54 protein-coding genes and 1 pseudogene (1 of these 55 cut by a window edge) are annotated in these 56,341 nt (G+C 68.8%); 31 read left to right on the plus strand and 24 right to left on the minus strand.

Features of this window, described 5'->3' with window-relative positions:
• From RIF65_RS09525 to RIF65_RS09560, 8 genes and pseudogenes are all read left to right on the plus strand, one after another.
• Window positions 1-645 (plus strand): annotated as a pseudogene (locus RIF65_RS09525) (HNH endonuclease signature motif containing protein); the annotation flags it as partial.
• 352 nt (window positions 646-997) lie between these two features.
• Window positions 998-1,873: an ABC transporter substrate-binding protein gene (locus RIF65_RS09530; RefSeq protein ID WP_309066244.1), complete on the plus strand. Its 876-nt coding sequence runs from the start codon at window positions 998-1,000 to the stop codon at window positions 1,871-1,873.
• A 19-nt stretch (window positions 1,874-1,892) separates the two neighbouring features.
• Window positions 1,893-2,786 (plus strand): amino acid ABC transporter permease, encoded by an 894-nt coding sequence (locus tag RIF65_RS09535; RefSeq protein WP_309066243.1) that lies wholly within the window; start codon window positions 1,893-1,895, stop codon window positions 2,784-2,786.
• 3 nt (window positions 2,787-2,789) lie between these two features.
• On the plus strand, window positions 2,790-3,554 hold the full coding sequence (locus RIF65_RS09540; protein WP_309066242.1) for an amino acid ABC transporter ATP-binding protein: 765 nt from the start codon (window positions 2,790-2,792) through the stop codon (window positions 3,552-3,554).
• 299 nt (window positions 3,555-3,853) lie between these two features.
• Entirely contained in the window at window positions 3,854-5,731 is a 1,878-nt protein-coding gene (locus RIF65_RS09545) for an acetate--CoA ligase family protein (protein WP_309082562.1), read from the plus strand.
• Window positions 5,728-7,164 (plus strand): aldehyde dehydrogenase family protein, encoded by a 1,437-nt coding sequence (locus RIF65_RS09550; RefSeq protein WP_309066240.1) that lies wholly within the window; start codon window positions 5,728-5,730, stop codon window positions 7,162-7,164. Before RIF65_RS09545 ends, RIF65_RS09550 begins: the two co-directional genes overlap by 4 nt.
• A gap of 63 nt (window positions 7,165-7,227) precedes the next feature.
• On the plus strand, window positions 7,228-8,331 hold the full coding sequence (locus tag RIF65_RS09555) for a Zn-dependent alcohol dehydrogenase (RefSeq protein ID WP_309066239.1): 1,104 nt from the start codon (window positions 7,228-7,230) through the stop codon (window positions 8,329-8,331).
• Window positions 8,332-8,491: 160 nt separating this feature from the next.
• Entirely contained in the window at window positions 8,492-9,706 is a 1,215-nt protein-coding gene (locus tag RIF65_RS09560; protein ID WP_309066238.1) for an NAD(P)/FAD-dependent oxidoreductase, read from the plus strand.
• 78 nt (window positions 9,707-9,784) lie between these two features.
• On the opposite strand, the gene RIF65_RS09565 is transcribed toward RIF65_RS09560, so the two are convergent.
• Genes RIF65_RS09565 through RIF65_RS09585 form a run of 5 tightly spaced genes read right to left on the minus strand, consistent with a single transcriptional unit; the run spans window position 9,785 to window position 14,551 of the window.
• Window positions 9,785-10,627 carry a polysaccharide deacetylase family protein gene (locus RIF65_RS09565; protein ID WP_309066237.1) on the minus strand — a complete coding sequence of 281 codons (843 nt, stop codon included), beginning with the start codon at window positions 10,625-10,627 and terminating at the stop codon, window positions 9,785-9,787.
• Window positions 10,628-10,652: 25 nt separating this feature from the next.
• Window positions 10,653-11,792: an acyl-CoA dehydrogenase family protein gene (locus tag RIF65_RS09570; RefSeq protein ID WP_309066236.1), complete on the minus strand. Its 1,140-nt coding sequence runs from the start codon at window positions 11,790-11,792 to the stop codon at window positions 10,653-10,655.
• Window positions 11,789-12,937: an NAD(P)/FAD-dependent oxidoreductase gene (locus tag RIF65_RS09575; RefSeq protein WP_309066235.1), complete on the minus strand. Its 1,149-nt coding sequence runs from the start codon at window positions 12,935-12,937 to the stop codon at window positions 11,789-11,791. Before RIF65_RS09575 ends, RIF65_RS09570 begins: the two co-directional genes overlap by 4 nt.
• 49 nt (window positions 12,938-12,986) lie before the next feature.
• Window positions 12,987-13,751, minus strand: coding sequence for an SDR family NAD(P)-dependent oxidoreductase (locus RIF65_RS09580; RefSeq protein ID WP_309066234.1), 765 nt, complete (start codon window positions 13,749-13,751; stop codon window positions 12,987-12,989).
• Window positions 13,748-14,551 (minus strand): citryl-CoA lyase, encoded by an 804-nt coding sequence (locus RIF65_RS09585; protein WP_309066233.1) that lies wholly within the window; start codon window positions 14,549-14,551, stop codon window positions 13,748-13,750. The genes RIF65_RS09580 and RIF65_RS09585 overlap by 4 nt, the downstream gene beginning before the upstream one ends.
• 156 nt (window positions 14,552-14,707) lie before the next feature.
• Here RIF65_RS09585 and RIF65_RS09590 point away from each other — a divergent pair, with 156 nt between their 5' ends.
• Window positions 14,708-16,372: a PucR family transcriptional regulator gene (locus tag RIF65_RS09590; protein WP_309066248.1), complete on the plus strand. Its 1,665-nt coding sequence runs from the start codon at window positions 14,708-14,710 to the stop codon at window positions 16,370-16,372.
• 26 nt (window positions 16,373-16,398) lie between these two features.
• Here RIF65_RS09590 and RIF65_RS09595 read toward each other — a convergent pair whose 3' ends face one another.
• From RIF65_RS09595 to RIF65_RS09615, 5 genes are read right to left on the minus strand one after another with little or no spacing between them, the layout of a single operon-like run.
• A complete protein-coding gene (locus RIF65_RS09595; RefSeq protein WP_309066232.1) occupies window positions 16,399-17,439 on the minus strand; it encodes an NAD(P)H-dependent flavin oxidoreductase in 1,041 nt (346 codons plus the stop codon).
• The gene (locus tag RIF65_RS09600; protein WP_309066231.1) at window positions 17,436-17,855 is read right to left on the minus strand and encodes an acyl-CoA thioesterase; all 420 of its coding nucleotides are present in this window, start codon (window positions 17,853-17,855) and stop codon (window positions 17,436-17,438) included. Before RIF65_RS09600 ends, RIF65_RS09595 begins: the two co-directional genes overlap by 4 nt.
• Window positions 17,852-18,751, minus strand: a complete 900-nt coding sequence (locus RIF65_RS09605) for a nitrilase-related carbon-nitrogen hydrolase (protein ID WP_309066230.1) — start codon at window positions 18,749-18,751, stop codon at window positions 17,852-17,854. Before RIF65_RS09605 ends, RIF65_RS09600 begins: the two co-directional genes overlap by 4 nt.
• Entirely contained in the window at window positions 18,748-20,304 is a 1,557-nt protein-coding gene (locus RIF65_RS09610; protein WP_309082565.1) for a class I adenylate-forming enzyme family protein, read from the minus strand. Before RIF65_RS09610 ends, RIF65_RS09605 begins: the two co-directional genes overlap by 4 nt.
• Window positions 20,228-20,683 carry a MaoC/PaaZ C-terminal domain-containing protein gene (locus RIF65_RS09615; RefSeq protein ID WP_309066228.1) on the minus strand — a complete coding sequence of 152 codons (456 nt, stop codon included), beginning with the start codon at window positions 20,681-20,683 and terminating at the stop codon, window positions 20,228-20,230. The genes RIF65_RS09610 and RIF65_RS09615 overlap by 77 nt, the downstream gene beginning before the upstream one ends.
• Window positions 20,684-20,934: 251 nt before the next feature.
• Between RIF65_RS09615 and RIF65_RS09620 the strand changes: the two genes are divergently transcribed.
• A complete protein-coding gene (locus RIF65_RS09620) occupies window positions 20,935-22,428 on the plus strand; it encodes an APC family permease (RefSeq protein ID WP_309066227.1) in 1,494 nt (497 codons plus the stop codon).
• A gap of 29 nt (window positions 22,429-22,457) precedes the next feature.
• Entirely contained in the window at window positions 22,458-23,960 is a 1,503-nt protein-coding gene (locus tag RIF65_RS09625) for a GMC family oxidoreductase (RefSeq protein WP_309066226.1), read from the plus strand.
• 181 nt (window positions 23,961-24,141) lie between these two features.
• Here RIF65_RS09625 and RIF65_RS09630 read toward each other — a convergent pair whose 3' ends face one another.
• Window positions 24,142-25,164 (minus strand): EamA family transporter, encoded by a 1,023-nt coding sequence (locus tag RIF65_RS09630; RefSeq protein ID WP_309066225.1) that lies wholly within the window; start codon window positions 25,162-25,164, stop codon window positions 24,142-24,144.
• 39 nt (window positions 25,165-25,203) lie between these two features.
• Here RIF65_RS09630 and RIF65_RS09635 point away from each other — a divergent pair, with 39 nt between their 5' ends.
• A complete protein-coding gene (locus tag RIF65_RS09635; RefSeq protein ID WP_309066224.1) occupies window positions 25,204-25,743 on the plus strand; it encodes a CGNR zinc finger domain-containing protein in 540 nt (179 codons plus the stop codon).
• 199 nt (window positions 25,744-25,942) lie between these two features.
• Here the strand turns inward: RIF65_RS09635 and RIF65_RS09640 are convergent, their stop codons facing one another.
• On the minus strand, window positions 25,943-26,305 hold the full coding sequence (locus tag RIF65_RS09640; protein WP_309066223.1) for a VOC family protein: 363 nt from the start codon (window positions 26,303-26,305) through the stop codon (window positions 25,943-25,945).
• 197 nt (window positions 26,306-26,502) lie between these two features.
• Entirely contained in the window at window positions 26,503-27,120 is a 618-nt protein-coding gene (locus tag RIF65_RS09645) for a glucose-6-phosphate isomerase family protein (RefSeq protein ID WP_309066222.1), read from the minus strand.
• 75 nt (window positions 27,121-27,195) lie between these two features.
• Between RIF65_RS09645 and xylB the strand changes: the two genes are divergently transcribed.
• From xylB to RIF65_RS09670, 5 genes are all read left to right on the plus strand, one after another.
• The gene (gene xylB, locus RIF65_RS09650; protein WP_309066221.1) at window positions 27,196-28,686 is read left to right on the plus strand and encodes a xylulokinase; all 1,491 of its coding nucleotides are present in this window, start codon (window positions 27,196-27,198) and stop codon (window positions 28,684-28,686) included.
• The gene (locus RIF65_RS09655; protein ID WP_309066220.1) at window positions 28,686-29,636 is read left to right on the plus strand and encodes an NAD(P)-dependent oxidoreductase; all 951 of its coding nucleotides are present in this window, start codon (window positions 28,686-28,688) and stop codon (window positions 29,634-29,636) included. The genes xylB and RIF65_RS09655 overlap by 1 nt, the downstream gene beginning before the upstream one ends.
• A 16-nt stretch (window positions 29,637-29,652) precedes the next feature.
• On the plus strand, window positions 29,653-30,615 hold the full coding sequence (locus tag RIF65_RS09660) for a shikimate dehydrogenase family protein (protein ID WP_309066219.1): 963 nt from the start codon (window positions 29,653-29,655) through the stop codon (window positions 30,613-30,615).
• On the plus strand, window positions 30,615-31,571 hold the full coding sequence (locus RIF65_RS09665; protein WP_309066218.1) for a phosphotriesterase family protein: 957 nt from the start codon (window positions 30,615-30,617) through the stop codon (window positions 31,569-31,571). The genes RIF65_RS09660 and RIF65_RS09665 overlap by 1 nt, the downstream gene beginning before the upstream one ends.
• A gap of 102 nt (window positions 31,572-31,673) precedes the next feature.
• Entirely contained in the window at window positions 31,674-31,877 is a 204-nt protein-coding gene (locus RIF65_RS09670) for a putative quinol monooxygenase (RefSeq protein ID WP_309066217.1), read from the plus strand.
• A 178-nt stretch (window positions 31,878-32,055) separates the two neighbouring features.
• Here RIF65_RS09670 and RIF65_RS09675 read toward each other — a convergent pair whose 3' ends face one another.
• The 4 genes from RIF65_RS09675 to RIF65_RS09690 form a co-directional block, all read right to left on the minus strand.
• On the minus strand, window positions 32,056-33,063 hold the full coding sequence (locus tag RIF65_RS09675; RefSeq protein ID WP_309066216.1) for an ABC transporter substrate-binding protein: 1,008 nt from the start codon (window positions 33,061-33,063) through the stop codon (window positions 32,056-32,058).
• Between the two features lie 140 nt (window positions 33,064-33,203).
• Entirely contained in the window at window positions 33,204-34,235 is a 1,032-nt protein-coding gene (locus RIF65_RS09680) for an ABC transporter permease (protein WP_309066215.1), read from the minus strand.
• A complete protein-coding gene (locus RIF65_RS09685) occupies window positions 34,232-35,737 on the minus strand; it encodes a sugar ABC transporter ATP-binding protein (RefSeq protein ID WP_309066214.1) in 1,506 nt (501 codons plus the stop codon). The genes RIF65_RS09680 and RIF65_RS09685 overlap by 4 nt, the downstream gene beginning before the upstream one ends.
• Window positions 35,738-35,927: 190 nt before the next feature.
• A complete protein-coding gene (locus RIF65_RS09690) occupies window positions 35,928-36,797 on the minus strand; it encodes a sugar phosphate isomerase/epimerase family protein (protein WP_309066213.1) in 870 nt (289 codons plus the stop codon).
• Window positions 36,798-36,920: 123 nt separating this feature from the next.
• Here RIF65_RS09690 and RIF65_RS09695 point away from each other — a divergent pair, with 123 nt between their 5' ends.
• Complete coding sequence (locus RIF65_RS09695; protein WP_309066212.1) at window positions 36,921-37,922, plus strand: LacI family DNA-binding transcriptional regulator; 1,002 nt, start codon at window positions 36,921-36,923, stop codon at window positions 37,920-37,922.
• 19 nt (window positions 37,923-37,941) lie between these two features.
• Here RIF65_RS09695 and RIF65_RS09700 read toward each other — a convergent pair whose 3' ends face one another.
• From RIF65_RS09700 to RIF65_RS09710, 3 genes are read right to left on the minus strand one after another with little or no spacing between them, the layout of a single operon-like run.
• On the minus strand, window positions 37,942-38,361 hold the full coding sequence (locus RIF65_RS09700; RefSeq protein ID WP_309066211.1) for an RbsD/FucU family protein: 420 nt from the start codon (window positions 38,359-38,361) through the stop codon (window positions 37,942-37,944).
• Window positions 38,362-38,388: 27 nt separating this feature from the next.
• On the minus strand, window positions 38,389-39,354 hold the full coding sequence (locus RIF65_RS09705; RefSeq protein ID WP_309066210.1) for an aldo/keto reductase: 966 nt from the start codon (window positions 39,352-39,354) through the stop codon (window positions 38,389-38,391).
• On the minus strand, window positions 39,341-40,630 hold the full coding sequence (locus tag RIF65_RS09710) for an L-fuconate dehydratase (RefSeq protein ID WP_309066209.1): 1,290 nt from the start codon (window positions 40,628-40,630) through the stop codon (window positions 39,341-39,343). Before RIF65_RS09710 ends, RIF65_RS09705 begins: the two co-directional genes overlap by 14 nt.
• Window positions 40,631-40,754: 124 nt before the next feature.
• Here RIF65_RS09710 and RIF65_RS09715 point away from each other — a divergent pair, with 124 nt between their 5' ends.
• The 3 genes from RIF65_RS09715 to RIF65_RS09725 all read left to right on the plus strand — a co-directional run bounded on the left by RIF65_RS09715 (window position 40,755) and on the right by RIF65_RS09725 (window position 43,646).
• On the plus strand, window positions 40,755-41,615 hold the full coding sequence (locus tag RIF65_RS09715; RefSeq protein WP_309066208.1) for a fumarylacetoacetate hydrolase family protein: 861 nt from the start codon (window positions 40,755-40,757) through the stop codon (window positions 41,613-41,615).
• The gene (locus tag RIF65_RS09720) at window positions 41,612-42,397 is read left to right on the plus strand and encodes an SDR family NAD(P)-dependent oxidoreductase (RefSeq protein ID WP_309066207.1); all 786 of its coding nucleotides are present in this window, start codon (window positions 41,612-41,614) and stop codon (window positions 42,395-42,397) included. Before RIF65_RS09715 ends, RIF65_RS09720 begins: the two co-directional genes overlap by 4 nt.
• A 265-nt stretch (window positions 42,398-42,662) precedes the next feature.
• Entirely contained in the window at window positions 42,663-43,646 is a 984-nt protein-coding gene (locus RIF65_RS09725; protein ID WP_309066206.1) for a hypothetical protein, read from the plus strand.
• Between the two features lie 203 nt (window positions 43,647-43,849).
• On the opposite strand, the gene RIF65_RS09730 is transcribed toward RIF65_RS09725, so the two are convergent.
• Window positions 43,850-44,713, minus strand: coding sequence for an amidohydrolase family protein (locus RIF65_RS09730; protein WP_309066205.1), 864 nt, complete (start codon window positions 44,711-44,713; stop codon window positions 43,850-43,852).
• A gap of 47 nt (window positions 44,714-44,760) precedes the next feature.
• Here RIF65_RS09730 and RIF65_RS09735 point away from each other — a divergent pair, with 47 nt between their 5' ends.
• Entirely contained in the window at window positions 44,761-45,441 is a 681-nt protein-coding gene (locus tag RIF65_RS09735) for a FadR/GntR family transcriptional regulator (protein WP_309066204.1), read from the plus strand.
• A gap of 29 nt (window positions 45,442-45,470) precedes the next feature.
• Here RIF65_RS09735 and RIF65_RS09740 read toward each other — a convergent pair whose 3' ends face one another.
• Complete coding sequence (locus tag RIF65_RS09740) at window positions 45,471-46,127, minus strand: transaldolase family protein (protein WP_309066203.1); 657 nt, start codon at window positions 46,125-46,127, stop codon at window positions 45,471-45,473.
• Between the two features lie 92 nt (window positions 46,128-46,219).
• Here RIF65_RS09740 and RIF65_RS09745 point away from each other — a divergent pair, with 92 nt between their 5' ends.
• The 5 genes from RIF65_RS09745 (at window position 46,220) to RIF65_RS09765 (ending at window position 50,152) form a co-directional block, all read left to right on the plus strand.
• Window positions 46,220-47,206, plus strand: a complete 987-nt coding sequence (locus RIF65_RS09745; protein ID WP_309066202.1) for a ribokinase — start codon at window positions 46,220-46,222, stop codon at window positions 47,204-47,206.
• Between the two features lie 69 nt (window positions 47,207-47,275).
• On the plus strand, window positions 47,276-47,680 hold the full coding sequence (rbsD, locus tag RIF65_RS09750) for a D-ribose pyranase (RefSeq protein WP_309066201.1): 405 nt from the start codon (window positions 47,276-47,278) through the stop codon (window positions 47,678-47,680).
• The gene (locus tag RIF65_RS09755) at window positions 47,680-48,447 is read left to right on the plus strand and encodes a GntR family transcriptional regulator (protein WP_309066200.1); all 768 of its coding nucleotides are present in this window, start codon (window positions 47,680-47,682) and stop codon (window positions 48,445-48,447) included. The genes rbsD and RIF65_RS09755 overlap by 1 nt, the downstream gene beginning before the upstream one ends.
• A 31-nt stretch (window positions 48,448-48,478) precedes the next feature.
• Window positions 48,479-49,534: a PLP-dependent cysteine synthase family protein gene (locus RIF65_RS09760; protein WP_309066199.1), complete on the plus strand. Its 1,056-nt coding sequence runs from the start codon at window positions 48,479-48,481 to the stop codon at window positions 49,532-49,534.
• A 111-nt stretch (window positions 49,535-49,645) separates the two neighbouring features.
• On the plus strand, window positions 49,646-50,152 hold the full coding sequence (locus tag RIF65_RS09765) for a glycine cleavage system protein R (protein WP_309066198.1): 507 nt from the start codon (window positions 49,646-49,648) through the stop codon (window positions 50,150-50,152).
• Here the strand turns inward: RIF65_RS09765 and RIF65_RS09770 are convergent, their stop codons facing one another.
• Complete coding sequence (locus RIF65_RS09770; RefSeq protein ID WP_309066197.1) at window positions 50,153-50,851, minus strand: FadR/GntR family transcriptional regulator; 699 nt, start codon at window positions 50,849-50,851, stop codon at window positions 50,153-50,155.
• A gap of 164 nt (window positions 50,852-51,015) precedes the next feature.
• Here RIF65_RS09770 and RIF65_RS09775 point away from each other — a divergent pair, with 164 nt between their 5' ends.
• The 4 genes from RIF65_RS09775 to RIF65_RS09790 are packed head-to-tail and all read left to right on the plus strand — an operon-like array spanning window position 51,016 to window position 55,460.
• The gene (locus tag RIF65_RS09775; protein ID WP_309066196.1) at window positions 51,016-52,251 is read left to right on the plus strand and encodes an aminotransferase class V-fold PLP-dependent enzyme; all 1,236 of its coding nucleotides are present in this window, start codon (window positions 51,016-51,018) and stop codon (window positions 52,249-52,251) included.
• A gap of 30 nt (window positions 52,252-52,281) precedes the next feature.
• Window positions 52,282-53,589, plus strand: a complete 1,308-nt coding sequence (locus RIF65_RS09780) for an ABC transporter substrate-binding protein (RefSeq protein ID WP_309066195.1) — start codon at window positions 52,282-52,284, stop codon at window positions 53,587-53,589.
• A gap of 3 nt (window positions 53,590-53,592) precedes the next feature.
• Window positions 53,593-54,540, plus strand: a complete 948-nt coding sequence (locus RIF65_RS09785; RefSeq protein WP_309066194.1) for a carbohydrate ABC transporter permease — start codon at window positions 53,593-53,595, stop codon at window positions 54,538-54,540.
• The gene (locus RIF65_RS09790) at window positions 54,537-55,460 is read left to right on the plus strand and encodes a carbohydrate ABC transporter permease (protein ID WP_309066193.1); all 924 of its coding nucleotides are present in this window, start codon (window positions 54,537-54,539) and stop codon (window positions 55,458-55,460) included. Before RIF65_RS09785 ends, RIF65_RS09790 begins: the two co-directional genes overlap by 4 nt.
• Window positions 55,461-55,602: 142 nt before the next feature.
• Here RIF65_RS09790 and RIF65_RS09795 read toward each other — a convergent pair whose 3' ends face one another.
• Window positions 55,603-56,341, minus strand: the 3' portion of a protein-coding gene (locus RIF65_RS09795) for an aldo/keto reductase family protein (protein ID WP_309066192.1). It continues 275 nt past the right edge of the window; the window shows 739 of its 1,014 coding nt (coding positions 276-1,014); the start codon falls outside the window, past its right edge — the gene reads right to left on this strand; its stop codon occupies window positions 55,603-55,605.

Here is a 56,341-nt window from a genome sequence, read left to right on the forward strand (position 1 = left end):
CTGGCGCTGGATGTGTTGTTGACGGGGGCGCCAGTCGGGCATGACACCCCGGACGGCCGGTTGGCGGGGATCGTTGCGCAGGTGAGTGTCACGATCCCGGTGACCACCCTGATGGGCGCCGGCGGGGTGGATACGCCTGCGGCGGAGCTGAACGGGCGCACCCCGATCGACCCGCACACCGCCCGACTCCTCGCCGGTGCCGCGTCCGGGTGGGATCGGGTGCTCACCCACCCCATCACCGGCGCCCTGCTCGCGGTGGACCGGTACCGGCCGGGGGAGCAGCTGCGCCGGCACCTGCGGGCCCGGGATCAACGCTGCCGGTTCACCTGCTGCGGCATGCCCGCCCGGCACAGCGACCTCGACCACACCCACGACGCCGCCCTCGGCGGCCCCACCGACGAAACCAACCTCGGCACCCTCTGCCGACGCCACCACGTGTTGAAGCATCACTCCCCGTGGCATGTCACCCAGCTCGGTGGCGGGCTGCTGGAATGGACCAGCCCCACCGGTCGGGTCTACATCGACCGCCCACCCGCGCAGAACACCGTCACCTTCACCGACACCGACCCACCCCCGCCGCACGAACAAGCATGGCGCGACCATGCCTGGGCCACCCCACCACCGCAGATCGACGCACCCTTCTGAACCCGGCGCGTTTCGTCTCGCGCCGCCTGCGGCGGTGCTCGCTCAACGACCGGAAAGGAGCGACCCGTACCAGCGCGGAGCGTTTCGTCTCGGGCGCGCTCCGCGCGCCTCGCTCAACGACCGGAAAGCGGCGGTGCCCGTTCAACGACCGGGATGAGGCGACCCGGTGCGATGCCCGGCGTGCGTCAGCGCCTGGAGGTCACGTTGACTGCACGGCAGAACCTCCCGCCCGGCACTCCCACGATGCGATGCCCGCCGTCTGGGTGTTCTTCCAATTGAGCGGTGACCGCCGACGAAGCAGAGTGGCTCACTGTCCCCCACCAGTCGACGACGACGGGAAGAGAAGATCAGGATGAACACGAAGAAGTTGGTCATCACCGCAGTCACCGCCACACTCGCGTTGGGCATTACGGCGTGCGGCTCCAGCACCCCTGAAGAGCCCGCGTCGGCGAAGCCGGCGGGCAACGGCGGCGAATACGGCCTCCCCGCGGACGTCACGAAGTTCACCATCGGCACGTCCGTGGGGACGGCGCCTTACGAGTACTACGAAGCCGGCAGCAACGAGGTCGCCGGCTACGAACCGGACCTGCTCGCCGAAGTCGCCGACCGCCTGGGTGTCGAGATCGAATGGAACCCCACCGACTTCGGCGCAATGTTCTCCGCTCTTGAGGCCGGCCGCACCGACTTCATCGCGAACGGTCTCATCGATCGCAAGAGCCGACAGGCTGACTTCGACATGCTCGACTACATCAAGGATGCCTCCGGGTTCCTCGGGCTGGAGGGCACCACGGCTCAGCTGAAGACGATGGAGGACGTCTGCGGTCATTCGCTCGCGGTCCCCTCCGGGACGACCTGGGAGGGATACTTCGACGAGCAGTCCAAGAAGTGCATCGAGAACGGCGACGAGAAGATCGAGATCGTGCTCGTCAAGGACCCGACCGCCGCCACCCTCGCCGTCACATCCAAGCGCGTCGAGTTCGCCGTGAACCAGCAGCCCCTGCTCGCCTTCGCCGCACAGCAGACCCAGGGTCTGGAGGTCGGCGATCTGACCTACCTCGAGGGCGTCGTCGCGATGGCCTTCCCGAAGGACAGCGACCTGCTGGAGCCGGTGCAGAAGGTGCTGGACGAGATGATCGCAGACGGCACCTATCTCGAAATCCTGGAGAAGTGGGGCATGGACGACCTCGCCGTCGAGAAGACGTCGGTGAACGCCGGGACCGCCGAGTAGCCGGGAGGTGCCCGAGCACATGAGTGATACACAACAGGTGGGAACGAGCGGGCCGGACACCGACCGATTCGGGATCGTCCTCGACGCGAAGCCAGTTCCGCGCCGACACTGGGGCCGCTGGGTCACGGCGATCCTGGCACTCGCGTTCTTCGCATGGATCACCCTGATCCTTGCCGGTAGCCAGATCCGGTGGGAGCAGATCCCCGCCTACGTCTTCTCCTCATCGATCCTGGACGGGCTCGTCGGCACGATCCAACTCACCGTCACGGTCATGCTCCTCGCGATCGTGCTCGGAGTGCTCGTGGCCGTGGCAAGGCAGTCCGGAAACCCCGTCCTCGCAGCACTCGCCGGTTTCTACGTATGGATCTTCCGCGGCGTCCCGACGCTCGTGCAGCTTCTGCTGTGGTTCAACCTCGCGCTCATCATCCCCGAGATCCACCTCGGCCCGCTGTTCTCCGGCTCGACCAACACCCTGATGACGCCGTTCTTCGCAGCGCTGCTCGGGTTGGGCCTGTCGGAGTCGGCATACATGGCCGAGATCGTGCGCGGCGGGATGCTGTCGGTGCCACCAGGACAGGTCGAGGCAGCCCGTTCGATCGGGATGACGCCCGGGATGACGATGCGCCGCATCATCCTTCCGCAAGCGCTCCCCGTGATCGTCCCTCCCACCGGGAACGAGTTCATCGGAATGCTCAAGTACACGTCGCTCGCATTTGCGGTGTCGTACATGGACCTGCTGAGCCAGGCGCAGAAGATCTACACCTCCAACTTCGCCGTGATCGAGGTTCTGCTCAGCGCGACGGTCTGGTATCTGGTCCTCGTCAGCGTCTCGATGTTCCTGCAGCGGCAGCTGGAGCGTTCCCTGGCCCGCGGCCGCCGTCGACGGACGCGGCCGATCCGAAAGGCGGTCTGATCGATGGGAAGCATGGTCTACGCGCAAGGGGTGCACAAGAGCTTCGGTTCGCACCACGTGCTGAAGGGGCTCTCGCTCAAGGTGAGGCAGGGAGAGGTCGTGTGCATCCTCGGCGCATCCGGCTCCGGCAAGTCCACCTTCCTCCGCACGATCAATCATCTGGAGCGCATCGACTCGGGCCGGATCTTCGTCGAGGACGTGCTGATCGGGTACGAGGCACGCGGCGGACGACTCCATGAGATGCGCGAGCGCGACATCTGCCGTCAGCGCCAACGGATCGGGATGGTGTTCCAGCACTTCAACCTGTTCGCGCACAAGACAGCTCTCGAGAACGTCATGGAGGGGCAGATCCAAGTGCTCGGTCGTAGCCCCCGCGAGGCGGAGCAGCGCGGCCGGAAGCTCCTCGACCGGGTGGGACTCGGCGACCACTGCGACCACTACCCGAAGCAGCTCTCCGGCGGGCAGCAGCAGCGCGTTGCGATCGCAAGGTCTTTGGCCATGGATCCGCAACTCATGCTGTTCGATGAGCCCACCTCCGCTCTCGATCCCGAGCTCGTGGCTGATGTGCTGGCGGTCATGCGCGATCTCGCCGAGCAGGGCATGACGATGATCGTCGTCACGCACGAGATCGGGTTCGCGCGAGAGGTGGCCGACACCGTGGTGTTCATGGCCGACGGCGTGATCGTCGAGCAGGGCTCCCCCGCGGAAGTCATCGACAACCCACAGGAGGAGCGCACCAGGCAGTTCCTCGCGAACGTGCTGAAATGAACGCAGGACAATCGGACACGGCCGTCATGGCGCCGAACGTGCTGGTGCCGTCGTCGATCCTGGTCGTGGGCTCCGGCTCCGCGTCGACCCGTGCCGGGACGACCCTCCGATCCCTGCGGCGGAACGCGTCTGCCGGCGGGGTCGCGCACATCGACACGGATTCCGGGCTGGACGCGGTCCGCGCAGCGCTCGCACGCCCGGCATCCCCTCACGTCGATTGCGTACTGGTGTACGACCTCAGTCCGCGAGAGATCGCAGGGCTGATTCCCGCGCTGTGCCGTCTCGGCGCCCGGACGCTCGTGCTCGGCGCGGGCGACACGGAAGGGCTGCCGGAGCTGATCGGAGCGGCACGTCGTACCGGCATCCGTGTGCTCGGGCCGGGCGCCTACGGCCCATTCACGGGCGACAGCGGACTTCTGATCAACCCCGTGCATGGCACCGAGCCGACCGGTCTGGGGGTGTTCGCCCAGAGCGGCAACGTGGTCCTCGATGTGGTGGCCGCTCTCCGCCGGACGGGCGATCTTCTCCCCCGGTTCGCGTGGGGGCTCGGGCGCAGCAGCGACCTCGGTCTGGCGGAGGCCGTGGAAGCGGCGGCTGCGGATGACGCCTGCACGGCCATCGCCATTCACGCTGAAGGCTTCAACGAGGGCGGCAGGCTGTTGCGCGCGGTATCGGAGGCAGCCCGATCAAAGCCGGTTCTCCTTCTCCAGGGCGGCACGTCAGCCGCGGGCAGTGCTTCTGCGCTGTCCCACACAGGCAGCCTCAGCACCTCGCGGGCCATCGTGAGCGGTCTGTTCCGGCAGGCCGGGGCGCAGGTGGTCGAGCGGGTCGACGATCTCACCGTCCTCGGTGCCGCGCTGTCAACGCTGCGCGAGCCCCGTGCGGACGCCGTCGCCGTCGTCGCGGACGGCGGCGGTCAGGCGACGCTGATGATGGATGCACTCGCCGACCGCGACGTTCCAACGGCGTCGCTGTCCGCCTCCACGGTCGAGCGGGTGGCAAACCTCCTCGGCGCAGGGAGCCACGTCGCGAACCCGGTTGATGTCGGAGTGAGCCCCGTCGCGCGCCCGACCGTCGCCTTCGAGGTCGCAAGCGTCCTGCTGCGCGCAGCAGAGGTGGACTGCATCGTCGTGGTCGGAGTCGTGGGCGGCTATGCAGTGCACTTCGCGGCTCCGGAGCTCGAAGGCGAGGAGACGGCTGCCGCGGGGGCGATTGCCGACGAGGCGGCGCGTCTCGGAAAGACCCTGGTCTTCGTGTCCAGCTATTCGGGCGATCTGCCCCCGGCCTATCGCGCGCTGCGCCGCGCCGGCTTCCCCGTGGTGGATTCCATCGACGACGCCGCGACGATCGTGAGCGCCGTGCGCGAACGGGCCGCGTTCCTGCGCACGGCGGACGCCCGGTCCCGTTTCATCAACGCGGCCGAGCCGAGCGATTCCGATTCCTCAGGGTCGGCGGTCGTTCTGGACGAGGCTGCGAGCCGCGGTAAGCTCGCCGGTTTGGGACTCCCCCTCGGTTCCTTCGATGTGGTCCGCACCGCGGACGAGGCGGTCGCGGCGATGGAGCCCGGGCGGGAGTACGTCATCAAGATCGTCTCGCCCGACATCTCCCACAAATCGGATGCCGGTGGGGTACGGCTTCGCGTCGCTCGGGAGAACGCTGTTGCCGAGTACCACCGGCTGCTGTCGGACGTGAGGAGGAACGAGCCCGACGCGCGCATAGACGGCGTCTCCGTGGCACCGATGGCAGAGCCCGGCGTCGAGATCCTCGTGGGCGCCTATCGCGATCCGCAGTTCGGCGCCTGCATCGCTGTCGGGTCCGGCGGCATCCTCGCCGAACTGATCCGGGACACCGTGGTTCGGGCCGCGCCCGTGACATCACATGAAGCGGCCGAGATGCTGACGATGACGCGGAGCGCGCGACTGTTCTCGGGCTATCGTGGTGCGCCTGCCTCTGATCTGGACGGACTCGTCGAACTCATCGTGACGGTGAGCGAGATCGCGGCCGCTCACCCCGAGATCCTGGAGATCGACCTCAACCCCGTGATCGTTTCGCCCACGTCGCCGCAAGTCGCCGATGCACGGGTCGTCCTCAGGCAGGATGCCCCGGCACCCCACCCTGGCACCCACATGGCGGAGACGCCACCACAACACACCACCACATCAAGGAGACCGACATGACTGGCGCGATGATGACCGCTGAGACCCTGTTCGACGCCTGGCGTGTCGAGATCGGGACCGCCGATTCCTCGACCGTCCACAACCCCGCGACCGGCGAAGCCATCGCCGCCTACCGGAATGCGTCGCCCAGCGACGTCGATGACGTGGTCGCGGTCGCGAAGGACGCATTCGACAGTTGGGGACGGACGACTCCCTCGGAGCGTTCATCTCTCCTGCTGCGGCTCGCGGACCGCCTGGAAGAGACGGTGGCCGACTTCGCCGCCATCGAGAGCCGCAACACCGGCAAGCCGGCGTCGCACGCGGTGGCCGAGGTGGCGGGCAACATCGACTTCGTGCGCTTCATCGCGGGCGCCGCGCGGGTCTCCCACGGTCTGGGCGGCGGCGAGTACGTGCTCGGCAGGACGTCGGCCGTGCATCGCGAGCCGATCGGCGTGGTCGGCCTCATCACGCCGTGGAACTACCCCCTGATGGAAGCGATCTGGAAGGTGATCCCCGCTCTGGCCGCCGGAAACACCGTCGTCGTCAAGCCCTCCGAACTCACGCCGGAGACGACCATCAGACTCGTCGAGCTTGCCCAGGAGACCCTACCGGCAGGCGTGCTCAACCTCATCCTCGGCGACGGCAGGGCCGGCGCAGCGCTCGTCGAGCATCCGGACGTGCGGATGGTCTCGCTCACCGGCGACACGTCCACCGGAAGGAAGGTCGCCGCGGCAGGAGCAGCCTCGCTCACGCGAATCCACCTCGAGCTCGGTGGCAAGGCAGCCGTGATGGTGTTCGCGGATGCTCCTATCACCGAAGTGGCGGAGAGGCTCGCCCCCGGCGCGTACGTCAACGCCGGCCAGAACTGCACTGCGCCTTGCCGCATCATCGTCGAAGCCTCGGCCTATGACGAGTTCGTGGCGGCGTACTGCGCCGCCGTCGCGTCGCTCAGTGCGGGTGCCCCCGAGGAGGACGCGGACCTGGGTCCGCTGATCTCACAGCGCCAGTTGGACCGGGTGAGCGGGTTCGTCGAGCGGGCCCGCGCTGCGGGCGCGACGGTTCCAGTCGGGGGAGCCCGGATCGACCGCCCCGGGTACTTCTACGCACCCACAGTGGTGCTGGACCCCGCGCAGGACTCCGAGATCATTCAGAACGAGGTCTTCGGGCCGGTGGTCACGATTCAGGCGGCCGAATCCGAAGCAGAGATGCTCGAGATGGCCAACGGAGTTCAGTACGGTCTCGCGGCGAGCGTGTGGACGTCGAGCCTCGATCGGAGCCTGCGTCTCTCCCGAGCACTGACTTTCGGCACGGTCTGGGTGAACGAGCACGACGTGCTCGCCAACGAGATGCCGTTCGGCGGATTCGGTCAGTCGGGATACGGCAAGGAGCTGTCGGCTCACGCCATCGACGAGTACTCGCAGTTCAAGCACGTGATGATGGCCGCCTCGCTCTGACCCGACCGCCCCGCCACCCGCACACATCCATCGGCTCGCAATGGGCCGCCGAGAAGGAGAACCATGAAAGCCGCACTGGCCACCGAGATCGGGCCCGAGGCTCGCTTCGACATCGTCGACCTCGAGATCGACGCTCCGAAGGGACGCGAAGTCCTCCTCGACGTCCGGGCCTCCGGACTGTGTCACAGCGACCTGCACGCCATCCGCAACGACTGGGGTTTCCCCGTCCCTGCGGTCTTCGGCCACGAGATCGCCGGCGTCGTGCTGGAGGTCGGTCCAGCTGTGACCGATGTCAAGGTGGGTGACCACGTGGTCGCGTGCGTCGTCCCGTACTGCGGAAGCTGCCGGAACTGCCTTGCCGGACGCAGCGTCGACTGCCTCCACCCGGATTACATCGACCGGCGCGCCGGTGAGCCGCCGCGCATCACGATGAACGGTGAACCGATCGTGCAGCAGTTCGCGGTCGGCGGCTTCGCCGACAAGGCACTCGTCAACGAGAACATCCTCGCGGTCATCGACAAGGAGGTGCCGTTTCCGCAGGCATGCGTGATCGGTTGCGCCGTCGCGACCGGAGCCGGCGCAGTCATCAATGCAGCACACGTGCGGGTCGGCGACAGCGTCGCGGTGTTCGGCACCGGAGGTGTCGGACTGAACGGCATCAGCGGTGCCGTCCTGGCCGGGGCCGGCCGCATCATCGCAGTGGACATCGACGATGCCAAGCTCGACGTCGCCCGCAGATTCGGCGCCACGCACACGGTGAACTCCTCACAGGAGGATGCCGTCGCCGCCATCCGCGAGCTCACGGGAGGCGGAGTCGACCACTCATTCGAGTTCATCGGTCTTCAGGTGACGCAGCGCCAGGCCTACGAATGCCTCGGCAAGGGTGGCTCCGCGTACGTCGTCGGCATGGCGAAGTCCGGCTCGACGGTCGTGCTCGACACGTCGGTCCCGTTCCTCAGCGCCGGCAAGGCCGTGCGCGGGGTGTCCATGGGCTCGACCAACCTCAAGCGCGACATCCCGATGTACGCCGACTTCTACCTGCAGGGGCGGATGAACCTGGACGACCTGGTCTCCCAGGAGATCGCCTTGAGCGAGATCAACGACGCGTACGACCAGCTGAGCCGGGGCGGAATCATCCGTTCCGTGATCACTGACTGGACCCGATGACGCCTGCCTTGGTAGTCCAACAACGAACCGCTCCTCTCGACGTGGGCGATCCAATGGTCGGCGCCTGACGCGGCCCATACGCTCGTGTGGAAGCTCTCGAGCACCCAACCCCGTGGCCGCCGGCGGCGGCCGGACACTTCTCCAAGGAGGCGAAGAAGCTGTGACCAAATCGATCATCGTCGTCGGCGGTGGACTGGTCGGCACATCGACCGCGTACCACGCGGCGAAGGCCGGCCTCGACGTGACGCTCATCGAGCAGAAGCACGTCGCGCACGGCGCGTCCGGTCGCAATCCCGGTTTCGTCTGGCTGCACTGCCGCAACCCCGGATGGGCGCTGGACATCTCCCTCAAGGGTGTGGAACTGCTGCGGCAGCTCCGCCAGGACCTCCCTGTGCCGTTCGAGTTCCGGCAGGAGGGTGGGCTCATCTACTTCACCCAGGAATCTCAGCGGAAGGTCATGGAGGAGTTCGTCGAGCTGCGCAGTCGCCACGGGCTCGATATGGATCTGATCGACACCCACGCCGTGAAGGAGAAGGTGCCGGCGCTGCGCGACGACGTTCTGGGAGCCAGCTTCTGCGCCAACGACGCCCAGATCAAGACTCCGACGGTCGTCGCCGCTCTCGCGGCCGGTGCGGTCGCCCATGGCGCGCGCATCCACGAGCGTCTGCCCGTCACCAAGCTGCTCCGCTCCGGCGACGCCGTCGTCGGCGTGCGCACCCCGGATGGGGACTTCTACGCGGATGTCGTCGTGGTGGCCACCGGAGCGTGGACGGAGCACTTCATGCGCGACGCGCTGGGGCTCGAAGTGCGTGTCGGGCGCGAACGGCTCCAGGTGATGGCGACCGAGAAGTTGCCGCGCAGCGTGGGCCCGATCACCTACGGCCCCGAGACGGCCAAGGTGTACACGCTCTTCCGTGACCTGCCGTCCTGGAATGAGGAGGCGTTCACGTCCGACATCGAGCGTGAACTCGGCCACACCATGTTGACGCTTGCCGCACAGCGCGCGGACGGCGAGATCCTGCTGGGCTGCCCGATCGACTATCCGGGCCACGTCGACCTGCGCCCTACGCTCGACGGACTCGGAGCCATCTCGAAGACAATCGCGCGCGACTTCCCCAGCCTCGCAGACGCCGCCATCGACCGCGTGTGGGCGGGTGTGCTGCCCTTCACGTCGGACATGGTGCCCATTGTGGACTTCGCCTCGCCGGGGCTGTTCCTCGCGGCCGGGCACGTCTTCGGCAACTCCTCTGGTCCCATGACCGGCAAGGTCGTGGCGCAGATGCTCCTCGGCGAGGAGACCGACGTCGACATGCATGAGACTCGCTGGGATCGGCCGCTGGACCCCATCGTCCCGGGCAAGACTGTGGTGTGGTGACGACGAGTCGTTCATGACACGAAGAAGAGGGGCGGATCATCCGCCCCTCTTCTTCGTGTGAGCGGTCAGTCGCCGCGCTCAGTCGTCCGTCCAGCGATCCACGATGTCGCTGATCGTGGCGAACCAGACTCCGTCGTGGGATGCCACATGCTCGAGGAATCGCTCGAACATGAGCAGGTGGTGGCCTCGCGCAATGGTCTGCGGGTGCACGGTCAGCGTGAAGACGCCGTTCGGCACGCGCTCGTAGGCGAAGTCGAAGAGGTCGATCCAGCGGCGCAGCACGCCCTCGGTGTCGACCATGCCCACGCTGCGCGGCAGGTTCTCCAGCACCGGGAAGTCGTCAAGATACCAGGAGACTGGGACCTCGACGAAGGCGCTGGGGGTCCCGAAGACGTTTCCCTCCTCAAGCGAGAGGGACGCCATCCGACGAGGACGGTACAACTCGAAGTCTCGTGCCATGAGCGAGGAGTCCCACGCGAAGCCGTACTCCTCCAGAATGTCGGCCGTCGCCGCGCTGAAGTTCCACGAAGGCGAGCGGTAGCCACGCGGCCTGTGGCCGACGATGCGCTCGTGAGCGGCCAGCTGGACGTCCATGAGCCGGCGCTCCTCGTCGCGCTCCATCTTGTGGATCGGCTCGTGGTAGACCCCGTGCGCGGCGATCTCGTGCCCCGCCTGCAGGATGGCGTCGGCGGCGGCCGGGAACGTCAGCAGCGAGTGGCTGGGCACGCACCAGGTCGCCGGTATCGCGTGCCGGGCGAGCGCGTCGAGGACCCGTGGAACGCCGACTTCGGCACCGAATTCGCCTCGCGAGAGATACGAGGGGGAGTCGGCGCCGAAGGTGCCCATCCAGACGGCCTGGGCGTCGAGATCGGAGGTGATGGCGACAGCGAATCTCGTGCCATCGGGGAGCGCCAGCGGCATGTCATTCTCCTGAGGGTGGGGGTGGTCAGATCCAGGCGAGGTCGGGTTCGCCCGCCGTGGTGCGGGCGCCGACGAGAGGCTCGAGGACGCTGTTGGCGCCTTCACCGGCGAGGAAGAGCGCGGCGTCGCGCAGGTGGCGCGCGAAATCCAGTTCCTCGGTGTAGCCCATGCCGCCGCCGAGCTCCATCGCGGTGGTCGCTGCATGCATCGCCGCTTCCGCGGCGACGATTTTCGCGGCCGCGGTCTCCGCGTCGTGGCGGCCGCCACCGTTCTTGCGCTCGGCGGCGAGCAGCACCAGACCCTTCGCCGCCGCGATCCTCGTCGTCATGCCCGCGATCCGGTGGCGTACGAGTGCGTTCTCGCTGAGGGGAGCCCCGAAGGCCGCCCTCTCCCGGACGCGCTCGACGGCACGCCACAGAGCCGAACGCGCGACGCCCACAGCCGCGGCCGCCACGGCCAGACGGCCGACCTCGAGCGCGTCCATGATCTGCTCGAACCCCCTGCCGGGGACAGCGCCGATGAGACGATCCGCGCCGACTGTGATCGTGTGCGCACTGATACGACAGGTCTCCACACCCAGAGTTCCGAGCTTGGGCAGCCGGCGCTCGACCACCCACTGCTCCCGGTCGATCAGGAAGAGGCTGAGCGCCCTCGCGCCGCCGGCGTCCTCTCCTTCGCTGCGCACCAGCACGAGCATGTGGTCGGCGTGCTCCGCGTGAGTGATGAGGGTCTTCTCGATCGAGAGGATCCAGTCGTCCCCCTCACGGTGTCCGCTCGAGGTGATCGCCTGCAGGTCAGAGCCCGCCCCCGGTTCGGTGAGCCCGAGGCACGACAGACGAGCACCGGTTGCCAGCAGCGGGAGCCATCGGTCGCGCTGCTCTGGCGTGCCGTGATGCTCGAACGTCCACACCGCGGACGAATGCGCGTTGACGATCGGGACGAGGCTCAGCCACGCCCTGCCCATCTCCTCCAGAGCGAGCGCGTACGCGCGCAGGTCCCCGCCGCACAGCCCGAACAGACCCAGCTCCCGCATCTGCGGGAGGAGATGCGCCGGGTACCCGCCGGCGGCATCCCATTCGTGCGCGTGGGATCGGACAAGATCGGCGAAGGCCGTCACGGGAGCCAGCCCCTCGACGAGGGAGTCGATGACGACTCCTCCGGTCATGAGGCCGGCGCCATCGTCTTCAACGACGGTCGATCGGCCGCGAAGCGTGCGAGGTCGCCCACCGTCGTCTCGCCGGCGATCAGCTGGGCGATGCGCTGTCCCGCCAGCGGAGCGGTCAGTGCACCGTTGACGTGGCCGGTGCTCACGTAGAGACCGCCGACTCGGTCCACGATCGGTGCGGCATCCATGGTGATCCCCACGAGTCCGGCCCACAGCCCGGTGACGCCCAGCGTTCCGAGCTCGGGATGCCGGCGCTGCAGCGAGCCGATGAGGTGTGATGCAGCATCCGCGGTCAGATGCGGGTTGAGCGACTCAGCACGATCGAAGGTCGATCCGATGACGATGCGACCCTCCGCGTTCTGGACATACGTCTCTTCGAACCGCAGACGCTGCGACCGACCCTCCAGCAGCGCACTGGCGCTGCGAGCGAGTCGGGTCGAGATGGCGCCGGTGGGCTGCGTCTGCAGCATCCCCACCCTGACCACCTCGAGCGGCAGCTCGACACCGTCGGGGACGAGCTGCTGGGTCCAGGGCCCGGCGGCCCAGACGACGGCGGAGGCGTGCACCTCGCCGCGAGTGGTCAGCACTCCGGTCGCCTCGTCGCCATGCCGAAGAACCCGGAGCACCGGAGTGTGCTCGTACACGCGCACACCGAGCTGCATGCAGAGCGCTCCGAGACTGCGCACGAAGGACGCGATGTCCAGGCGCCCGTCTTCCGCCGACAGCGCCCCGCCGACCGCTGTGTCGGGCACGAAAGCCGACTCGGCGCGGGCCTCTTCCGTGGAAAGCAGCCGCACATCGAGGCCGATGGCCTGCTGCGCATCGACCAGCGCGCGCAGCTCCGTCATCTCGGCGTCATCCTCGGCAAAGACCACACCCCCCACCCGGGAGAAATCCGTCTTCAGGCCATGATCTGCGACGAGCCGACGGTACAGATCGTTGGTCGCACGCAGATCCTGCACGTCGTCGTCTGTGCGCAGCCCCTGCGTCCAGATCGCGCCCAGGCTCCGTCCCGATGCCCCGAACGCGAGGAACCGCTGTTCCAGGAGCACGACGTCGAACCCGCGCTCGCGCAGCGCGAAAGCCGTCGAAACCCCCGCCACGCCGCCCCCGACGACGACGACATCCGTCTGCTCCAGTTGCATCTCTTCCTCCAGATCGTGCCGTTGGCCAGAGCCTACGCTGACGCCCGCGTCAGGTGGCGGTCCAGCCGCCGTCCACGCTGATCACCTGGCCGGTCAGGTAGCTCGCGCTGTCGTCGGCCAGGAAGCGGACGACGTCCGCGATCTCCCGCGGCTCGCCGCTCCGGCCAGCGGGGACGAAGGCATCCATCATGTCGCTGGTCGCCCCTACCCCGCGATTCACGTCGACGATCCCCTGCAGCTGCTCCGCCGAGTTGGCGCGGATGTCGGTCTTGATCACTCCGGGGGCGACCACATTGCTGGTGATTCCGTGCGGTGCGAGGTCGATCGCGAGTCGGCGGTTCATGCCCTCGAGACCGGCCTTGCTGGCGGCGTACGCGAGTCCGTCCGCCGCACCGCGCTGCCCGGCGACGGAACCGATGATGATGATCCGTCCGCGTCGCTGCGGGATCATGAGGTCCGACGCGGCCTTGACGCCGTAAAACGCGCCCGTGAGGTTCACGCCGATGATACGGTCCCAGAGCGTCGGGGTGGTCTCATCGATGCCGGCGTAGCCGTCGAAGATGCCGGCGTTGCTCACGAACACGTCGAGCCCGCCGTCAGCGCCGGCGCTCTCTACGAACGAGCGCACGGCATCGGGGTCTGTGACATCCGCCACCGTAGTGCGAATGTCACTGCCGATCGCCTGCTGCGCGGCCTCGAGCCTGGCAGCGGAGATGTCGGCGATGTGCACGCGGTCGCCGTACTCGGCGAACGCCTGCGCGATGGCGAGGCCGATGCCCGACCCGGCTCCGGTGATGGCGACGTTCCTGCTCATCGTGCGTACTCCCATTCCGTGGGCAGCGACCTCTCGTCACTGCTGTACTCGACCTGATCCGGATGGATGATGCGGATCGGAGTGCGCGACGCGAGTTCCTCGGACACATGCGCGACGACGCCGGGAAGTGTAGAGATGATCGAGATGCCGGTGCTCTCCTCCGCGGTGTACCCGAGCTGTGCGAGCAGCAGACCCATCATCCCGACGTCGTTGACCGGAATGGATTCTTTCCCCGGCAAGGCGGTGAAGGCCCGGTGCAGCGCCTCATAGACGTCGCCGACGCTGTTCCACACACCCTCCTCGATCGCGACGTCGCGGAGCTTCTGCGCCCGAGGGTCTTCGAAGCGGAAGACCGGATGCCCGATCCCGGGGATGCGCTTCTTCTCGGCGCGCAGTTGCGCGACAGCCCGCTCCGCGAATGCCTCCAGGCTCTCATCGGACGCCTCGAACGCTCGCGACTGTTCAAGCGCGAACCGGACGGTGTCCGAAGGGTCGAGCGTGTACTCGCCGACCGCCAGCGCCGCTCCGGCCAGCGCAGCGCTCATGGACGGATTCGCGGAGGCGATAAAGCGCGCGGCGACGGTGCCCGGCTTCTGCAGGGCGTAGTCGAGCACTGCCGTGAGCACGCTGTCCAGAACGCGCCGTTCGCCTTTCGTCGGCAGCTCACCGCGGATCAGCAGGTGGACCGAGTCCGCGTAGGTCAGTCTGCCGATCAGAGTCTCCAGGTCGTACCCACGCACTCGGACGGTGCTGTCCCCGACCACGCTCACGTCAGAACGCCAATAAGCCGACTCAGTCATGTGCTGCCCTTCGATCGTCGCTCGTCACGAGGAAGAAGCTATCTCGCAGGCCACGCCAGGTCTCTCGTAAATCTCCCCACGCTGTCGCCCGGCTTTGAGTACCGATTCAAAGCACGGCTGCGTCAGACTGTTCACGGATGGAGGTTCCCCGTGAGCATGCGAAGTGCTGCCGCCTGCACGATCGCGACGCTCGTCGAGAGCGATGCGGTCCGCCTCGAGCACGTCGCCGGCCCGGATGCTGCTGAGCGCGCCGTCTTCTCCGCCACGTGCATCGTCCGCAGAGAGGACCTCGACACCCTTCGCGAAGGCGATCTCGTCGTCATCGGGGTGCTCCCGGTGCTCGAGCAGCTGCCGCCCCGGGAGTTCGCCGATCTGTGCGCCCGCGCACGCGTGTCCGCGATCGCCTGGCCGGAATGGATGTCCGCCGGAATCCCGGCGGCGATCGTCGAGGGCATCAGCGCCGGCGGCGTCGCCTGTTACGTCCTTCCCGGGCAGGCTCGCCTGGCAGATGTCGTCGAGGCCATCGCGCACGCGCATGCCGCTCCAGACGTCACACGTTTTCAGCGTCTGCTGCACATGCAGCAGCAACTCGTCGAGTCGCTGCTCGACGAGCCCCCGGTGGAGTCGATGGTCCGCAAGCTCGCCGATCTCACCGGAGGAATCGCCGGCGTCACCGACGAGAGGGGCAACGTCGAGGCGGCATCGGGAGTGCTGCCGTTCGTGCTTCTCCGGCAGGAGGCCGCCGCGACCAGTGCGTCGGACGGCGTCATCGAAGTCGCGGGATGGGTCGCCGTCGGTCGGCGGCTTCGCAGCCTGCCCGGCGAGGCGGTGCGGTGGCTTTTCGTCGCGCGCCGTCATCAGGGGTTCGCGACCAGCTACGTGCAGGCCGCAGCCAACGTGACGGCCGCTCTCCTCGACGGAACGCGGCGCATCAACGAGATCATCGCGCACCAGGATCTCGCGACCAGGGCGTTCGTGCTCAAGGAGGCTTTGGAGACCGAGCCGTACGAGACCTCAGAGCTCCTCGCGACGAGGGCGGGCGCGCTGGGCATTGACTTCGCAGCCGAGGCGCGCGTCATCGAGGTGCGCCGCGCGCGGCAGCTGACCGTCAGTGCGGCCGGGCCGCGGAGCCTTCGGGATGCCGTGTTGGCCGCCTTCACCACCGCCTCGCTGCTCGTCCTCGAGCACGACGGAGGCGCCACCGTCCTGGTGCAGAGCAGCACGGAGGACCTGGACCAGGGGCTCGACCGTCTCCTGCGCAGCGCCCCGGGTCTGCTCGTCGGCGTCGGACGTCCTCTCCGCCGGATCGGTGAGGCTCGGGTGTCCTGGCATGACGCGACGCTCGCGGCACAGACCGCGCAACGGACGAGGGGCAGGTCCGTCGTGCGCTACGACGATTTCGATCTGGGTACGCGTCTGCTCGCCGATGTGGACCGGACGGACATGTCGTATTGGGTCGACGAGCTGCTGGCACCGTTGCGAGAACGGCCGATGCTGATGGAGTCGCTGGTGGCGTACTTCGACCAGAGCCTCGACATTATGAAAGCCGCGAAGCAGCTGGACATCCATCACAACACGATGCGTTACCGGCTGACGAAGGTCGAAGAGGCGCTGGGGGGATCCATCCAGTCGCCGGCGCGGATAGCATCCTTGCATCTGGCTCTCTCGGTCGAGGCGACCCAGCGCGCCGGCACGAAGCCGCTGAAGCCCGCCGTGCGACCCATTCATCATGCCGCTGACATCGGCGACACGGATGTGCTCCGCGGCGGAGCGGTCGATCCGGGCTTCACGGGCGCCGGCGAGCAACCGATCATCGGCTGATGCCGGCACCCGCGCCCGACCGGTCGTCAGGCGAGCGAGGAGAGAATCTCGTCTGCCTGCGCCGCCATCCCGCGGACGATGTCGCCGGCGGGCGTGAGCTCGTACACCGAACTGATCCCCTGGCCGGCCGGCATCATGCCCCACTCGAGGTCACCGTCCTGATACCCGGTCTCCACCCGCATACCCGCCACCGCGTACTGTCCGGGGAAGGCCGCCGGCTGCGTGGCTGACTCCTCCCACTGCGAGGTCCAGCGATTGCGGAAGGCACGCAGCGGCTTGCCCGTGTACGCCCGGGTCAGCGTGAGTTCCCTGCTTTCGCCCTGTACCACGCGCTGCTTGAAGGCCTCGTGCCCGAACGCCTCGGGCGACGCGATGAAGCGGGTCCCCACCCAGACGCCGTCGGCGCCGAGCGCTCGCGCAGCGGCCAGACCTCGACCGTCAACGATTCCACCGGCCGCGAGCACGGGCAGGCTCACACGGTCGACGACCGCGGGGATCAGGGGGAGGGTGCCGGTGTATCCGGTGTGGCCGCCGCCTTCGGTGCCCTGTGCGATGAGCAGGTCCACGCCCGCCTGCTCTGCTGCGATCGCCCGCCCGGTCGAGCCGACGAGTGCGGCCACCTTGATTCCACGCCGGTGGCATTCCTCGATGAAGTCGCCCGGCGCCGCGAAGGTCAGGACGACGAGGGCGGGGGCGGCGTCCAGCACGACCTCGACCTGGCCGCGAACGGCCCCGGGCGTGAGCAGGGGCTCGACTCCTGCCATCTTTCCGCGGTCAGTGGGGTCGAGCTGAGCCCACAGCTCCCGCACCGGACGCCACTGGTCGTCGTCATCGCTCGTGAGCGAATCCGGGAGCAGGAGGTTGACGGCGAATGGCTTGCTGGTCGTCGCCCTGATGCGCTCGATCTCGGCTCGCAGCGCCTCCGGGAGGAAGCTCACTCCGCCCAGGCAGCCCATCCCGCCCGCCTCGGACACGGCCGCGACGAGGGGCGCTTGCGCCACTCTGGCCATGCCCGCGGAGAAGATCGGGTGCTCGATTCCGAACATCTCGGTGGCCCTGGTCTTCATGATGACTCTCCTTGGTGCTGGGCGATCGCCACGAGGCGCTCGCGAATCGGTTGCGGGATGGGCGCCGAGCGCCCTACCCCTGATGTCACGTTGACGTAGGTCGTGGTGATGCTGGCCAGGTCGTGTTCGCCGCGCCGGACGACGAAGTGGAGCACCGTGCTGGTGGTGCCCACGTGGGTGCAGGTCACCGTCACGACCAGATCGTCCCCCAGGCGCGCAGGCGCCCGGAAACGCAGGTCGATGGCCACGACGGCGGGGTCGAAGCCGAGGGCGATCAATTGCGGGTACGTCCACCCGAACCCGTCGAAGAACTCGGTCATCGCGGCATCCGCCAGTTCCAGGTACCGACCGTTGAAGACGATGCCCTGGTGGTCCACCTCATAGGAGCGCACTCGATGCGCGTAAGTGAACGTCATGCCTGCTCACCCAGGCGTCGGTAGAGGTCCTCGCGAACGTTCGCGAGCCCGGGTGGTTCCGGATTCCGCCGAGAGGCGCGCAGCAGGTCGAAGTCGAGTCGCGCGTGGAGCAGATCCCCCTCGCGCGTGTCAGTCACTTGCGCCCACACCCCGTCGTTCCGCCCGAAGGTGCGGTCGAGAGGCACGGCGATGCGCGCGTTCCCGGTGCCGTGAATCGCCCCGTCGACGGGGTAGCCCATCGACGCCACGAGGGGCGACACGACGACGTACATCTGATTCTCCATCGCACGCGCATGCGCGCCGATTCGCACCCGCTCCGCACCGCGAGTGTTCCAGGTGAGAGATGGACAGAAGATGACCTCGACATCGCGCCCGGCGAGGAGTCTGGGCACCTCGGGGAACTCGATGTCCGCGCAGATCTGCACCGCGGCCCTCACGCCGTCGACCTCGAAGACGGCGACGGCCTCCCCGGGCTCGACCCCCATCTTCTGCTCGGCCGGGGTGAGATGGAGCTTGTCCTGCTGCACCAGGCGGCCATCCGGGAACGCGACGTAACAGGTGTTCCGGACGGCACCGCCGTCCGTCGCGCGCAGATGACTGCCGCCGACAACGATCAGATCCAGCGCACGGGCGATCTCGCGGTAGAGGCCGATGACCTCATCCGTGAAGCGCGGGAAATGCTCGCGGTACACGCGATCCAGATCAGCGACGCGGAGCTCCTCCCTGTCCGGGCGGGCCGCGAGCAGCGAGGTGGTCACGAGTTCCGGCAACACCAGCACACGGCTGCCCGCTGTGGATGCCGCATGGGCCGTCTCCGTCACTCGACGGGCGAACGTGGCGAAGTCGTCGTCCGCGGCAAGCGCGAACTGAGCCGAAGTGATCTCCAGCGCAGTCATGACCGCACCGCCAGCTGTTCTTCGACGCGACGCCGGTCGATCTTGCCGGTTCGCTCATTCACCGGGAACGAGTCGACGACCACGACCTCTTCCGGCACCTTGTAACCGGCCAGTTCGTCGCGACACCGAGCAAGGACGGCCTCCGCATCGGGGTGCACGCCGTCCGCCCCTGTCACGACGACGACGATGCGCTGACCGAACCGCTCATCAGGCAGGCCGAGCGCCACGGCATCCGCGACATCGGGCTCCTGACGCACAACGCGCTCGATCTCGGCGGGTGCCACGTTCGCGCCACCGCGGATGATCATGCCGGAAAGCCGTCCGAGCACGCGGATCAATCCGTCCGCTCGGACCTCCACCAGATCGCCCGTCCGGTACCAGCCGTCCGTGAGCACCCGCGCGGTCGTCTCCGGATCACCCTGATACTCGGTGAAGAGCGCGGGCCCGCGGGCATAGGCCTCGCCGATCCCCGGAGATTCGATCCGCTGACCGGTGTCGGGGTCTCTGAGCTGGAGATCGGCCCCGGGTACGACCCGCCCGGCGCATCCTTCGACGGGGACAGGATCGATCACGGGGTCGTAGGTGACGACGGGAAAGCACTCGGAGGCCGCGTACACGTCGTGAACCGGCACTCCGGTGAGGGCTCGCCACCGATCGAACACGCCCTCGTTGCGCGGTTCTCCCCCGGAGATGCACAACCGGATCCGGTGCTCGTCGAGGCCGCCCCTGGTTTCGATCAGATCGACGAGTTTCGCGAAGATGGTCGTGACGCCCGCCACGAAGGTGACGCGGTCCGCGCTGATCGCCTCGAGGACCGCCTCGGGCTTGGACCGCCGGACCGAGCGGACGCGACCGCCGGAGAGCAGGGCGGCCATCGAGGTCGTGACGAGTCCGAACGCCCAGGCCATGGGCAGGACGACCAGTGTCGTGTCCCCCGGCCCCAGGCGCCAGACGTCGCCGTAGGCCGCAGCGCCGGCGAGCACGCTCGCGTGACTGTGCACGACCGCTTTCGGGCGCTGCGTCGACCCCGAGGTGTAGCACACCAGGGCTGCCGCGCCGCCGTCGGGTTCCGGCCCCGCGAAGGGCCCGGTCGGGACGACGTGACGCGTGAGGGAACGCGTCTGGGTTCCCTCCGGGATGCGCTCCGCGAGTTCTTCGTCCGCAAAGGTGAGCTGCACGCCGGAATGCTCGAGTGCGTAGGCGATCTCCGCCGCGGGCGAAGACGGGTACACCGTGACGAGGGTCGCCCCGGCCCGCCACACGCCGAACGCATGGGCGAGGAATCGTGCCGAGTTGCTCGCGATCACGGCGACGTTCTGCGCGCCGGCGGCGCGCACCTCGTGGGCGACGGCGTCCGCCAGTGCGTCCAGGTCGGCGTTCGTCATGTCGCCGTGCTCATCTATCACGGCGACGCCGGCCGGATCCGCCCCCGCGCGCTGCCGCAGATGTTCGGAGAAGGTGCCAGGCATGAGGTCCTCAGCTCGAGCGCTTGAACATGACGATCCACTGACCGTCCTGGCACACCGTGCCGTTCTGATTCTCGACGCGCACATCGAACGTCACAATCCCACGATCGGGCTTGGAGGACGACGGCTTGACCTCGGCGACGCTCTGCTCGACGTGAATGGTGTCGCCCACCTTCACGGGCGCCTTCAGGTTCCAGGTCATCCCGAGGAATGCGATCGCGGTGCCTTCCTTGAGGCCGAGGCGCGACTCCAGTCCGGTCGCGATTGCGAACACGCCGGGACCGTGGAAGATGCGGCCGCCGAACGGTGTCGTCTTGGCGAACTCCTCATCCGTGTGCAGGGGGTTGAAGTCTCCGGAGAGACCGGCGAAGAGCGTGAGGTCCGCCTCGGTGATGGTGCGCGCCGGGCTGCGCCAATGCTGACCCACCTCGAAGTCGTCGAAGAAGAGGGCGGTTCCTTGGGGCATGAGTGTTCCTCTCGCGATGGTTCGTCGGTGCCCTCGTCGCTGGCACCTTCTGACACGATCCCCGATCGCTCCCACCGGCCGTAGTGGAAGATTTCCTATACAGACGCTTCTACGACGTGAGGACACCAATGGAACGGGGCTGAGCCTTCCCCATACGCTCGCACTGCAACGGCGCAGCTGTTCGTACGCATCCCGATGTCAGCAGAGGCACACGAGGCACAGCGGCCGGTCCCCTCGATAGGAGCGACACCATGAACACACCCGACACCACCGCCGGCCCCATCGACCTCTCCGCTTCGCCTGCCACGAACGCCGTCGTCACGACGGACACCGGACGACAACTGGTCGGGCGCCTGCACACCCACGACCTGGTCCTGGCAGCGCTCGCGCTCGCTGGCCCTCTCGCGGCGACCACCGGTTACACGGCCCTTCTTCTCGGATTCGGCAGTGGACTCGGCACCTCGTGGACGTTCCTCGTCGTGATGGTGGTGCTGCTCTTCTTCGCGATGGCCTATGGCGCGATGACGCGCAGCGTCGACCGGCCCGGCGCGTTCTACTCGTACATCACGGCCGGGCTGGGCAAGCATGTCGGGCTGGGTTCCAGCTTTCTCATCCTCGCCTCGTACATCACCATCGGCGTCGGCTTCTACGGTTTCGCGGGACTCTCGCTGGCCGAGTACGTGGTCCGGCTGGGTGGACCGGAACTGCCGTGGTGGCTCTTCTCGCTCGCGTACTGGGTCGTCGTCGGCACGCTCGCGTACTTCCGCGTCGACCTGTCCGCCAAGGTTCTCGGCGTGCTCCTTCTGCTGGAGGTGGTCGTCGTCACGATCTTCGACATCGTCTCGATCGCCGGCGGCACTCGGGACCACGGTCTGGCGCTGGCACCGCTGAACCCTGGCACATTCTTCGACGGCAACGTCGGGTTCGCACTCGCCTTTGCGGTCGCGCTCTTCACCGGCTTCGAGGCGACCGCGATCTACCGGGAGGAGACGGTCCGGCCGAACAAGACCATCCCGCGCGCCGCCATCTTCGTCGTGCTCATCATCGGCCTGTTCTACGCGTTCACGGCGTGGGCGTTCATCAACGGTCTCGGCGAGGAGAACGCTGTGGCGCTGTCCGCGGAGAGCCCGGCCGGCGTGTTCTTCGTCGTTGCGACGCAGTACGGCGGTCCGATCCTGTCCGACATCGCGTCGGTCCTTCTCATCACCAGCGTCTTCGCCGCCCACCTCGCGATCCAGAACGTGTCGACCCGTTACGTGTATTCGCTCGGCGTCGACGGCATCCTCCCCCGTGCGCTGGGCGTTCCGCACCCTCGCCACGGGTCCCCCGCACGGGCGTCTGTGACCGTCAGCCTCACCTACTTGATCTTCACCGGTGCGCTGATCCTGTTCGGCCTCACCGCGCTCGAGATCTACGCCTGGTTCGCCGGGCTCGCGTCATTCACGCTGATCCTCGCGATGGTGCTGGTAAGCCTGAGCGCGATCGTCTATTACGCGTTCAGCGGCCGTGGCAGGACCGAGCCGCAGAGCTTCAGCACCCGCATCGCTCCGACCCTCGCGTTCCTGGGCCTCGGCACCATCGCGGTGCTCGTGCAGCTCAACTTCGGCGCGATCACCGGCGGCTCCCCGCTGCTGAACATCGTGATGATCGTGTGCTCCTACGTCACCTTCGCCGTCGGGATCATCGTCGCCGAGGTGCTGCGCCGACGCGCACCCCACGTCTTCAACCGAATCGGGCGTCAGTGACGCGCCAGGGCCCAGTGAGAGGAAATCCCTTGTCCAAGACGGAGTACGACTTCATCATCGTCGGAGGCGGAAGCGCCGGTGCCACGCTGGCTCGCAAGCTCGCGGACAGCACCCCCGCCTCCATCCTCCTCATCGAGGGAGGCCCCGCCTACGAGGACGACCCCAAGGTGATGTATTTGAAGGAGTCGCTGGGGCTGGTCGGCGACCCGACGTACGACTACGACTATCCCCTCGTCCCGCAGGAGCGCGGCAACTCGCTGCTGCGGATCAGCCGGGCGAAGATGCTGGGCGGCTGCAGCGCGCACAACGACGCGTGGGCGCTGCGCGCACCCGACGCAGACATGGACCGGTGGGAGGCCGCGGGCGCGGACGGCTGGAACGCGGCGACGACGGGACCCTACTTCGAGCAGGTGCTGACGGACATGAAGGTCCACCCGGTCACCCGGACCGCGGAGCTGTCCCAGGCCTGGATCGCCGCGGCCGCCGAACGAGGGTGGCCGGAGATCGACAACACTCGGGGTGAGTACGGGCAGGGCATCTCGTGGGTGTCCCTGAACGAGCACGAGGGACTGCGCTATTCGACCGCGATGGCCTACCTGTTCCCGCTGTCGGACCTGGCGCCGAACCTCACGGTGCAGCTGGAAACACTCGTGAGCCGTGTGCTGTTCGACGGCACCCGCGCGATCGGTGTGGAGACCGATCGCGGTTCGTTCTACGCGTCCAAGGAGATCATCCTCAGCGCCGGCTCGATCGACACACCGAAGATCCTGATGCTCTCGGGAGTGGGGCCGGCCGACCACCTGGCCGAGGTGGGCATCGACGTGCTCATCGACTCTCCAGGCGTCGGATCGAATCTCCAGGACCACATCGAGACGCCGGTGACATGGGAGGCGACCCGCCCGGCGGGCGAGAGCATCAACGGCCTCGACCTCGGCATGTACGCGTCGCTCGGGCGCAGCGACGAGGACTTCGACACCCAGATCACGATCGGGCATTTCAACTACTGGCTCGAGACGGAGCCGTTCGACGAGCTCGAGCACACCGAGCTCGCCTTCACCTTCGCCCCCAACGTCGCCCGGCCGTCGTCGCGAGGCGTCGTGCGCCTCGCATCCTCGGACTGGCGGGACAAGCCGCTGGTCGACCCCCGGTACTTCACTGATGAGGCGAACGAGGACGAGGCGAAGCTCATCGCCGGAATCAAGCTGGCACGCGAGTTCGCTCAGACCGAGGCGCTCCGCGGGTGGATCGTCCGCGAGATCGCTCCTGGCCCGAGTGTTCAGACCGACGAAGAGCTGGGTGCGTACGCACGGCGCTACTCGAACACCGTCTACCACCCCATGTGCACGGCGAAGATGGGGAGTGACGACGACCCCATGGCCGTCGTTGATGGTCGCCTGCGAGTGCGAGGAACTGAGGGTCTTCGCGTCGTCGACGGTTCGGTGATGCCCGAAATCGTGCGGGTGAACCCGAACATCACCATCGTGATGATCGGCGCCCGCGCAGCCGACCTGATCGCGGAGGATCACGCGTAAACAAGAACGCGAAAGTGCTCCCGGCGCGGTGAGAGCTGCGCTGGGAGCGAGCGTACGTCGCCTGGTAGAGCGGCGAGATCGCCGTGTGGGATACAGGTGCGCCTGAGCACGAAGGATGCCGCAGGCCCGTGGAACGGCATCCGTTGCGACCCGAACGAGCCGCCGGACGCGGGGTCCGGCCTCAGGCCGAGCGCCCCGCGGGGACGGCATCCGGCTCAGAATCGGGCTCGCTCTGCGGAACGGCCTCCGGACCGGCATCCGCCACCGACGGCTCTCCCAGCTTGACGAGGATGACCCCGCCGAGCACCAGCGCTCCGCCGAACGCCTGCGCCGGCCCTGGGATCTGGCCGAGCATCAGTGCGCCGAACACCATCGCGGCGACCACCTCGCAGAGCGCGACGAACGACGCCAAGCGCGAGCCGAGCATGCGGGTCGATGCGATTCCGAGACTGTAGGCAATCGCCGTGGAGACGACGCCCACCGCCAGGGCGGGGACGTACCAGGGCACGGTGACGAAGCGGAAGTCGACGTCGGCGGTCGTCCACTCGAACGGCAGCGCGCCGGTCGCCGAGGCGATCGTAAGACCGACGGCTCCGATCAGGAGACCCAGCCCCGCGAGGGCGATGGGCGGCAGCCCGGTGTCCCCGCGGCCGGACAGCACGAAGTACGTCGCCGCTCCGATCATGGCGCCCAGCGCGAACAGGATCCCGCCCACGTGCACCTGCGCACCAGTGAGCACGTCGAGCATGAGGACGAGCCCCGCGAAGGCGAGCAGAGCACCGAGGATGCTGCGTCGGGTGGGCCTCTCGCCCCGTCGCAGCCACAGCCAGAGGATCACAGCGATAGGCGCGGTGTACTCGATGAGCAACGCGATGCCGACGTCCATCACCGCGACCGCCTGGAAGTAGCAGAGCTGTGCGGCGGTGACGGCGAGCAGGCCGTACAGCAGGATCATCCCGGCGTTGTGGCGGACACTCGTCCACCTGCCGCGCAACGCCACGAGCGTCGGGATGAGCAGCACGAGAGCGGCGACCCACATCCGCACCGTCACGGCCGCGCCGGGCGACCAGCCGGCGTCGATGAGGCCACGCGCGAAGACGCCGGACGTGCCGAACGTCAGGGCGGCCCCGACTGCTACCAGCAACCCCGCGTTCACGCCGCGACGGGGGGCGCCTCGACGGATGTCATCGACAACAGTGCTCATGACATGTGACGCTACTCCCGCACGGTGTAAGATGTCAACGTGATCTTCACCGATGACACCGAGGATGCGCTGCGGGCGGCGGTCTGGCTGGTCAACTCCGCGGAGGACCCGGACACGCTGACCACCGTCGCCGACGAGGAGGTGCTGCTCGCGGAGTACCCCTACACCGGCCGTATCGACCGTGATGCGGCGGAGCTCGCCTCCCTCCGCGATCTGCGCGCACGGCTGCGGACCATGCTCCTTGCGCCGCGCGACGAGATGGCCGAGCACGTCAACGCGGCGCTCGCCGACTCGTCACTGTCCCCCCAGCTGCGCCGCCACGACGGCCTGGACTGGCACCTGCACGCCGTCGCCGACGACCGCCCCCTCGCAGAGCGGGTGCTGATCGAGACCGCGATGGCCCTCATCGACGTCATCCGCGCCGACGAGGGTGGCCGGATCAGCGTCTGCGCGGATGCCGGATGCCAGGCGCTCGCGCTCGATCTGTCCCGCAACCGGTCGAAGCGCTACTGCTCCACCACGTGCGCGAACCGCAACGCGGTCGCCGCGTACCGCGCCCGGCGTGGCGGCGGGCGCTGAGCCGGACGGCATCCGCACAGCATCCGCGCGGTCGCAGATTCGGTTGCCGAATCTGCCGCTCCGCGACCCAGCCCACCGCTCAGGTCGCAGAAACTGCCGCTTCAGGATCGGCCCGGCCACTCAGGTCGCGGAAAACGCCGCTGCACGCGAGCCAGAGCGGCAGATTTCGCGACCCGAACGAGCCCGGAGCATCCGCGGATCAGCCGCCGACGACGCCCTCGAACAGACCGATATGGTTGCCGTCGGGGTCGACGATCACGGCCCAGGCGCTGGTGTCCGTGATCGGCTGCTTCGCCATGGCGACGCTCCCGCCCGACGCCTCGGCCGCGGCGATCGTGTCGTCGATCGAGTCCACCTCGACATATGAGCGCGGCTGCGTGAAACCCTCGTCGCGGGGCGCGAGCCCGCCACCGGAGACGCCGTTCGGCGCCTGCCACATCGGGTAGCCCTCGAACCCGGGCATCTCGGCGATGTTCCACCCGAACAGGCCCGAGTAGAAGGCGGACGCCTTCGCCAGATCGCTCACCGGGATGTCGATGTGCGTGATGTCACCGTGTGCCATGTCCTGCTCCTCCCGGCCGCCGCCGTCGGCTGCCGCGGTCAGTCTGCTCCTCGATGGGGGCGACGACAAGAGGGATGCCGGAAGGCGCGTTTCGTCTCGCTCCGCCTGCGGCGGCGCTCGCTCAACGACCGGGAAGAGGGGCTCCGGGAAGTGGGCGCTCGCTCAACGGCCGGGGAACGGGAAGCGGGCGCGCTCGCTCAACGACCGGAAGGCGCAGCGCGGTACCCCCGGTGATCCGGGTTCGGCGCCAGCGCCCAGCCGTCGCCGTCGGCGACGACGAGGTTCTTCATGCCCCCGGCATCCGAGATCACGGCGTAGTCCTGACCGGCGTCCGCGTCGTAGCAGAACAGCGTGACGAACGGCTCGTCGCCCACGTTCACGCTGCGGTGGATCCAGTGCCCCGGCACGTTCACGGCCTTCCCCGGCGTGAGCTCGATCGCCGACGACTGGCCGTCCAGGGTCTCCAGCAGCATGACGCCGTGACCGCTCAGGCAGTGGTAGAGCTCCGCCCGATCCGCGATCGCGTGCAGGTGCCCGCGGGTCACCGCGAACTCGTCGCCGATCCGGCCGGGCAGCAGGGTGCTCGTCCCGACGATGAGCGCCCCAGGGCCCTCCTGGTAGCGGTGGTCGTCCACCCAGTACACGAGTTCGTCCGCGCCGCGGTCCTCGACCGCCGCCTCCCAGGCCGCCGCGTCGCGGTACACCCCGGCCATGTCACCGAGGAACTTCTCGTAGCGCCGGCTGCGCCCCTCGATCCCGCCCTGCGCCGAGATCTCCAGAACGACCGGCGTGTCGACGGCCTGCTGCGTGCTCAAATCAACCTCCTGGGAACTTGTAATTACAGGTATACTCCGAAACACCCGAAACCGCGACCCGGATTGGCACGAACTGTGATCATCGCGCACGACCTCGGCACGACCGGCAACAAGGCGTCTCTGCACGACGACGACGGCCACCTGCTGGCATCCGTCACGGTCCCATATCCGGCGCGGTTCGCCGACGGCGGTGTCGCCGAGCAGAACCCGCAGGACTGGTGGGGTGCCGTGGTCGCCGCCACCCGTGACCTCGTCGCGCGCACCGCCACGGACCCGGCCACGGTGACCGGTCTGGTCGTGAGCGGCCAGATGATGGGCGCGGTGCTGCTGGATGCCGACGGGCAGCCCGTCCGGCCCGCGATCATCTGGGCCGACACCCGCTCCGGCGCGCAGCAGCGCGAGCTCGAACAGGCGCTGGGCGCCGAGCACGCCTACCGGGTGCTCGGGCACCGGCTGAACCCCACCTACTCGGTCGAGAAGATCATGTGGGTGCGCGACAACGAACCGGAGGTGTGGACGCGCGTGCGCCGCGTCTGCGTCGCGAAGGACTTCATCGTGCTCCGCCTCACCGGACGCCTCGCCACCGACCGCTCCGACGCCTCCGGCACCAACGCGTACGACCAGCAGGCCGGCACGTGGTCGCCCGAGGTGCTCGAGGCCGCCCGTCTCGACCCCGCACTGTTCCCCGAGATCCTCGAGTCGACCGCGATCGCCGGCACGCTGACGGATGCCGCCGCCGAGGCCCTCGGCCTGCCGGCATCCGTCCCGGTGGTGATGGGCGGGGGCGACGGCCCGCTCGCCGCTGTCGGCTCCGGCGTCGTCGCCCCGGAGGACGGCGCGTACGTCTGCCTCGGCACGAGCTCGTGGATCTCGTTCGCCGCCGACTCACCGCTGCACGACCCGGGGATGCGGACGTTCACGTTCAACAACGTGGTGCCGGGGTCGTTCGTCCCGACCGCGACCATGCAGGCGGGCGGCGCGTCGGTGCAGTGGATCGCCGAAGCGCTCTCCCCCGACCCGTCCCGCCCGGAGACCGGGCGGCTCACCGCCGAGGCCGCGGACGACGTCGACACCGAGGACCTGTACTTCCTGCCCTACCTGCTCGGCGAGCGCGCCCCGCTGTGGGACCCGGACGCCCGCGGCGCCTTCGTCGGCATCGGCCGACACCACACCCGCGCCCACCTGGTCCGCGCGGTGCTGGAGGGCACCGCGTTCAACCTGCTCACCTGCATCCAGGCGTTCCGCGAGTCCGGCGCCGTCATCGACCGCATCGACGCGGTCGGCGGCGGGGCGCAGAGCGACGCCTACCTGTCTGTGCTCGCCGACGTGTGGGGCGTGCCGGTGCGCCGCCGCACCGTCGTCGAGGAGGCCAACAGCCTCGGCGCCGCCGTCACCGGCGCGGTCGGACTGGGGCTGGCGGACTTCTCCGCCGCCCGCGCGCTCAGCGAGGTGACCGCCGAGTTCCTCCCGGATGCCGGCCGCCACGCGGTCTACGCCGAGCGGCACGCCCGGTTCACCGACGCCTACACGGCCCTGAGGCCGTGGTTCGCGGGGAGGCCGCACTGATGGGCACGATCCTCGTCACCAGCCGCTCCTTCTCGGACGGCGACCTCGACCTCGTCGCCCGCGCCACCGCCGCCGGGCACCGCATCATGCGCGGGCCGGCGCACCACGACCTCGGCGAGCTGCGCGCCCTGCTGCATGGCACGGATGCCTGGATCGCCGGCACCGGGCCGATCACCGACGCGCACCTCGCGGCCGCCCCGAAGCTGAAGATCATCGCCCGCTACGGGGTGGGCACCGAGTCCGTCGACCTCGCGGCCGCCGCCGCACGCGGCATCCCGGTGACCAACACTCCCGGCGCCAACGCGGATGCCGTCGCCGACCACGCCGTCGGACTCACGCTCGCGGCGCTGCGGTTCATCACCGACGGCGACCGCCGCGTGCGCGACGGCGACTGGGCCGTGCGCCGCGGACGCGAGCTCGGCGCCGCCACCGTCGGCATCGTCGGCTTCGGGCGCATCGGTCAAGGGGTCGCGCGGCGGTTGAGCGGCTTCGGTGCCCGCATCCTCGCCGCCGACCCGTATCTGCCCGACGAGGCCGTGCGCGCCGCCGGTGCCGAGCCGACCGACCTCGACGAGCTGTTCCGCACCGCCGACGTCATCACCCTGCACGCACCCGGTGGGCAGCGCCTCGTCGACGCCGACCGCGTCTCCGGCATCCGCTCCGGCACGGTGCTGGTGAACACCGCCCGCGCCGACCTGATCGACGAGCTCGAGGTGGCCGGGGCGCTGCGCGACGGCATCCTGTCGGCGTACGCGGCCGACACCCTCGAGGGTGACACGGCGGCGTCCGCCAGCCCCCTGCTGGCCGCCGACCTCGCGGACCGGGTGATCGTCACCCCGCACCTGGGTGCGCAGACCACGCAGGCTGTCGACAACATGGGCCGGATGTCGCTCGACGACGTCATCGCCGTGCTCGGCGGAAACGAGCCCGCCCACCCCGTCATCCGCTGATGCCGCAAGGAGAGTCATGACCACCACCCCCGCCGCCTCCGAGTCGCCCGCCGACGCCTCGCCGGCCGCCGATTACATGGGCTTCGTGGGCGTCACCACGGCCTCGTCGTCGATCATGAAGGTCTTCCCGCTGTGGGCCGACATCCTCGGCCTGCCCACACGCACCCTGATCGGGCACGACCTGCCCATGGACGCCGACCCCGCTCGGTACCGGGCGATGGTCGAGCAGATCCGCGACGACCCGCACCACCGCGGCGCACTGGTCACCACGCACAAGATGAACGTGTACGCGGCGGCATCCGACCTGTTCGACGAGCTCGACCCGTTCGCGGTGTCGTGCTCGGAGATCTCCAGCATCTCCAAGCGCGGCTCGCAGCTGATCGGCCGCGCCAAGGACCCGATCACGGTCGACCTGGCACTGAACGACTTCCTGCCCGTCGACCACTTCGCGGCCACCGGTGCGGAGGTGGTGATCCTCGGTGCGGGCGGATCGGGCACCGCGCTGAGCTGGGCGCTGGCCGAGCGCGCCGACGCCCCCGCCCGCGTCACCGTGACCGCCCGCACCCAGGACAAGCTCGACCACCTGCGCGAGGTGCACCGCCAGCACGGCACTGACGAAGGCCTGATCCGGTACGTCGTCACCGAGACGCCGGAGCAGGCGGATGCCGTCGTCGCGGCCGCCCCGGCCGGATCGGTGATCGCGAACGCGACGGGTCTCGGCAAGGACCGGCCCGGCTCGCCGCTCACCGACGCGGTGGTCTTCCCCGAACGCGCCTGGGCGTGGGAGTTCAACTACCGGGGGTCGCTGGAGTTCCTGCACCAGGCCGTCGCGCAGCAGGACGCCAGGAACCTGCAGATCGTCGACGGTTGGCGCTACTTCATCCACGGCTGGTCGCAGGTCGTCGCCGACGTGTTCGAGCTGACGCTCACCCCGTCCGTCGTCGAGGAACTCGCCGCCGCCGCGGAGTCGGTGCGTTGATGAGCGCGGTTCGCACCGTCCTCGGCGACATCGACCCGGCGCAGCTGGGCCGCGTGAACTACCACGAGCACCTGTTCCAGATCTCGCCGCTGCTCGCCGGTGACGAGCTGAACGACGAGCGGGCATCCGGCGAGGAGGCCGCGCTGCTCAAGGCGAGCGGTTTCGACACGATGGTCGACGCCACCCCGCTCGGCCTCGGCCGAGACCCGGAGGCCGTGGCGAGGATCAGTGCTGCCACCGGTCTCGCCGTCGTCGCCACCACCGGGCGGCACCGCGAGGCGCACTACGCCGCGGACCACCGCACCCGATCCTGGGACGCCGCCGAGCTCGCCGAGCTGTTCATCTCCGACGTGGAGGGCGGGATGCCGGCATCCGACGACACGCCGGAGGGGCCGCGGGCGCTCGCCCCCGACGGGTCGCCTGTGCGCGCCGGGATGCTGAAGGGCGGCGTCGACTACTGGCGGATCAGCCCGTTCGAGCGGACCACGCTGGTCGCCCTCGCCGCCGCGCACCGGGCGACGGGCGCACCGATCATGGTGCACCTGGAGTTCTGCACGGCCGCGCACGAGGTGCTGGATCTGCTCGCCGCCGAAGGCGTGGCATCCGATCGCGTCGTGCTGGCGCACGCCGATCGCGACCCGGATGCCGGGCTGCACGCCTCCCTCGCCGAACGCGGCGCGTACCTCGGCTACGACGGGTTCGCGCGGCAGCGCACCCGGTCGGATGCCGAGTTGCTCGCCCTCACCGCCGCGGTCGTCGAAGCGGGAGCCGCCGAGCGCATCGTGCTCGGCGGCGACGTCGCCCGGCGCACCCGCTACATCGCCTACGGCGGGATGCCGGGCCTCGGCTACCTCGGCGAGCGCTACCTGCCGCGGTTGCGTGCGCTGATCGGCGACGACGCCGTCGACCGGATGCTGGTCGACAATCCCGCGCGCCTGCTCACCCTCTCGGATTAGGAGCCCCGATGCCACAGCCGACCATCCTGCACGCCACGTTCACCGCTCGCCCTGGCGAGGCAGATCGCGTCGCCCCCCCTGCTGCGCGATTTCGCGGATGCCGTGCGCGCCGAGCCCGGCTGCGTCGTCTTCGACGCCACGCGCCTGGTCGAGGACGACCACCGGTTCTTCGTGTACGAGGTGTACGTCGATGAGGCCGCGTTCCAGGCGCACCTCGCCAACCCGGCGGGCGGTCCGTTCAACGCGGCCCTGCAGCAGCTGATCGTCGAGCCCGCCTCGCAGCTGACGTTCCTCAGGCGGATCTGAGGCCAGGTTCCGTTCCGGTCGCAGAAACCGCCGGAATCCCAGCATCCCGGCATCCTACGGTCTCAAAACCTGCCGGAATCCCGGCGGGAAAGCGGCCCTTTCCGCGACCTGAGCGCCGGCCGCAGACGGAAAGGGCCCCTCGCCCGAAGGTGAGGGGCCCCGACCGCTGGAAAGCGGGTCACTGGTAGAGGACCTCGGCGATCTCCGGGTCGTCGATGTTGTTCTTGTCGTACCAGTACGAACCGGTGTCGTAGAACTCCTCGACCTCTTCACCGTTGGCGGCGTCGTAGGCGGCCTGCACGACCTGCTCGCCGATGCCGATCGGGTCCTGGGTGATCGCGCCGGCCATGGTGCCGTCCTTGATCGCGTTGATCTGCGCAGCGCCCGAGTCGAAGCCGATGATGGTCAGCTTGCCCTTCTCGAGGCCGAGCTCGTTCACGGCGTTGACGACACCGATGGCCGAGCCCTCGTTGGTGCCGTAGATGCCCTTGAGGTTCGGGTGGGCGGCGATCATCGCCTTGGCGATGTCCGCGGACTTCAGGTGGTCGCCGTCACCGTACTGGATGTCGACGATCTCGATGTCCGGGAAGTCGGCCTCCATCTTCTCGACGAAGCCGTCGCGGCGCTCGACACCGGTCGAGTTGATCTGCGAGTGGCCGACGATCGCGATCTCGCCCTTGCCGCCGATCAGCTCGGCCATGTGCTCTGCGGCGAGCGCGCCGGCCTTCTTGCTGTCGGTGGCGGCCAGGCTCAGTCCGACGTCGCCGTTGCACGGGGCGTCGAAGTACACCACGGGGATGTCCTGCGACTTCGCGCGCTCCAGCGGCGCCACGCACGCCTCGGGGTCGAGGGCCGCGTACGCGATGGCGTCCGGGTTCTTGTCGATCGCCGCGGTGAGCATGTCGAGCTGCTGGGTGACCTCGGTCTCGGCGGCGGGGCCCTCGAACGTGATCCTCACGCCCAGCTCCTCGGCCTTCTGCTCGGCGCCCTTCTTGACCGCCTGCCAGAACTGGTGCTGGAAGCCCTTCGAGACCATGGCGATGTACATCTCGCCGTCGCCCGAGCCGCCGCCGTCTCCGCCTGCGCCGCCGCCCTCTTCGATGACACCACCGCCGCCACAGCCCGCGAGGGCGAGTGCGGAGGCTGCGACCAGCGCCGCGAATGCGGTCTTCCTGCCGAATTTCATGAGAACTCCATTGATCTGTGTGTCCGGCTCCGCAGCCGGGTGGGGGACATTCCGGTGTGTGCCAGTGCGGATCGCTCCGCGGTTTCGGCCAGGGCCGATCGGATGGCGTCAGGCACGGGTGTTCGGCGCCATCCGAACCCTCAGGTGCGCTGCCTGTTGCGCAGCGAGTCGAAGAATACGGCGAGCAGCACGACGATGCCGACCACGATGTTCTGCCACTCGGTCTGGATCGACATGATCCGCAGGCCGTTCACCAGCACGCTCATGATCAGCGCGCCGATGACGGTGCCGAGGATCGATCCGCGGCCCCCCAGCAGCGAGGTGCCGCCGATGATGACCGCGGCGATCGCCTGCAGCTCGTAGCCCATGCCGATCTGCGGCTGAGCCGAGTCGAGCCGGGAGGCGATCACCACACCGGCGATGCCGGTGAAGGCGCCCGCGAACATGTAGATGAGGATCGTCCAGCGGCGGGTGTTGACGCCCGACAGCCGCGCGGCCTCCTCGTTCGACCCGATCGCGTAGGTGTAGCGGCCCAGGAGCGTCTTGTTCAGCACGACGTACCCGAGGATCGCCAGCACGGCCGTGATGAGGACGGCGTTCGGGATGCCGGGGATGATGACGCCCAGTGCGATGCGCTTGAAGTCCGGAGCGGACGTGGAGAAGTAGATCGGCGCGACGCCCGAGATCACCAGCGCCAGACCACCCGCGATCATCATCATCGCCAGGGTGGCGATGAACGGGGGCAGCCGCAGGAACGTGATGTTCACGCCGTTGACGAGCCCCATCAGCACACCGGTCAGGATGCCGCCGATCACGCCCACGACGATGGGCAGGCCCATATTCGTGATGAACACACCCGTCATCACCGCGCACAGCGCCATGCCGGTGCCGATGGACAGGTCGATGCCGCCGGTGATGATCACGAAGGTCGTGCCGAGGGCGAGGATGCCGATCACCGCGGTGGACAGCAGCACCGAGGCGATGTTGCTGAACGTGAAGAAGCTGGGGCTGGCGATCGAGAAGAAGATCACCAGCACGACGAGGGTGCCGAACGCCAGCGACTGCTGCAGCTGGCGCTTCAGGAACCCCGCGACGTCGCGCTTGTCGGTGTTCTCGTTGACGGCCTGCTGGATGACGGTCGTCGTCGAGCCGGAATTCTGTGGGGTGCTCATTCTTCTTCCTCCCCGTGGGCTGCGAGGTGCATGATCTTCTCCTGGCTGGCTTCCTCGTTGCGGAGGGTCCCCGTGATCCGGCCGTTCGCGAACACCGCGATGCGGTTCGCGACGCGGAGGATCTCCGGCAGCTCCGACGAGATGACGATGATGGATTTGCCGGATGCCGCGAGCTGCTGCATCAGGCGGTAGATCTCCTCCTTGGCCCCGACGTCGATCCCTCGGGTGGGCTCGTCGAAGATGAGGACATCGCAGTCGCGCATCAGCCACCGGGCGATGACGACTTTCTGCTGGTTCCCTCCGGACAGCAGCTTCACGGTCTGGTTGACCGACGGGGTCTTCACCCGCAGCTGCTGCACGTAGTCCTTGGTCTGGTTCTTCGCCTTGCGGTCGCCCATCCAGCCGAGCGCGCCGGCGTAGGAGTCCAGCGAGGCGAGCACCGTGTTGAACGTGACGTCCTGCTCGAGCATGAGGCCGAGCGATTTGCGGTCCTCCGACAGGTATCCGACGCCGTGCTTGACGGCATCCGCCGGCTGGCCGATCCTGACCTCCTGTCCGCCGATGAGGATCCGCCCGGCGTCGCGCCGGTCGGCGCCGATGATCGCACGCGCGGTCTCGGTGCGCCCCGCCCCCATCAGGCCCGCGAAGCCGAGGATCTCGCCGCGATGCAGCTGGAAGGAGACGTCCTTCAGCAGCGCCTTGGTCGACAGCCCCTGCACCTCGAGCACGACCGGGTCGTGCTGATGCTCGCGGGCCGTGGGCCGCGCGCCCTCGTCGATCACCCGGCCGACCATCATCTCGATGATCTTCGGGATGCTGATCTCGGACTTCTCCAGTGAGCCGATGTACGACCCGTCGCGCAGCACGCTGACCCGGTCGGCGAGCCGGCGCAGCTCGTCCATGCGGTGCGAGATGTAGACGATGCCGGTGCCGCGGGCCTTGAGCTGCTCGATCAGCCGGAACAGGGTCTCCACCTCGGCGTCGGTCAGTGCAGAGGTGGGCTCGTCCATGATGAGCACCTTCGCGTTGAACGACAGCGCCTTGGCGATCTCGACCATCTGCTGCTCGGCGACCGTGAGCTCACCGACCTGCTGCCGCGGGTCGAGGGCGATGCCCAGGCGGTCGAGCAGCTCGGCGGTCTGCCGGTTCAACTTGCGCTCGGACACGAACGGCCCGTTCTTCGGTTCGCGTCCGACGTAGATGTTCTGCGCGACCGTGAGGTCGGGCATGAGGTTGAGCTCCTGGTGAATGATCGTGATACCCAGCTGCTGAGCCTGCAGCGGGCTGGTGAGTTCGACCGGCTCCCCCTCGAACCAGATCGTGCCCTCATCGCGGGTGTAGATCCCGGACAGGATCTTCATCAGCGTCGACTTGCCGGCACCGTTCTCTCCGACGAGCACGAGCACCTCACCGGAGCGCACCTCGAGGTGCACGTCCTTGAGCGCCTGCACGCCGGGGAACCCCTTGCTGATGCCTTCCACCCGGAGGATGGGTTCGCTCATGGTCGCACCTGCTCCCTTGAAGGTCGTTCTGCGTCGGACGCCACGGGCGTGGAATCCATTTCAAACATCGGATCAATATTGCGCCCGCATCGCCGTCGACGCAAGTTGTATCTAAATGTATCTAAGCTGACGGCGTCGGGGAAGGCCTGTAATAACATCTTGGTCACAGCTCTGCTCGCGGCCGCTCGCCTCAGTGCAGCCGGATCGAGTTCACGGCCACGAGCTTGTCGCGGATGAAGCGGTTCGCGTGCGCGCCGAGCTCGTCGTTGTCGGTCCACAGGTTGCGCCAGATGCCCAGCATCCGGCTGAGGTCGGGCGCGACGACGGCCGACGAGAACGACTCGAAGACGATCGGGCCGTCGTAGCCGATCCGCCCGAGCGCCTTGAAGAACGTGTCGAAGTCGACCGACCCGGTGCCCAGGTAGCCGCGATGACTCTCGCCGATGTGCACATAGCGCAGGCGCGGTTCGGCATCGAGCACGGGCCCGATCATGTCGGACTCCTCGATGTTCATGTGGTACGTGTCCAGGTGCACACCGAGGTTGGGCCGGTCGACCTCGGAGAGGTACGCCATCGCCTGACGTGCCGTGTTCAGCACGTTCGTCTCGTAGCGGTTGACCACCTCGACGGAGACCTGCACGCCGCGCTCGGCGGCGTGATCGGCCACCCGGCCGATGACGCGTCGGCTGCTCTCCAGGCCCGCCCGCGTCACCGGCTCCATGTACTTCTTCATGGCGGAGTAGATCACGCCGCAGAAGTGGGTGCCGCCCATGTCTGCGAGCACGTCGACGGCTCGGATCAGCAGTGCCTCGCCGGCCCCGACCACCGACGGGTCGGCGCTGGTGATGTCGGTCGCCTCCGACAGGCCGAGGGAGGCGCTGACGGCGAGGCCGCTCGCTTCGAGAGCGCGGACGGCCGCCTGCGTGTCGAAGGAGAACGGGTCCATGAGGGGGAACTCGATGAGATCGAAGCCGGCCGCAGCGGTCTTGTCGACCGCGAGGCCGATCCCGTCGGCGTCGAACCGGCCCGTCCATACCAGACCGTGGCATCCGATGTTCATGTGAGCTCCTTCGCTGCCGTCCGCACCGCACTTGGCACGTTCCAATTCGGTGTGTCGACGACATTACGCACCGCACTTGCAACGTGTCAATCCCTCGCTATGGTTGACCTGGGAGGTGGCGTCATGCCGGCCAGCGTCAAAGACGTCGCGGCGATCGCGGGAGTATCCGCGTCGACGGTGTCGAACTACCTCAATCACCCCCAGTTGCTGAGTGCTCGGACCAAGGAGAGGGTGAGCGCGGCGATCGAGAAGCTCGGCTACGTGCCGAACGAGTCGGCGCGGCAGCTTCGAGCCGGTTCGGGCAAGGCGATCGCGCTGATCCTGTTGGACGCCTGGCTGCCGTTCTTCAACGAGTTGTCCCGTGGCGTCGAGGAGGTCACGCGCGCCGGCGGGTGGTCGCCGTTCTTCAGCAACAGCAATCGTGACCGCGTGCAGGAGCTGCGCAACATCGAGATGTTCGAAGCGCACCGCGCGCGCGGCATCATCATCTATCCGCTCGGCGACGTGGTGCCTGCACTCGAACGGCTGGCCGTGCGCGGCATCCGCTCCGTCGTGATCGGGCCGTCGCAGCCGTCACCCGCCGTCGGGTTCGTGCGCTTCGACGACGTCGGCGGAGGACGGCTGGCCGGCGAGCATCTGGCGTCGCTGGGCCGGAGGCGGATCGCATTCCTCGGCCACCCGGAGCGCGTCAGCGAGTCCGCCGACCGCCTCGCCGGATTCACGGATGCCGTCGGTGAGCGCGCACAGGTCCGCACGGTCATCACCCCGGACCTGACCATCGATGCCGGGATGGCCGCCGCGGAGGAGTTGCTGCGCCTGCCCGTCGAGGACCGCCCCGACGCTCTGTTCGCTACCAACGACATGCTCGCGATCGGCGCGCTCACCGTGCTGCTGCGCGCCGGGTTGTCCGTTCCCGGAGACGTGGCGATCGTGGGCTTCGACGACGTCGATCAGGCCCGCCAGGCGATCGTGCCGCTCACGACGATCCGGCAGCCCGCGTACGAGATCGGCCGCGCGGCGGCATCCGCTCTGCTCCGGCAGCTCGAGGAGCCCACCGCCCCCGCGCCGGAGGTGACCCCGTTCCCGGCGGAGCTGATCGTGCGCGAGTCCACCGTCGGGCGGTGAGGCGACCGGCCGGGCGCGATCAGGCCGACGGATGCCCGACGACGCCCTTGCGCAGCAGCGCGTTGCCGTACTTGCGGGTCTCCCCCGTGCGCACCATGAGGTACGCGCCGCGGGCGACGTCGTAGTAAGCGAACCGCTCGACGAACCGGGTGGTGGTCTCGTCGGTGCCCGCCGCGGTCATCAGCTCGCGCTGTACGTCGAGCACGGTGGCATCCGCCGACTCCATCAGATCCATGCCGGGCGCGTCGTCCAGCGGCAGCACGGTGCGGATCGCGGCGACCACCTCGGGCGTCGTCGTGCCAGGCAGGTCGACGACCCGATCTCCGAGCCCCCACGCGGGGAAGTGCGCATCGGCGACGACGACCGCGTCGGAGTGACCCATCCGGTCGAGGTGCAGCAGCAGCTCACCGGTCAGCAGCGGGTTGATGCCTTCAAGCACGGTGTCTCCTTCGTTCTTCCGGCTGTGTCAGGCCGGGATGAGCCGCTCGGCTTCGAGTTCCTGCCACAGCGCGTCGGGGATGGGCAGCGCGGCGTATTCGGTGTTCTGGCGCAGCTGCGCGGGGCGGCTGCCGCCCACGACGACCGAGCGCACCGACGCGGCACGCAGCGGGAACTGGATCGCGGCAGCGGGCAGGGGCACGCCGTGGTTCCGGCAGACGTCCGCGATGCGCACCAGCCGGTCCCACAGCTCGTCGGGTAGCCGGCCGTACTCGTACCGGCCGTCCCGGCGCGGCTCGCTCTGCGCGAGCAGGCCCGAGTTGAACACCGACGCCGCAACGATCCCGGTCCCGCGCTCGTCGCACGCGGGCAGCACCTCGGCCGCGGCCGGCTGCTCGAGCAGCGTGTAACGGCCGGCCACCATGATGATGTCGAGATCGGCCTCCCGGACAGCGCGCGCGATGGCATCCGACACCATCGAGCCGATCCCGATCGCGGCGACCGTCCCCTCGTCGCGCACCGCCTCGAGGGCGGGGAACGCCTCGGCGAGCGCGAGGTCGAGGTCGTGCCGCTCGGGGTCGTGCAGGTAGAGCAGGTCGATGCGCTCGATGCCGAGGCGCTCCTGCGACTCGGCGATGCTGGCGCGGATGCCGGCTGCGGAGAAGTCCCACACGCGCTGCAGGTCGTCGGGAACGTGGAAGTCGTTCGCGGTGTCCAGGCCGCCAGGCTGGTGGTCCGGGTTGGGGCGCAGCAGGCGCCCGACCTTGGTGGACAGCACGAACTCGTCGCGCGGCTTGGTCTGCAGAAAGGTGCCCAGGCGTCGCTCGGACAGCCCCAGCCCGTAATGCGGTGCGGTGTCGTAGTAGCGGATGCCGGAATCCCAGGCCGCCTCGAGCACCGCCCACGCCTCGTCGTCGGTGAGCGGACGGAACAGGTTGCCGACGTTCGCGGCACCGTAGCCGAGGGTCGGGAGCGTCAGGTCAGTCGGTGACATGCTGTCCGGTCCAGGTGTAGCGGGCGATGCTGTCGGCCTTCATCTCCATTCCGGCGCCGGGTGCCGTGGGCGCCATGTAGGAGCCGCCGCGGATGTCGGTGGGCACAACGAAGTGCTCGTGCAGATGGTCGACGTATTCGATGAGCCGCCCGTCGCGGGTGCCGCTGACCGCGACGAAGTCGAACATCGACAGGTGCTGCACGGCTTCACACAGGCCGACGCCGCCGGCATGAGGGCAGACCGGCACGCCGAACTTCGCAGCGAGCAACAGGTTGGCGATGTTCTCGTTCACGCCCGCCACCCGCACAGCGTCGATCTGCATCACGCTGATCGCGTCGGCCTGCAGCAGCTGCTTGAAGATCATCCGGTTCTGGGCGTGCTCGCCGGTTGCGACGCGGATCGGCGCGACGCCGCGCGCGATCTCGGCGTGACCGAGGATGTCGTCGGGGCTGGTCGGCTCCTCGATCCAGGCTGGTTCGAACTCGGCGAGCGCGTTCACCCACTCGATCGCCTCGTCGACCTCCCAGCGCTGGTTGGCGTCGATCGCGATCGGGAAGTCCGGCCCGCACACCTCGCGCGCCTTGCGGAAGCGGCGGATGTCGTCCTCGAGGTCCGCGCCGACCTTGAGCTTGATCTGCGTGAAGCCGTCGGCCATGGCCTCGCGGGCGAGCCGCTCCAGCTTCTCGTCGGAGTAGCCCAGCCACCCGGGGCTGGTGGTGTAACCGGGGTAGCCGGTGGCGAGCAGCTGCTGTTCGCGTTCCGCGCGGCCGGGTTCGGCGGCGCGGAGGATCTCGAGTGCGTCCTCGCGGGTCAGGGCGTTCGTGAGGTAGCGGAAGTCGACCAGGTCGACGATCTCCTCCGGCGTCATCCGCGCGAGCAGCTGCCACAGCGGCAGACCGGCCCGCTTGGCCTTGATGTCCCACAGCGCGTTGATCACGGCGCCGATGGCCATGTGCATGACGCCCTTCTCGGGGCCGAGCCAGCGCAGCTGTGAATCGCCGATGAGCTCTCGGAAGGTGCCGCCCATGTCGTCGAGCAGCGGCTCGAGTTCCCGCCCCACGAGATGGCCGGCGAGGGCGTCGATGGCGGCGACCTGCACGTCGTTGCCGCGGCCGATCGTGAACACGAAGGCGTGCCCCGCGTCCCCCGCGTCGGTGCGGACGATCACGTAGGCGGCCGAGTAGTCGGGATCGGGGTTCATGGCATCCGAACCGTCCAGGCTCAGCGACGTGGGAAAGCGGATGTCGCTGGTGTCCAGCGCGACGATACGGCTCACGGGGCTCCTTCGGTGTCTCGCCGCTGTACCGCGGTCGAACCACTTGGAGTGTAAACATCCGATGTCTATACTGTCAACGGCACGTGCGGTCGTCGCACGCCGCCGGCAGAGGTGAGGAGAGCCCATGAAGTTCGCGCGACTTGGAGAGCCGGGTGCCGAGGTGCCGGTCGTCATCGACGGCGACCGAACGTACGATCTGCGGCCCGTCACATCCGACGTGAACGGCGACTTCCTCGCCGACGATCCGGTCGGGCGCACGCAGGCGGCTCTCGACGCGGGAACCCTCACCGAGCTGCCGGATGCCGCGGAGCGGCGCATCGGGGCACCGATCGCGCGCCCGAGCGCGGTGGTGTGCGTGGGCCAGAACTACGCGGCGCACGCCAGGGAGTCGGGCTCCGAACCGCCGACCGTGCCGATCATCTTCCTGAAGACACCCAACACGGTGGTCGGGCCGAACGACGCCGTCACGATCCCGCGCGGCAGCGAGAAGACCGACTGGGAGGTCGAGCTGGGCGTCGTCATCGGCTCGCGCACCGCATACCTCGACTCGCCCGAGGAGGCCGCCGCGCACATCGCCGGCTACGTGGTCGCGAACGACGTCTCCGAGCGGGCGTTCCAGATGGAGGTGTCGGGCGGGCAGTGGTCGAAGGGCAAGATCGCAGCGGGCTTCAACCCCACGGGGCCCTGGCTGGTCACCGCCGACGAGGTCGACCCCTCGGGACTCCGGCTGCGCAGCTGGGTGAACGGCGAACCGCGGCAGGACTCGAACACGAGCGACATGATCTTCGACGTGCCGACGATCGTGCACCACCTGTCGCAGTACATGACCCTCGAGCCGGGCGACCTCATCCTGACGGGCACGCCGCAGGGCGTGGCGTTCGGCGGCAGGTTCCCATACCTGAAGGCGGGCGACGTCGTGGAGATCGAGATCGAGGGCCTCGGCCGGCAACGGCAGGAGTTCGCGGCGTGGGAGGCACAGCGATGAGCGGTTCGCCGGTCGTTGAGCGAGCGAAGCGAGACGAAACGCTTTCGGGTCTGGTCGCCATCGTCACCGGCGGTGCGTCCGGCATCGGCGCGGCGATCGCCCGCCGCCTGCACGACGAGGGCGCGCAGATCGCCGTGCTCGACCGTGACATCTCCGGGGCCGACGACCGCTTCGCAGCCTTCACCGCCGATGTCTCCGACCGCGATTCGGTGAACGCGGCCGTGGCGGCCGTGGCGGAGCGTTTCGGCCGCATCGACATCGTGATCAACAACGCCGGCATCGGCGCGCAGGGCGACATCACCGCGAACGACGACGACGAGTGGGCGCGAGTGCTCTCGATCAACGTGACCGGCATCGCGCGGGTGACGGGGGCGGCGCTGCCGTGGCTGCGCAAGTCACCGGCCGCGGCGGTGTGCAACACGGCATCCATCGCATCGACCACCGGCTTGCCGCAGCGCGCGCTGTACTCGGCGTCGAAGGGGGCCGTGTCCGCGCTGACCCGCGCGATGGCGGCCGATCATCTGCGGGAGGGGATCCGCGTGAACGCGGTGAACCCGGGCACCGCCGACACCCCGTGGGTGGGGCGGCTGCTCGATTCTGCCGACGACCCCGCGGCCGAGCGCGCCGCGCTCGAAGCTCGCCAGCCGCATGGGCGGCTCGTCTCCCCCGACGAGGTCGCCGGCGCTGTGCTGTACCTGGTCAGCCCAGCATCCGGTTCGACCACCGGCACGTTCATCGAGGTCGACGGCGGCATGGCGCAACTGCGCCTGCGGGCGGAGTGACCCAGCGCACTCGTCCGCGTCCCGGTCCTCCACCGCCAAGTCGCAGAATCTGTCGCTCCGCGCGCGCGAAACCGGCATCCATCGCGACCCGAACGCGCGACGCGACGCACCCCGACGCCCAGGTCGCAAAAACTGTCGCACCGCACGCCCGAAACCGGCATCCGTTGCGACCTGAATGGGCGCGCCTTCGTGATGCCACTCGGGCGTGGCCGGTGCCTGTGGATAACCCACCCGCGCGCTCGGTCGATCGTGCCACCGTATCGCGATGAGAACTCCGCACCCGTTGCCGAAGGAACTCGGCTGGCGCTTCTCGGTGCAGCAGGCCAGGGACGCAGGGGTGAGCGCGGGCCGGCTGCGTCGCGCGGACCTGGATCGGCCGTTCCACGGCATCCGCGCCCTGCGGCATCCGCTCGACTTGCCCGAGATGGACCCGTACGAGCGGCAGGCAGCCGAGCACCGGGTGAGCGCGCGGCAGTACGCGCCCCGCCTTCGCCCCCGTCAGTTCCTCAGCCATGAGACCGCCGTCGCACTCCTCGGCGGGCCGAGTCCACTGGCCGTTGCGCGACCCGCATTCGACGGGCCGCCGGTTCCGTTGGATGGGCGCAGCCTACCCGTCCATGTGAGCACCCTCGGCGATGGCCCGCTCGTTCGCGCGGCCGGGGTCCGCGGCCATCGTGCCGACCCGAAGACGACTCGGATCGCTCGGGCAGACGGCGTGCCGATCGCCCACCCGACGACGATCTGGTGCCAACTCGGCAGCTGGCCTCTGCTCGACCTCGTCGCGCTCGGCGACTTCTTCTGCCGCGTCTGGCGCGAAGGGCCGGGTCGCCCGGTCGGGAAACAGCCGTTGACTACCGTCGACGAGCTCGCGGCGGCGCTGGCGGCCGGTCGGCGGCCCGGCATCCGACGTCTGCGGCAGGCTCTCGAGTTCGTACGCGAGGACTCCTGGTCACCCCGGGAATCAAAGCTGCGCTGCCACCTCGTCCTCGCCGGTCTGCCCGAGCCCACCCTTAACCACGACGTGTACGACGACAAGGGTCGCTTCCTGGGGTGTGTCGACCTCGCCTATCCCGAACGCAAGATCGCCATCGAGTACCACGGCACGCTGCATCACTCCCGGTATGCCGAGGACGTCGAGCGCATCGCCGCCCTCCGGGCGGCCGGCTGGATAGTGATCGAGGTCACCAGCGCTCTCTTCGCCCGACCGGATGCCGTGGTGGCGAGGGTCCGCGCCGCGCTCGGTCTCTGAGTCGGCGAATCGCGGTGAAGGCTGCCCCCTTCAGATCGCAGAAAACGCCGCTTCGCGCGCCGCTTACCGGCATCCGCTGCGACCTGAGCGCGCGAAACCACCCCCAGCCCTCTGGGTCGCAGAAAACGCCGCTCTGCGCGCGGGATTCCGGCATCCGTTGCGACCTGAACGCGCGAGGGCAGCCCCCGAGCGCACGATCCTCGTCACGGGATGCCGTAGAACCGCGCCCCGTTCCCCCAGAACAGCCCGTCCATGTCGACACCGCGCGAGACCGCCCAGTCCGCGACCGTGCGGAACCAGCGGTCGCGGGCACCGGGCAGCGAAGCCGCGGCGTCGACGGCCGAGACCGGCCAGTCGCTTCCCCACATCAACCGGTCGGCGCCGAACGAGTCGAGCGCGGCGTCCAGGAAGGGCGCGACCTGGGCATCCGTCCAGACTCCGCCGCTCTCGGCGGGCAGCCCAGACACCTTGCAGAACACCTGTGGACTCGCCGCGAGCTCCCGCAGGTCGCCCAGCCATGCCGCCGATGGCTCCACCGGTGCGTCCACGCTGCCGATCACCGGCTTGCCGAGGTGATCGAGGACGATCCGCAGCTCCGGCACCGCCGCCGCGAGCGCGGTGACGTCGGCGATCTGATGCTGGCGCACGCACGCATCGAACGTCCACCCCCGATCGGCGACCGAGCGCGCCCCGGCGACGAACTCCGCCGATCGCGCCAGGCCGTCCCGCTCGCCCTGCAGCAGATGCCGAACGCCCACCACCCGCGCAGACCCGGCGAGCTCGTTCAGCTCCGCCTCAGTGACGGCGCCCTGGTCGAGGCGCGCGCCGGCGACGATCGCGACGACGCCAACGGCATCCGCGATCGATTCCACCCAGCGCACCTCCGCGACGTGCTGCTCCGCGACGGTCCCGGCCTGCACGAAGACCGCCGTCTCCTGCTCCGGCCCGTGCAGCCGCTCGTCGCCCAGCTCCTCCGCCGCGAAACGCCGCTCCAACGGGCCGCTCAGCCAGTCGTAGCGCAGAGCCTCGGGGTTCCACAGGTGCAGGTGGCTGTCCAGAACGCGCATGTCGACCATCCTGCCGGAAACATCCGATCAATGGCTAGGATGCCGGTATGGCAGTGACCGACGAGGCGATCGAGAAGATCAAGGCGATGATCGTGTCGGGTGAGCTCGGGCCGGGCGATCGGCTCCCGCCCGAGAAGGAGCTCGCCGAACGCCTCGGCCTGTCGCGCAGTTCGATGCGCGAGGCCGTGAAGGCGCTCGAGGTCATCCGCGTGCTCGACGTGCGCCGCGGCGACGGCACCTACGTCACGAGCCTCGAACCGCACCTGCTGCTCGAGGCGATCAGCTTCGTCATCGACATGCACGACGACGACTCGCTGCTGGAACTGTTCGCCGTTCGGCGGATGCTGGAATCCCAGGCGACCGGCCTGGCGGCGAGCAACGCCACCGCCGAAGCCGCCGAGGCTCTGCAGGCCGAGATCGCCGCGGTCGACCCGGCGACCGTGAGCATCGACGACCTGGTGGCCCACGACATCCGCTTCCACCGCGACATCGTGCGGATGACGGGCAACGGCTACCTCGCGAGCCTCATCGAGAGCCTGAGCAGCCAGACCATCCGGGCGCGCGTCTGGCGCGGACTCACCGAGTCCGGAGCCGTCGAGCGCACGCTGTCCGAGCACCGTGCGATCGCCGAGGCCATCGCCCAGCACGACTCCGCGCTGGCGACCTCCCTGGCCACCGCGCACATCGCCGGCGTGGAGCGGTGGCTGCGCCAGGCGGCATCCGCCTGACCGCTGACCCGCTGGGTGCGACGCGGGTGTCAGCCCCCGAGCCGCGCCATGGCCGCGTCGAACTCGGCGGCCGAGCTGTCGCTCACGTCGTGGAACAGCAGCTGCTCGATCACATCCGGAGCGGCGGTGAAGTACGGCACCCCCGCCTCGCGCAAGCCCACGATGTCTTCCGGCGAGCGCAGGCTCGCGGCGAGCACGTCGGTCGCAGAGCCCTCACACGCGGCCTGCATCCGTGCGATCAGCGCGTCGCCGTCGACTCCGGCATCCCGCAGCCTGCCGAGGTACGGGGCGATGTACTGCACGCCGATGCTTGCGCAGGCCAGCGCCTGCCCGACCGAGTACACCGCGGTGACGAGCACGCTGGCTCCGTCGCGCACCAGAGCGGATGCCGCGGCGAACCCGTCCGCGGTGGCGGGGACCTTTACGGCCACGCGGTCGCCGAGCGCGAGGATCCCCTCGGCGTTGCGCAGGAACGACGCGGTGTCGCCGCCCCAGGTCTGGAAGAACACCTCGCGGGCGCCCTGACCGACCCAGCGCTCGTAGAGGGCAGGGATGTCCTCGGCCGTGCGGCCGCTGCGCTCGAGAATCGTGGGATTCGTCGTCACGCCGTGCACGACGCCCGCCCCCAGCAGACGACCCACCCGGTCGACGTCGGCGCTGTCCACGTAAAGGCGGGGAGCGGTCATGACGAGTCCTCTCAGAACCTGTCGTTACAGGTAGGGTCCTCCATAATGTAATGACAGCATCCACCGCACGTCAAAGGCGATCGAGGAGTTCCATGTCTGTCACACCGTCCGAGCGCCGAGGCGTCGTCATCGTCGGCAGCGTCACCGCGGATGTCACCACCTTCTCGCAGCGCCTCCCCGCTCGCGGTGAGACCATCCTGGGCGACCAGTTCACACTGCTCCTCGGCGGCAAAGGGGCGAACCAGGCGGTCGCGGCCGGCCTGGCCGGCGCACGGACGAGCTTCGTGGGATGCGTGGGCGACGACCTGTTCCACGACCTGGTCGTCGACGGCCTCAGCTCCGCCGGCGTCGACCTGACCCATCTGCGCACGGTTCCCGGCCCGACCGGCATCGCGCACATCCGCGTCGACGCGTCGGCGCAGAACGACATCGTGATGGTGCCGCTCGCCAACGCGTCGCTGAGCGCGGAGCAGATCGACGCGGCGCTTGCCGCCCTCGCCCCGACGACCTCGGTGCTGCTGACGCAGCTCGAGACTCCGGCATCCCTCACCCTCCACATCACCACCCGGGCGCGCGAGCACGGCATGACCGTCGTGCTCGACCCGGCGCCCGCTGCCCAACTCGACGCGGAGGTGTGGCGCAGCATCGACATCGTCACCCCCAACGAGACCGAGGCGACGCTGATCAGCGGCATTCCGGTCAGCGATCCGGCCTCCGCGGAGAACGCCGGGCGCTGGTTCCTCGAGCAGGGCGTCGGCGCCGCGGTGATCACCCTCGCCGAGCGCGGGTCCGTGGTCGTGACCTCGGAGAGGACGACGTTCATCGAGCCGATCCCGGTCGAGGCGGTCGACACCACCGCCGCAGGTGACGCGTACGCCGGCTACCTCGGTGCGGCCCTGGCCGAGGGCATGGACCTCGCTGCCGCAACGAGGCTCGCGAGCGCCGCCGGCGCGATCGCAGTCACGCGCCAGGGCGCGTCGCCGAGTCTGCCGCGCCGCGAGGAGGTCGACGCGCTGCTCGCCGCGCAGCGCGCCGCCGCGCAGCCCGCCGCCGCCGCGCGGCCGGTCGGCTCACTCTGACGCGGCGGCGTCCCACCCGCCGAGCGACCACCTGCCCTCCGCACTCAGCGCACGACCGAAGGAGCCCTGATGCGCAAGACCTCCACCACGATCAACCCCGCGCTCTCCCGCGTCATCAGCGAGACCGGCCACACCGACCTGATCGTCGTGACGGATGCCGGGCTGCCGATCCCCCCGGGCGCGGAGCGCATCGACCTGGCCTATCGGCCCGGCGCCCCGGCCTTTCTGGACGTGCTCGACACCGTGCTCGCCGAGATGGTCGTCGAGGGCGCGACGGTCTCGGAGGAGGTCGCCGAGCGCAGCCCCGAAGTGCTCGAGGCGCTGCGCGAACGGTTCGCGGGGATGGGCTTCGAGATCGAGATGGTGCCGCACGTCGAGTTCAAGCACCGCACCCACGCCGCCCGCGCCTTCGTGCGCTCGGGCGAGTTCACGCCGTACGCGAACGTGATCCTGCACGCGGGGGTCGCGTACTGATGAGCGCCGACGCGATCGACCGCCGCTCCGCGGCACCGATGTACGACCAGCTGCGCCAGCTGATCATCGACCACATCCACCGCGAGAACCTGCAGCCAGGAGACGGCCTGCCCGGCGAGCACCGGCTCTGCGAACAGTACGGCATCTCCCGCACCGTGGTGCGGCAGGCGCTCGCGCAGCTCGAGCACGAGGGTCTCGTAGAGCGGGTGAAGGGCAAGGGCACATTCGTGGCGCGGCCCCGCACCAGCGAATCCCTGGTGCACACCCTGGAGGGCCTGTACGACGAAGTCGAGCGCCGCGGCGGACACGTGCACAGCGAGGTGCTGCGGCACGAGCGGACCGTCGCCGATGGCGAGGTGGCGGCGGCGCTGGAGGTGCCGGTCGGTGCGCCCGTGGTCGTGCTCGAGCGGCTGCGGTACGTCGACGGCGACGCCTGGTCGCTGTCCACCACCTGGATGCCGGATGAGGTCGGCAGCCTCACCCTGGGCGCCGATCTCAGCGAGTCCTCGCTGTACCGGCTGCTGGGCGAGCACGGCATCCACGCCACCCACGGTGTGCGGTCCGCGGAGGCGACCGTCGCGACGCACGAGCAGGCCAAGCATCTCGGCGTCAGTGCCGGCTCGGCACTGCTGCGGCTGCGCAGCGTCAGCCGCGACGACCACGATCGGGTGATCGAGTTCTTCCTCGCGTACCACCGCGGCGACCGGTCGCGCTTCGAGTTCCAGCTCAACCGCGAGCAGTCGCAGGCGTCACTGGTGCGCATCTGACGACGCGGGGACTCCCCGATACGCTCGAGGCATGAGCGAATGGGCAGGGCGTGCGATCCGGATGCTGGAGGCCGACGCCAACCGCAGCGCCGACACTCACCTGCACGTGTTCCCGCTGCCTGACGACTGGGGCATCGACCTCTATCTGAAGGACGAGTCGGTGCACCCCACCGGGTCGCTCAAGCACCGCCTGGCGCGGTCGCTGATCCTGTACGGACTGGTGAACGGCCTCATCGACGAGGGCACCACCCTGGTCGAGTCGTCGAGCGGGTCGACGGCGGTCTCCGAGGCCTACTTCGCCCGGATGCTGGGGCTGGATTTCATCACGGTCGTGCCGCGCTCCACGAGCCGCGAGAAGGTGGAGCTGATCGAGTTCCACGGCGGCCGCTGCCACTTCGTCGACCATGCGTCGGACATGTCCGCAGAGGCGGAGCGCCTGGCAGCCGGCTGCGGCGGACACTATCTCGACCAGTTCACCTACGCCGAGCGCGCGACCGACTGGCGCGGAAACAACAACATCGCCGAGAGCGTGTTCAGCCAGCTGGCGCAGGAACGGCATCCAACCCCGTCGTGGATCGTCGTCGGCGCGGGCACGGGCGGCACGAGCGCGACCTTCGGGCGGTACGTCCGCTACCGCCGACACGACACCCGGATCGCCGTGGTCGATCCGGAGGGCTCGGCCTTCTACGGCGGCTGGCGAGACCGCAACCCTGCGCACACCACGGGCACGCCCAGTCGCATCGAGGGCATCGGCCGGCCGCGCGTGGAGCCGTCATTCGTCCCCGGAGTGATCGACGAGATGATCCCGGTGCCGGATGCCGCCTCGATCGCGGCGATCCGGCTGCTGCGCGACCGCACCCTGCACTGGGCCGGCGGCTCGACCGGCACCAACCTGTTCGGCGCGTTCCAGATCATCGCCGGGATGAGGGATGCCGGTGAGCAGGGCAGCGTCGTGACCCTGATCTGCGACAGTGGTGTGCGCTATGCGAACACCTACTACTCCGACGAGTGGGTGGCGGCGCAGGGCTGGGACCTCGCCCCTCACCGCGAGCGGATGGAGCGGTTCCTGGCCGGAGGCGCCTGGTGAGCGCGCACGCCGCCGGCCGTTGAGCACGCCCTCGGTCGTTGAGCACGCCCCCGGTCGTTGAGCGAGACGAAGCGTACGCGAGGCGGCACGCCCCTCGCGTACGCTGACGTCATGACCACGCTCATCCTCACCGTCGCGGGAGCGGACCGCCCCGGACTCGTCGCCGCCGTCGCCGAAGTCGTCGAAGCGCACGGCGGCAACTGGGAGAACAGCCAGCTGTCGGAGCTCGCCGGGGTGTTCGCCGGCGTCATCGAGATCTCCGTGCCCGACGATCGCACCGAGGGCCTGCAGTCGGCGCTGCGCGAACTGGACGGCCTGCTCACCGTCGACGTGCGCACCGGCACGCCCGACAACCCGGAGTCGTCCGACCGGATCACGCTGTCCGTGCTCGGCAACGATCGCCCGGGCATCGTGCGCGAGGTATCCGGGGTGCTCAGCGACCACTCGCTGAGCATCGAGAGCATGACGACAGAGACCCGCGACGCCGCCATGGCAGGCGGTCGGCTGTTCGAATCCACCGTGACGGCCACGGCCCCGGCATCCGCCGATCTCGACGACCTCCGGGCAGACCTCGAGCGCATCGCCGACGAGATCCAGGTCGACATCACACTGGAATGATCAGTCGTCGGTGAGGCCGGATGCGGCCGGCTGCAGCCGGCGCAGCCAGTACTCGGTCTGCGCCACGTGTCCGGCTGCGGCAGCGCCCGCGGCGATGGGGTCGCGCGCCTGCAGTCCCCGCAGGATCGCGCGGTGCCCGGCGTCGGAGTGCAGCTTGATCTCAGCCGCGCTGTCGGTCGTGAAGATCCGGTACGCCCGCGAGCGCGAACGGAACACGGCCAGCATGCTCGCCAGCGCCTCGTTGCCCGCGACCTCGGCGATGCGCATGTGGAAGTGGTGGTCCAGCTCCGACTGCGCCTCGGGGTCCTCCGTGCGCTCCAGCTCATCCAGCACACCGCCGAGTTCCGCGACCACGTCGTCGTCGATACGAGCGGATGCCAGCGACGCGGCGTGCGCCTCGAGGGCGCGGCGCATCTCGTACAGCTCGAGGATGGAGTCCAGCGGCAGCAGGCCGACGGTCAATGACAGGCTGCGGATCAGGTCGGCGGCGTTCAGGTCGCCGACGTAGCTGCCCGACCCGTGGCGCGTCTCCAGCACGCCGAGTGCCGCCATCATCCTGATGGCCTCGCGCATGGAGCCGCGCGAGACGCCGAGACGATCGGACAGCTCGCCCTCGCTGGGCAGCCGATCGCCGGGGCGCAGCGTGCCGTCAGCGATGAGCTCGCGCAGCCCGTGCAGCGCGATGTCCAAGGCGCTCATGACGATGCCCTCCCCGTTCGTGTGCGGTGCAGTGAGTCTCTCGGACGCTCAACCGGAATCCAAGTCGTACGACAACTTAGCGCCCAAGTCCGGAAATTTCTCGACTTGTCGGCCCGACTGTGGCAAGGTTGTGCAACAACTTCCCTTTTCCGCAGTGAGGACAGATGACGGTCACCGCCACGCTCAAACCCGTCCGGCTGAAGACGTACGGGCGCGCCCGCGACGCCTGGCCACTCGATCCCGAGGTGGTCCATCTCAACCACGGGTCGTTCGGGGCGGTGCCGAGCAGAGTCGTCGAGGCGCAGGACGCGTTGCGGCGCCGCGCCGACCGCAGCCCGGTGGACTGGTTCCCCCGTCTCGCCGGCCTCGTCGCCGAGGCACGTGAGCGCACCGCGCCGTTCGTCGGCGCCCGCGCCGACGACGCCGTGTTCGTGCCGAACGCGTCCGCGGCTGCCACCGTCGTCTACAACGCGCTCCGCCTGGAGCCCGGCGACGAGATCCTGGTCACCGACCACGGCTACGGGGCGGTCACGATGGGCGCGCAGCGCCTCGCCCGCCGATTCGGCGCGGGCGTGCGCACGGTGGAGCTGCCGCTGCTGGCATCCGATGACGAGATCGTGCAGCACTTCGCCGACGCCCTGACCGCGCGCACGCGCCTGATCGTCGTCGATCAGATCACCTCGCCGACAGCCCGCCTGCTGCCCACCCGCCGCATCGCGGAGCTCGCCGCGGAGCGGGGCGTGCGCACCCTCGTCGACGGGGCCCACGCGCCCGGACTCATCCCCGACGCTGCCACGGCAGGCGGCGGCGACTGGTGGTTCGGCAACCTGCACAAGTGGCCGTGCGCGCCGCGCGGGTCCGCGCTGCTCGTCACGGCCGCGGCGGACCGCCAGGAACTGTGGCCGCTGATCGACTCGTGGGGTGCACCGGAGCCGTACCCGCACCGCTTCGACACCCAGGGCACGGTCGACGTCACCACCTACCTGGCCACGCCTGCCGCCATCGACTTCATCGAGGGCGAGTACGGCTGGGACGCCACCCGCCGCACCATGTCGGCTCTCGCGGATGCCGGTGCCGAGACCATCGCCCAGGCGCTGCGCCCGTTCAGCACGGTGGAGCCGCTCACGCCCCTCCCGTCGCCGGTGCCGTCGATGCGCCTCGTGCGGCTGCCGGACGGCCTCGGAGCGACGCGCGAGGACGCCGACGAGCTGCGGATGGAGCTGCTCGACGAGACCGGTGTGGAGACCGCGTTCACGAGCTTCCGCGGCATCGGCTATTTCCGCCTCTCCGCGCACCTGTACACCGAGGGGACCGACTTCGAGGCGTTCGCCGAGCGCTGCGTGCCGCAGATCCTGCGCCGCGCCGGCATCGTCGCCCCTGCCACCACCACCATCCCCTGACCCGAACACCCCCAACAAGAGAGGCACATCGTGAAGCGAAAGTTCTTGACGACGGCCGCGAGCATCGGCACCGTCGCCGCCATCGCCCTCACCGGCTGCTCGTCCGGCGGAGGTCAGTCCGCCGACGGCACCGTCACCCTGCAGATGGTCGAGAGCCTGACCAATCCCGCCCGCACGGACCTGATCAAGGGCCTGCTCGAGGAGTTCGAGAAGGAGAACCCGAAGATCAAGGTCAACCTGGTCTCGCCCCCCACCGAGCAGGCGGACCAGAAGATCCAGCAGATGCTGCAGTCGGGCAAGGGCGTCGACGTGCTCGAGGTGCGCGACATCACGGTCGGGCCCTTCTCGAACAACGGCTGGCTGTACGACATGACCGACGACCTGTCGAGCTGGAAGGGCTGGGACGCCCTCACCGAGAACGCGAAGTCCGCCGCCAAGACCGACGACGAGACGCTGTTCGTGCCCTACGGGTTCTACGGGCTGTCCCTGTTCTACCGCAAGGACCTGCTCGAGCAGGCCGGCTTCGATGGTCCTCCGCACAGCTGGAAGGACCTGCTCGAGCAGGCGTCCGCCATTCAGGACCCATCGAAGAACGTGTACGGCTACGCGTTCCGCGGCGGGCAGAACGCGAACAGCAACGTCGTGGCCGCGATCGAGGCGTACACGATCGACGGACTGGACGTCGACAATGCCTTCCTCATGAAGGACGGATCGACCATCTTCGCCGCGCCGGAGGCCCAGGAAGCGGTCGACGACTACTTCGCACTGTTCGAGAAGGCTTCGCCGCCCTCCGCCGTCTCGTGGGGTTACCCCGAGATGGTCGCGGGCTTCACCAACGGCTCCACCGCGTTCCTGTTGCAGGACCCCGAGGTCATCGCCACGGTGCAGGACTCGCAGCTCAAGCCGGATCAGTGGGACACCGCTCCGCTGCTGGTCGGACCGACCGGCAAGGCCGCGCAGCCGCTGGCCGTCGCCGGGTGGGGTGTCGCCGAGAACAGCCAGCACAAGGATGCCGCTGTGAAGCTCGTGCAGTTCCTCTCCTCGGAGGGACCCGCGACCGAGTTCGCGCAGGCCAACAGCCTGGTCCCGATCATCGCCTCGGCGGCAGAGGACGAGTTCTACTCGTCCGGTCCGTGGACCAGCTACGTCACCATGACCGAGAACCCCGACACCTACGTCAACGTGCGTCAGCCCCGCGGCGTGAGCTGGTGGACGGAATGGATCCAGAAGTCCGACCAGGACGTGCAGAGCGTCCTGCTCGGCAACATGACCACCAGCGAACTGCTGGAGTCGTGGGACGCCTTCTGGACGGAGAAGTACGCCACGGAGAAGGGCTGACCCGTGGCACGCCGCATTCACGAAGGAGGCTCCGCCGGTTCCCCCGGCGGGGCCTCCCCGGCATCCCGCCGCCGCAGCTTCGGGCGGCGCCAGGCGTTGACGCTGTTCGCGTTCATGGCACCCGCGATCGTCTTTGTCTGCTGGTTCACGTACTGGCCGATGCTGCAGGGCGCCCGGATGGCGTTCCACGACTGGAACCTGTGGGATCTCACCTCGACGCCGTTCGTCGGGCTCGACAACTTCCTCGCCGTGTTCCGCGACCCCGCCTTCCCCGTCGTCGCGTGGAACTCCGTGCTGTGGGTGATCGGGTCGCTGGTGCCGCAGCTGGTGATCGGCTTCCTCATCGCGCTCGCGCTGCGCAAGCGGTTCCGCTTCCGCGGGCTGTATCAGGCGCTGGTGTTCTTCCCGTGGGCCGTGTCCGGCTTCCTGATCGGGATGCTGTTCCGATGGATGTTCAACGCCGAGTTCGGCGTCGTCAACGACCTGCTCATGAAGGCCGGGCTCATCTCGCAGCCCGTGCCGTGGCTCGCCGATCCGAGGGCGGCGATGTTCGCGGTGATCGTGGCGAACGTCTGGTACGGCGTCACGTTCTTCGCCATTATGATCCTCGCCGCCCTGCAGTCCGTCCCGGACGAAGTGCTCGAGGCGGCGAGCCTGGACGGGGCCGGCAAGGTGCGACAGCTGTTCTCGATCATCATCCCGTACATCTCGATGACGCTGCTGCTGACAGTGCTGCTGCGCGTCATCTGGATCTTCAACTTCCCCGACATCATCTACGCGATGACGAACGGCGGCCCCGCGAACCAGACGCACATCATCACGACCTGGATGATCAACTACACCCAGCAGGGCAACTACGGCATCGCCAGCGCCATCGGCCTGATCGTGGTGGCCTTCCTGTTCGTGTTCTGCGCGTTCTATCTGATGGCCATGAGGAGAGTGCAGCGATGAGCACGCTGACGGACGCTTCCACACGCGGAACCTCGATCACCGAGACACGGCGGGTGACCGTGCCCGACCCGGCATCCGCTCCCCCCGGCCCCCGCACGGTGACCGTCGGCGGCGTGGTGCGCGCGGTGGGACTGGCGATCTGGCTCATCGTGACGCTGTTCCCGCTGTACTGGATCGCGCTCACCTCGTTCAAGTCGCCCGGCACGATCAACTCCTATCCGATCGAGTACTGGCCCAGCGAGCCGTCCTTGGACAACTACGCGAGCCTGTTCCAGAACAGCCAGTTCGGTGTCTTCCTCGCCAATTCCGCCCTCGTCGCCCTGACCGCGGGGGCGGTGGCGACGCTGATCGCGCTGCTCAGTGCATACGTGATCGCCCGCTTCGAGTTCCGGGGCAAGGGCGCCGTGCTCATCGCGTTCCTGCTCACGCAGATGATTCCGGCGTTCATCGCGCTCGGCCCGCTCTACTCGATGATGACCGACCTGGGCCTGGTGGACACCAAGCCCGGCCTGATCCTGGTCTACATCGCGATCTGCATCCCGTTCTCCACCGTGATGCTGCGCGGGTTCTTCGAGAACGTCCCCGACGCACTGGAGGAGGCGGCGATGATCGACGGATGCTCGCGCCTGGGGGCACTGTTCCGTGTGCTCGTCCCGGTGATGACCCCGGGCATCATCGCGGCGTTCATCTTCAACTTCGTGAACTGCTGGAACGAGCTGTTCCTGTCGGTGGTACTGATGAACACCGACGAGAACCGCACGGTCCCGTCGGCGCTGAACGGCTTCATCTCCACGTTCAACATCGACTGGGGATCGATGTCGGCGGCGGCCGTGCTCACCATCCTGCCGACGATGGTGATGTTCGCCCTGGCGAGCCGATGGATCGTGCAGGGGCTCACGTCGGGCGCGGTGAAGGAGTAGGCGTCCACGTCGGGCCGCGACACCCCGCCTTCACGCCGAGACCCCGGGTTGCAGACGTCTGCAACCCGGGGTCTCGCCGGTTTGCCGGGGTTTCGCGGGCTCGTGCGCGCACAACCCGGGGTGTCGCGGGCTCGCGCGCCCCTCAGACCAGGCGCCGCTTCGGGGACACCGAGTACGTGTCCTCGGGGTCCGCATTCACGACCCCCTCGAGGGCGTCGTCGATGGCGGTCATCACGTCGGCGTCCAGCGTCACACCCGACGCCTTGACGGTCTCCGCGAGCTGTTCGGGGCGCGACGCCCCGACCAGGGCCGCAGCGACGTTCGGGTTCTGCAGCACCCACGCGATCGCGAGCTGGGGCATCGTGAGTCCGGCATCCGCCGCGATCGGCTTGAGCCGCTGGACCGCGGTGAGGATGTCGTCCTGCAGGAAGCGCTGGATGAAGTGCGCACCCGAGTGCTCGTCGGTCGCGCGCGAACCCTCCGGCACCGGCCGGCCGGGCAGGTACTTGCCGCTGAGCACGCCCTGCGCCATCGGCGACCACACGATCTGCGAGATCCCCAGCTCCTCGGATGCCGGGATCACCTTGCCCTCGATCACGCGGTGCAGCATCGAGTACTGCGGCTGGTTCGAGATCAGCTGGAAGCCGAGCTGCTTCGACAGGGCGTGCCCTTCGCGCAGCTGCTCGGCGGTCCACTCCGATACCCCGATGTACAGCGCCTTGCCCTGCCGGACGACGTCGGCGAACGCCTGCATCGTCTCCTCGAGCGGGGTCTCGTGGTCGTAGCGGTGCGCCTGGTACAGGTCGACGTAGTCTGTGCCGAGACGCTTCAGTGAGCCGTCGATGGACTCCATGATGTGCTTGCGGCTGAGGCCGGTGTCG

This window comes from Microbacterium sp. (genome assembly GCF_031180975.1).
In the GTDB taxonomy this organism is placed as follows: domain Bacteria; phylum Actinomycetota; class Actinomycetes; order Actinomycetales; family Microbacteriaceae; genus Microbacterium.

Excerpts from the sequence above, each read along its gene's own strand:
- RIF65_RS09530 (WP_309066244.1), top strand. The coding sequence starts at position 998 with ATGAACACGAAGAAGTTGGTCATCACCGCAGTCACCGCCACACTCGCG.
- RIF65_RS09535 (WP_309066243.1), top strand. The coding sequence starts at position 1,893 with ATGAGTGATACACAACAGGTGGGAACGAGCGGGCCGGACACCGACCGA.
- RIF65_RS09540 (WP_309066242.1), top strand. The coding sequence starts at position 2,790 with ATGGGAAGCATGGTCTACGCGCAAGGGGTGCACAAGAGCTTCGGTTCG.
- RIF65_RS09550 (WP_309066240.1), top strand. The coding sequence starts at position 5,728 with ATGACTGGCGCGATGATGACCGCTGAGACCCTGTTCGACGCCTGGCGT.
- RIF65_RS09555 (WP_309066239.1), top strand. The coding sequence starts at position 7,228 with ATGAAAGCCGCACTGGCCACCGAGATCGGGCCCGAGGCTCGCTTCGAC.
- RIF65_RS09565 (WP_309066237.1), bottom strand. The coding sequence starts at position 10,627 with ATGCCGCTGGCGCTCCCCGATGGCACGAGATTCGCTGTCGCCATCACC.
- RIF65_RS09570 (WP_309066236.1), bottom strand. The coding sequence starts at position 11,792 with ATGACCGGAGGAGTCGTCATCGACTCCCTCGTCGAGGGGCTGGCTCCC.
- RIF65_RS09575 (WP_309066235.1), bottom strand. The coding sequence starts at position 12,937 with ATGCAACTGGAGCAGACGGATGTCGTCGTCGTCGGGGGCGGCGTGGCG.
- RIF65_RS09580 (WP_309066234.1), bottom strand. The coding sequence starts at position 13,751 with ATGAGCAGGAACGTCGCCATCACCGGAGCCGGGTCGGGCATCGGCCTC.
- RIF65_RS09585 (WP_309066233.1), bottom strand. The coding sequence starts at position 14,551 with ATGACTGAGTCGGCTTATTGGCGTTCTGACGTGAGCGTGGTCGGGGAC.
- RIF65_RS09590 (WP_309066248.1), top strand. The coding sequence starts at position 14,708 with ATGCGAAGTGCTGCCGCCTGCACGATCGCGACGCTCGTCGAGAGCGAT.
- RIF65_RS09595 (WP_309066232.1), bottom strand. The coding sequence starts at position 17,439 with ATGAAGACCAGGGCCACCGAGATGTTCGGAATCGAGCACCCGATCTTC.
- RIF65_RS09600 (WP_309066231.1), bottom strand. The coding sequence starts at position 17,855 with ATGACGTTCACTTACGCGCATCGAGTGCGCTCCTATGAGGTGGACCAC.
- RIF65_RS09605 (WP_309066230.1), bottom strand. The coding sequence starts at position 18,751 with ATGACTGCGCTGGAGATCACTTCGGCTCAGTTCGCGCTTGCCGCGGAC.
- RIF65_RS09610 (WP_309082565.1), bottom strand. The coding sequence starts at position 20,304 with ATGTGCGCGTCGAGAATCAGAACGGCACGGTGTGCCAGGACGGTCAGT.
- RIF65_RS09615 (WP_309066228.1), bottom strand. The coding sequence starts at position 20,683 with ATGCCCCAAGGAACCGCCCTCTTCTTCGACGACTTCGAGGTGGGTCAG.
- RIF65_RS09620 (WP_309066227.1), top strand. The coding sequence starts at position 20,935 with ATGAACACACCCGACACCACCGCCGGCCCCATCGACCTCTCCGCTTCG.
- RIF65_RS09630 (WP_309066225.1), bottom strand. The coding sequence starts at position 25,164 with ATGAGCACTGTTGTCGATGACATCCGTCGAGGCGCCCCCCGTCGCGGC.
- RIF65_RS09640 (WP_309066223.1), bottom strand. The coding sequence starts at position 26,305 with ATGGCACACGGTGACATCACGCACATCGACATCCCGGTGAGCGATCTG.
- RIF65_RS09655 (WP_309066220.1), top strand. The coding sequence starts at position 28,686 with ATGGGCACGATCCTCGTCACCAGCCGCTCCTTCTCGGACGGCGACCTC.
- RIF65_RS09660 (WP_309066219.1), top strand. The coding sequence starts at position 29,653 with ATGACCACCACCCCCGCCGCCTCCGAGTCGCCCGCCGACGCCTCGCCG.
- RIF65_RS09665 (WP_309066218.1), top strand. The coding sequence starts at position 30,615 with ATGAGCGCGGTTCGCACCGTCCTCGGCGACATCGACCCGGCGCAGCTG.
- RIF65_RS09675 (WP_309066216.1), bottom strand. The coding sequence starts at position 33,063 with ATGAAATTCGGCAGGAAGACCGCATTCGCGGCGCTGGTCGCAGCCTCC.
- RIF65_RS09680 (WP_309066215.1), bottom strand. The coding sequence starts at position 34,235 with ATGAGCACCCCACAGAATTCCGGCTCGACGACGACCGTCATCCAGCAG.
- RIF65_RS09685 (WP_309066214.1), bottom strand. The coding sequence starts at position 35,737 with ATGAGCGAACCCATCCTCCGGGTGGAAGGCATCAGCAAGGGGTTCCCC.
- RIF65_RS09690 (WP_309066213.1), bottom strand. The coding sequence starts at position 36,797 with ATGAACATCGGATGCCACGGTCTGGTATGGACGGGCCGGTTCGACGCC.
- RIF65_RS09695 (WP_309066212.1), top strand. The coding sequence starts at position 36,921 with ATGCCGGCCAGCGTCAAAGACGTCGCGGCGATCGCGGGAGTATCCGCG.
- RIF65_RS09705 (WP_309066210.1), bottom strand. The coding sequence starts at position 39,354 with ATGTCACCGACTGACCTGACGCTCCCGACCCTCGGCTACGGTGCCGCG.
- RIF65_RS09715 (WP_309066208.1), top strand. The coding sequence starts at position 40,755 with ATGAAGTTCGCGCGACTTGGAGAGCCGGGTGCCGAGGTGCCGGTCGTC.
- RIF65_RS09720 (WP_309066207.1), top strand. The coding sequence starts at position 41,612 with ATGAGCGGTTCGCCGGTCGTTGAGCGAGCGAAGCGAGACGAAACGCTT.
- RIF65_RS09725 (WP_309066206.1), top strand. The coding sequence starts at position 42,663 with ATGAGAACTCCGCACCCGTTGCCGAAGGAACTCGGCTGGCGCTTCTCG.
- RIF65_RS09730 (WP_309066205.1), bottom strand. The coding sequence starts at position 44,713 with ATGCGCGTTCTGGACAGCCACCTGCACCTGTGGAACCCCGAGGCTCTG.
- RIF65_RS09735 (WP_309066204.1), top strand. The coding sequence starts at position 44,761 with ATGGCAGTGACCGACGAGGCGATCGAGAAGATCAAGGCGATGATCGTG.
- RIF65_RS09740 (WP_309066203.1), bottom strand. The coding sequence starts at position 46,127 with ATGACCGCTCCCCGCCTTTACGTGGACAGCGCCGACGTCGACCGGGTG.
- RIF65_RS09745 (WP_309066202.1), top strand. The coding sequence starts at position 46,220 with ATGTCTGTCACACCGTCCGAGCGCCGAGGCGTCGTCATCGTCGGCAGC.
- rbsD (WP_309066201.1), top strand. The coding sequence starts at position 47,276 with ATGCGCAAGACCTCCACCACGATCAACCCCGCGCTCTCCCGCGTCATC.
- RIF65_RS09755 (WP_309066200.1), top strand. The coding sequence starts at position 47,680 with ATGAGCGCCGACGCGATCGACCGCCGCTCCGCGGCACCGATGTACGAC.
- RIF65_RS09760 (WP_309066199.1), top strand. The coding sequence starts at position 48,479 with ATGAGCGAATGGGCAGGGCGTGCGATCCGGATGCTGGAGGCCGACGCC.
- RIF65_RS09765 (WP_309066198.1), top strand. The coding sequence starts at position 49,646 with ATGACCACGCTCATCCTCACCGTCGCGGGAGCGGACCGCCCCGGACTC.
- RIF65_RS09770 (WP_309066197.1), bottom strand. The coding sequence starts at position 50,851 with ATGAGCGCCTTGGACATCGCGCTGCACGGGCTGCGCGAGCTCATCGCT.
- RIF65_RS09775 (WP_309066196.1), top strand. The coding sequence starts at position 51,016 with ATGACGGTCACCGCCACGCTCAAACCCGTCCGGCTGAAGACGTACGGG.
- RIF65_RS09790 (WP_309066193.1), top strand. The coding sequence starts at position 54,537 with ATGAGCACGCTGACGGACGCTTCCACACGCGGAACCTCGATCACCGAG.